52 protein-coding genes and 4 tRNA genes (1 of these 56 running past the window's edge) are annotated in these 57,671 nt (G+C 47.6%); 47 read left to right on the forward strand and 9 right to left on the reverse strand.

The genetic code is table 11. From position 1 onward, the window contains the following. Positions 1 to 379: 379 nt before the first annotated feature. The 8 genes from RBB45_RS13185 to dnaA form a co-directional block, all read right to left on the reverse strand. A complete protein-coding gene (locus RBB45_RS13185; protein WP_224948526.1) occupies positions 380 to 1,477 on the reverse strand; it encodes an HD-GYP domain-containing protein in 1,098 nt (365 codons plus the stop codon). An 81-nt stretch (positions 1,478 to 1,558) separates the two neighbouring features. Further along, positions 1,559 to 4,093, reverse strand: coding sequence for a DNA gyrase subunit A (gyrA, locus tag RBB45_RS13190; RefSeq protein WP_009791665.1), 2,535 nt, complete (start codon positions 4,091 to 4,093; stop codon positions 1,559 to 1,561). Between the two features lie 227 nt (positions 4,094 to 4,320). Further along, entirely contained in the window at positions 4,321 to 6,243 is a 1,923-nt protein-coding gene (gyrB, locus tag RBB45_RS13195) for a DNA topoisomerase (ATP-hydrolyzing) subunit B (RefSeq protein WP_009791667.1), read from the reverse strand. A 119-nt stretch (positions 6,244 to 6,362) separates the two neighbouring features. After that, on the reverse strand, positions 6,363 to 6,608 hold the full coding sequence (gene remB, locus RBB45_RS13200; RefSeq protein WP_009791668.1) for an extracellular matrix regulator RemB: 246 nt from the start codon (positions 6,606 to 6,608) through the stop codon (positions 6,363 to 6,365). A 9-nt stretch (positions 6,609 to 6,617) separates the two neighbouring features. Beyond that, on the reverse strand, positions 6,618 to 7,736 hold the full coding sequence (recF, locus tag RBB45_RS13205; RefSeq protein ID WP_094767785.1) for a DNA replication/repair protein RecF: 1,119 nt from the start codon (positions 7,734 to 7,736) through the stop codon (positions 6,618 to 6,620). Positions 7,737 to 7,761: 25 nt separating this feature from the next. Continuing rightward, positions 7,762 to 7,974, reverse strand: a complete 213-nt coding sequence (gene yaaA / locus RBB45_RS13210; protein WP_009791670.1) for a S4 domain-containing protein YaaA — start codon at positions 7,972 to 7,974, stop codon at positions 7,762 to 7,764. Between the two features lie 274 nt (positions 7,975 to 8,248). After that, positions 8,249 to 9,385, reverse strand: coding sequence for a DNA polymerase III subunit beta (dnaN, locus tag RBB45_RS13215; protein ID WP_094767786.1), 1,137 nt, complete (start codon positions 9,383 to 9,385; stop codon positions 8,249 to 8,251). 183 nt (positions 9,386 to 9,568) lie between these two features. Next, positions 9,569 to 10,915 (reverse strand): chromosomal replication initiator protein DnaA, encoded by a 1,347-nt coding sequence (dnaA, locus tag RBB45_RS13220; protein ID WP_022543190.1) that lies wholly within the window; start codon positions 10,913 to 10,915, stop codon positions 9,569 to 9,571. Between the two features lie 695 nt (positions 10,916 to 11,610). On the opposite strand from dnaA, the gene rpmH reads away from it, so the two are divergent. The 12 genes from rpmH (at position 11,611) to RBB45_RS13280 (ending at position 22,731) form a co-directional block, all read left to right on the forward strand. Further along, the gene (rpmH, locus tag RBB45_RS13225) at positions 11,611 to 11,745 is read left to right on the forward strand and encodes a 50S ribosomal protein L34 (protein ID WP_009796313.1); all 135 of its coding nucleotides are present in this window, start codon (positions 11,611 to 11,613) and stop codon (positions 11,743 to 11,745) included. A gap of 194 nt (positions 11,746 to 11,939) precedes the next feature. After that, the gene (gene rnpA, locus RBB45_RS13230; RefSeq protein ID WP_009796312.1) at positions 11,940 to 12,314 is read left to right on the forward strand and encodes a ribonuclease P protein component; all 375 of its coding nucleotides are present in this window, start codon (positions 11,940 to 11,942) and stop codon (positions 12,312 to 12,314) included. A gap of 200 nt (positions 12,315 to 12,514) precedes the next feature. Then, complete coding sequence (spoIIIJ, locus tag RBB45_RS13235; protein WP_022544633.1) at positions 12,515 to 13,291, forward strand: YidC family membrane integrase SpoIIIJ; 777 nt, start codon at positions 12,515 to 12,517, stop codon at positions 13,289 to 13,291. Next, positions 13,288 to 13,908 carry an RNA-binding cell elongation regulator Jag/EloR gene (gene jag / locus RBB45_RS13240; RefSeq protein WP_224948528.1) on the forward strand — a complete coding sequence of 207 codons (621 nt, stop codon included), beginning with the start codon at positions 13,288 to 13,290 and terminating at the stop codon, positions 13,906 to 13,908. Before spoIIIJ ends, jag begins: the two co-directional genes overlap by 4 nt. Positions 13,909 to 14,374: 466 nt before the next feature. Continuing rightward, entirely contained in the window at positions 14,375 to 15,760 is a 1,386-nt protein-coding gene (gene mnmE, locus RBB45_RS13245) for a tRNA uridine-5-carboxymethylaminomethyl(34) synthesis GTPase MnmE (protein WP_009796308.1), read from the forward strand. A gap of 47 nt (positions 15,761 to 15,807) precedes the next feature. Continuing rightward, positions 15,808 to 17,697, forward strand: coding sequence for a tRNA uridine-5-carboxymethylaminomethyl(34) synthesis enzyme MnmG (gene mnmG, locus RBB45_RS13250; protein WP_009796307.1), 1,890 nt, complete (start codon positions 15,808 to 15,810; stop codon positions 17,695 to 17,697). Positions 17,698 to 17,723: 26 nt separating this feature from the next. After that, positions 17,724 to 18,440: a 16S rRNA (guanine(527)-N(7))-methyltransferase RsmG gene (rsmG, locus tag RBB45_RS13255; RefSeq protein ID WP_009796306.1), complete on the forward strand. Its 717-nt coding sequence runs from the start codon at positions 17,724 to 17,726 to the stop codon at positions 18,438 to 18,440. Positions 18,441 to 18,617: 177 nt separating this feature from the next. Continuing rightward, positions 18,618 to 19,496, forward strand: coding sequence for a nucleoid occlusion protein (gene noc, locus RBB45_RS13260; RefSeq protein WP_224948531.1), 879 nt, complete (start codon positions 18,618 to 18,620; stop codon positions 19,494 to 19,496). Positions 19,497 to 19,606: 110 nt separating this feature from the next. Then, the gene (locus tag RBB45_RS13265) at positions 19,607 to 20,164 is read left to right on the forward strand and encodes a DUF4256 domain-containing protein (protein ID WP_094767787.1); all 558 of its coding nucleotides are present in this window, start codon (positions 19,607 to 19,609) and stop codon (positions 20,162 to 20,164) included. 178 nt (positions 20,165 to 20,342) lie between these two features. Further along, entirely contained in the window at positions 20,343 to 21,104 is a 762-nt protein-coding gene (locus tag RBB45_RS13270; protein WP_009796303.1) for a ParA family protein, read from the forward strand. Continuing rightward, positions 21,097 to 21,954: a ParB/RepB/Spo0J family partition protein gene (locus RBB45_RS13275; RefSeq protein WP_009796302.1), complete on the forward strand. Its 858-nt coding sequence runs from the start codon at positions 21,097 to 21,099 to the stop codon at positions 21,952 to 21,954. The genes RBB45_RS13270 and RBB45_RS13275 overlap by 8 nt, the downstream gene beginning before the upstream one ends. 63 nt (positions 21,955 to 22,017) lie before the next feature. After that, on the forward strand, positions 22,018 to 22,731 hold the full coding sequence (locus tag RBB45_RS13280; RefSeq protein WP_009796301.1) for a DUF554 domain-containing protein: 714 nt from the start codon (positions 22,018 to 22,020) through the stop codon (positions 22,729 to 22,731). 37 nt (positions 22,732 to 22,768) lie between these two features. Here RBB45_RS13280 and yyaC read toward each other — a convergent pair whose 3' ends face one another. Next, on the reverse strand, positions 22,769 to 23,407 hold the full coding sequence (yyaC, locus tag RBB45_RS13285) for a spore protease YyaC (RefSeq protein ID WP_009796300.1): 639 nt from the start codon (positions 23,405 to 23,407) through the stop codon (positions 22,769 to 22,771). Positions 23,408 to 23,842: 435 nt separating this feature from the next. On the opposite strand from yyaC, the gene RBB45_RS13290 reads away from it, so the two are divergent. From RBB45_RS13290 to RBB45_RS13455, 35 genes are all read left to right on the forward strand, one after another. Beyond that, complete coding sequence (locus RBB45_RS13290; protein WP_009796299.1) at positions 23,843 to 24,733, forward strand: mechanosensitive ion channel family protein; 891 nt, start codon at positions 23,843 to 23,845, stop codon at positions 24,731 to 24,733. A gap of 12 nt (positions 24,734 to 24,745) precedes the next feature. After that, on the forward strand, positions 24,746 to 24,943 hold the full coding sequence (locus tag RBB45_RS13295) for a DUF951 domain-containing protein (RefSeq protein ID WP_022544631.1): 198 nt from the start codon (positions 24,746 to 24,748) through the stop codon (positions 24,941 to 24,943). Between the two features lie 165 nt (positions 24,944 to 25,108). Further along, positions 25,109 to 26,209 carry a redox-regulated ATPase YchF gene (gene ychF / locus RBB45_RS13300; protein ID WP_224948533.1) on the forward strand — a complete coding sequence of 367 codons (1,101 nt, stop codon included), beginning with the start codon at positions 25,109 to 25,111 and terminating at the stop codon, positions 26,207 to 26,209. Between the two features lie 577 nt (positions 26,210 to 26,786). Continuing rightward, positions 26,787 to 27,317: a phosphatase PAP2 family protein gene (locus RBB45_RS13305; RefSeq protein WP_022544629.1), complete on the forward strand. Its 531-nt coding sequence runs from the start codon at positions 26,787 to 26,789 to the stop codon at positions 27,315 to 27,317. Between the two features lie 18 nt (positions 27,318 to 27,335). Beyond that, positions 27,336 to 27,983 carry a glycosyltransferase gene (locus RBB45_RS26300; RefSeq protein WP_371931587.1) on the forward strand — a complete coding sequence of 216 codons (648 nt, stop codon included), beginning with the start codon at positions 27,336 to 27,338 and terminating at the stop codon, positions 27,981 to 27,983. Then, a complete protein-coding gene (locus RBB45_RS26305) occupies positions 27,929 to 28,486 on the forward strand; it encodes a glycosyltransferase (protein WP_371931591.1) in 558 nt (185 codons plus the stop codon). Before RBB45_RS26300 ends, RBB45_RS26305 begins: the two co-directional genes overlap by 55 nt. Positions 28,487 to 28,665: 179 nt before the next feature. Further along, positions 28,666 to 28,953: a 30S ribosomal protein S6 gene (gene rpsF / locus RBB45_RS13315; RefSeq protein ID WP_009796293.1), complete on the forward strand. Its 288-nt coding sequence runs from the start codon at positions 28,666 to 28,668 to the stop codon at positions 28,951 to 28,953. A gap of 44 nt (positions 28,954 to 28,997) precedes the next feature. Further along, positions 28,998 to 29,519 carry a single-stranded DNA-binding protein gene (gene ssb, locus RBB45_RS13320; RefSeq protein ID WP_022544627.1) on the forward strand — a complete coding sequence of 174 codons (522 nt, stop codon included), beginning with the start codon at positions 28,998 to 29,000 and terminating at the stop codon, positions 29,517 to 29,519. Between the two features lie 54 nt (positions 29,520 to 29,573). Continuing rightward, positions 29,574 to 29,819, forward strand: coding sequence for a 30S ribosomal protein S18 (gene rpsR, locus RBB45_RS13325; protein WP_009796290.1), 246 nt, complete (start codon positions 29,574 to 29,576; stop codon positions 29,817 to 29,819). Positions 29,820 to 30,334: 515 nt separating this feature from the next. Next, positions 30,335 to 31,276: a YybS family protein gene (locus RBB45_RS13330; protein ID WP_224948535.1), complete on the forward strand. Its 942-nt coding sequence runs from the start codon at positions 30,335 to 30,337 to the stop codon at positions 31,274 to 31,276. Positions 31,277 to 31,298: 22 nt separating this feature from the next. After that, positions 31,299 to 33,272: a DHH family phosphoesterase gene (locus tag RBB45_RS13335; RefSeq protein WP_009791714.1), complete on the forward strand. Its 1,974-nt coding sequence runs from the start codon at positions 31,299 to 31,301 to the stop codon at positions 33,270 to 33,272. Next, a complete protein-coding gene (gene rplI, locus RBB45_RS13340) occupies positions 33,269 to 33,718 on the forward strand; it encodes a 50S ribosomal protein L9 (protein ID WP_009791713.1) in 450 nt (149 codons plus the stop codon). The genes RBB45_RS13335 and rplI overlap by 4 nt, the downstream gene beginning before the upstream one ends. Positions 33,719 to 33,899: 181 nt before the next feature. Then, positions 33,900 to 35,264 carry a replicative DNA helicase gene (gene dnaB / locus RBB45_RS13345; protein WP_009791712.1) on the forward strand — a complete coding sequence of 455 codons (1,365 nt, stop codon included), beginning with the start codon at positions 33,900 to 33,902 and terminating at the stop codon, positions 35,262 to 35,264. Positions 35,265 to 35,484: 220 nt separating this feature from the next. Continuing rightward, positions 35,485 to 36,777 (forward strand): adenylosuccinate synthase, encoded by a 1,293-nt coding sequence (locus RBB45_RS13350; RefSeq protein ID WP_009791711.1) that lies wholly within the window; start codon positions 35,485 to 35,487, stop codon positions 36,775 to 36,777. Positions 36,778 to 37,174: 397 nt separating this feature from the next. Next, on the forward strand, positions 37,175 to 37,852 hold the full coding sequence (locus RBB45_RS13355) for a response regulator transcription factor (protein ID WP_022544624.1): 678 nt from the start codon (positions 37,175 to 37,177) through the stop codon (positions 37,850 to 37,852). Position 37,853: 1 nt separating this feature from the next. Then, a complete protein-coding gene (locus tag RBB45_RS13360) occupies positions 37,854 to 38,855 on the forward strand; it encodes a sensor histidine kinase (RefSeq protein ID WP_306009747.1) in 1,002 nt (333 codons plus the stop codon). 86 nt (positions 38,856 to 38,941) lie between these two features. Next, positions 38,942 to 39,625, forward strand: coding sequence for an ABC transporter ATP-binding protein (locus RBB45_RS13365; RefSeq protein WP_009794707.1), 684 nt, complete (start codon positions 38,942 to 38,944; stop codon positions 39,623 to 39,625). Beyond that, the gene (locus RBB45_RS13370) at positions 39,622 to 42,159 is read left to right on the forward strand and encodes an ABC transporter permease (protein WP_306009748.1); all 2,538 of its coding nucleotides are present in this window, start codon (positions 39,622 to 39,624) and stop codon (positions 42,157 to 42,159) included. The genes RBB45_RS13365 and RBB45_RS13370 overlap by 4 nt, the downstream gene beginning before the upstream one ends. Before the next feature lie 174 nt (positions 42,160 to 42,333). Further along, positions 42,334 to 42,409 (forward strand) — tRNA-Lys (locus tag RBB45_RS13375). A 12-nt stretch (positions 42,410 to 42,421) separates the two neighbouring features. After that, positions 42,422 to 42,493: transfer RNA gene (locus RBB45_RS13380), tRNA-Glu, on the forward strand. A 108-nt stretch (positions 42,494 to 42,601) separates the two neighbouring features. Beyond that, positions 42,602 to 42,677, forward strand: a tRNA-Asp gene (locus RBB45_RS13385). A 182-nt stretch (positions 42,678 to 42,859) separates the two neighbouring features. After that, a tRNA-Phe gene (locus RBB45_RS13390) sits at positions 42,860 to 42,932 on the forward strand. Positions 42,933 to 43,270: 338 nt separating this feature from the next. Then, complete coding sequence (locus tag RBB45_RS13395; protein ID WP_306009749.1) at positions 43,271 to 44,749, forward strand: peptidoglycan DD-metalloendopeptidase family protein; 1,479 nt, start codon at positions 43,271 to 43,273, stop codon at positions 44,747 to 44,749. Between the two features lie 247 nt (positions 44,750 to 44,996). After that, a complete protein-coding gene (gene yycF, locus RBB45_RS13400) occupies positions 44,997 to 45,707 on the forward strand; it encodes a response regulator YycF (RefSeq protein WP_009794703.1) in 711 nt (236 codons plus the stop codon). 9 nt (positions 45,708 to 45,716) lie between these two features. Next, on the forward strand, positions 45,717 to 47,546 hold the full coding sequence (walK, locus tag RBB45_RS13405; RefSeq protein ID WP_009794702.1) for a cell wall metabolism sensor histidine kinase WalK: 1,830 nt from the start codon (positions 45,717 to 45,719) through the stop codon (positions 47,544 to 47,546). Beyond that, positions 47,543 to 48,868, forward strand: a complete 1,326-nt coding sequence (locus RBB45_RS13410; RefSeq protein WP_022544623.1) for a YycH family regulatory protein — start codon at positions 47,543 to 47,545, stop codon at positions 48,866 to 48,868. Before walK ends, RBB45_RS13410 begins: the two co-directional genes overlap by 4 nt. Continuing rightward, entirely contained in the window at positions 48,849 to 49,694 is an 846-nt protein-coding gene (locus tag RBB45_RS13415) for a two-component system regulatory protein YycI (RefSeq protein ID WP_101548499.1), read from the forward strand. Before RBB45_RS13410 ends, RBB45_RS13415 begins: the two co-directional genes overlap by 20 nt. 4 nt (positions 49,695 to 49,698) lie before the next feature. Next, the gene (locus RBB45_RS13420) at positions 49,699 to 50,493 is read left to right on the forward strand and encodes an MBL fold metallo-hydrolase (RefSeq protein ID WP_009794699.1); all 795 of its coding nucleotides are present in this window, start codon (positions 49,699 to 49,701) and stop codon (positions 50,491 to 50,493) included. Between the two features lie 250 nt (positions 50,494 to 50,743). Beyond that, positions 50,744 to 51,970, forward strand: coding sequence for a S1C family serine protease (locus RBB45_RS13425; protein ID WP_009794697.1), 1,227 nt, complete (start codon positions 50,744 to 50,746; stop codon positions 51,968 to 51,970). A 148-nt stretch (positions 51,971 to 52,118) separates the two neighbouring features. Next, positions 52,119 to 52,277: a CxxH/CxxC protein gene (locus RBB45_RS13430; RefSeq protein ID WP_009794696.1), complete on the forward strand. Its 159-nt coding sequence runs from the start codon at positions 52,119 to 52,121 to the stop codon at positions 52,275 to 52,277. 101 nt (positions 52,278 to 52,378) lie between these two features. After that, positions 52,379 to 52,858 (forward strand): 23S rRNA (pseudouridine(1915)-N(3))-methyltransferase RlmH, encoded by a 480-nt coding sequence (gene rlmH, locus RBB45_RS13435; RefSeq protein ID WP_253618994.1) that lies wholly within the window; start codon positions 52,379 to 52,381, stop codon positions 52,856 to 52,858. Between the two features lie 509 nt (positions 52,859 to 53,367). Continuing rightward, on the forward strand, positions 53,368 to 55,035 hold the full coding sequence (locus RBB45_RS13440) for a sensor histidine kinase (RefSeq protein ID WP_224948541.1): 1,668 nt from the start codon (positions 53,368 to 53,370) through the stop codon (positions 55,033 to 55,035). Further along, positions 55,032 to 55,760: a LytR/AlgR family response regulator transcription factor gene (locus tag RBB45_RS13445; protein WP_009794692.1), complete on the forward strand. Its 729-nt coding sequence runs from the start codon at positions 55,032 to 55,034 to the stop codon at positions 55,758 to 55,760. Before RBB45_RS13440 ends, RBB45_RS13445 begins: the two co-directional genes overlap by 4 nt. Positions 55,761 to 55,888: 128 nt before the next feature. Continuing rightward, complete coding sequence (locus RBB45_RS13450; RefSeq protein ID WP_224948543.1) at positions 55,889 to 57,115, forward strand: L-lactate MFS transporter; 1,227 nt, start codon at positions 55,889 to 55,891, stop codon at positions 57,113 to 57,115. A gap of 181 nt (positions 57,116 to 57,296) precedes the next feature. After that, positions 57,297 to 57,671 carry the 5' portion of a DUF2254 domain-containing protein gene (locus tag RBB45_RS13455; RefSeq protein WP_224948545.1) on the forward strand. 876 nt of this gene lie beyond the right edge of the window, so 375 of the gene's 1,251 nt are visible here — the first part of the coding sequence; the start codon lies at positions 57,297 to 57,299; the stop codon falls past the right edge of the window.

Genomic DNA, 57,671 nt, shown 5'->3' on the forward strand with positions numbered 1-57,671 from the left:
ATGTATTAGGCACGCCGCCAGCGTTCGTCCTGAGCCAGGATCAAACTCTCCATATAAGAGTAAGATTTAGCTCTGATAAAAATAAGATTTACGTTGACGTTTTTTGTTCGTTCAGTTTTCAAAGAACAATCTCTATCGCCCTGAAGCGACTTAACTATAATAACATTTTAATCAGTCGCCGTCAACACTTTTTTTGAAGTGTTTTTTCAGGCTGTCCTCAAATGTGATTTGCTGACTTGATTGATTATAGCAGGATATCAGGTGCTTTACAAGGACTTTTTTATATTCCTATCAATCTTTATTTTTCTCAGTTCCATTCATACAATCGTCAGGTCAGTGATCATCTTCACCTAAAAACAAAGCCGGCATCTGCCGGCTTCTATAAAACTTCCTCAATATATAGATGTCTGCTGCTTTCCAGGCGGAGGATTTCATCTGTTGCGATGATTTTAATCATCGGCCGCGTCGGATGCTGTTCTTCAATAAAGAGTATTTCAGCTCTTCTTCCATCTGATAGAATGACTCTGCTTCCGATAGAGAAGGTGATGAGTCCTGACCCCAGTGCCTGGATGGCCTGGAGATCATATTTCCCGAAATCATCCTGCATCATCATCTCAAGCACTTTAAATGGGGAACGCTTGAGACGGTACTGCCTTTCAGATGTCATGGCATGGAAGGTGTCTGCAACTGCTATAATTTTGGCGATAGGATGGATCTTATCTGATTCCCCGAACGGATATCCGCTGCCATCCAGCCTTTCATGATGCTGGAACACGGCAACCTTGGTGCTTTCCCTTAAGAGCGGCAGGTTTTGGATCATTTTATAGCTGTAGGCGCAGTGGTTTTTGATTTCATTGAATTCGCTTTGGGTCAATGAAGTCTTTTTATTGATGATAGCAGGGCTGATTTTTGCCATCCCGCAGTCAGCAAGACAGCCAGCTAATGCAATCTGGACAATGTCCCCCTTGCTGTAGTTGAGTTTTTTTCCGATAAAGGCGCTCAAAAGCCCTACTGCAATCGGATGCTGATAAAGGTAGTCGGCTTTTGTGGAAAAGTGATAGAGCGAAAATAGTTCTGCCGGATTGGTTTCCGTAGCTTCGATAAGCGGAATCAGGATGCTTCTGATTTTCGAGATATCTATCTGCATGCCTGACTGCCAGGCAGTGAATTCCTTTTTAAAGTCCTGAACAGACCTCAGGAACAAGTCAGCACCCTTTAGGGAGGTATTCACCTGGCTGGATGGGCTGCTGTCCTTCTCTTCATCTGCCCCCATTCCATAAGGATAGAACGGCATGCCATCAGAGAGAGTCTTCTCCACTGCGGCATCTTCGATGAAGAATGCCTTCATCACTTCAAGCAATTCTGCTGTCAGGACTGTTTTCTTTTTGATGATCGGACGGTTTGTCAGACTGAAGATATCCTCAGCCAGTATGCATCCTTCTTGCAGGTCATTTAGATTTACACGCACAAGCTGCACCCCAATTAAGTCTTTTTTACTATTTTACTTTATTTTGCCAAAAAAAAGGAACACAAAATTTGTGTTCCTCTCAATTCTTGATTATTCATTTTCATCTTCGGATGGAGCCTCTGCAGTTTCTTCAGCAGTTTCAGCATCCAGAATTTCTTCTTCTTCAGCCAGGGCCTCTTCAAGCTTTTCTTCTTCTTTTTCGACCTTGGCGACGGTTGCGACATATTCACCTTCGCTGTCATTGATGCGGATCAGCCTTACACCTTGTGTGTTCCGGCCCATCGTAGATATATCTCCGACCGCCATGCGGATAAGCACGCCGCCTGTTGTGATCAGCATGATGTCTTCTTCGCCTGTGACCACTTTAACTGCCACAATTGTTCCGTTCTTATCAGTGATATTGCCTGTCTTGATTCCTTTTCCGCCTCTGCCCTGGACGCGGTATTCCATCTCAGGGGTCCTTTTTCCATAGCCTTTCTTTGTGACCATGAGGATCTCTGAGTTTTCCTCGAGCACTTCCATTCCGACCACTTCATCATCGCTGTCCAGGGTAATCCCTTTGACGCCGGTGGCGGTACGGCCCATGGATCTGACATCTGTTTCAGGGAAACGGATCAGCTGCCCGTTTTTCGTGCCGATGATGATTTCCTTGCTGCCGTCTGTGAGGCGGACGGAAATCAGTTCATCGCCTTCACGCAGGTTCAGTGCGATCAGGCCGTTGTTGCGGATATTTCCGAATGAAGTAAGCGGGGAACGCTTTGAGATACCTTCTTTCGTTGTGAAGAACAGGAACCATTCGTCCACAAACTCTTCAACCGGAATGACGGCATTTACCCACTCATCTTTATTGATGCCAAGCAGGTTGATGATCGGAATCCCTTTGGCCGTACGGCTGAATTCAGGGATCTCGTATCCTTTGGCACGGTACACCTTCCCTTTGTTCGTGAAGAAAAGAAGGGTATTGTGGGTGGACGTTGTGATCAGGTGCTCAACAAAATCGTCCTCATTGGTTCCCATTCCCTGGATTCCGCGGCCTCCGCGCTTCTGGGCCCGGTAGGTCGATACAGGAAGGCGCTTGACATACCCGTTATGCGTGAGTGTAATGACGATGTTTTCACGCGGGATCAGGTCTTCATCCTCTATCTGTTCAATACCGCCTGATACAATTTCTGTGCGGCGCTCGTCATTGAAGCGCTCCTTGATTTCTGTAAGCTCTTCTCGGATGATTTCAAGCACCTTTTCCTCGTCTGCAAGGATTGCCTCCAGCTCGGCAATCAATTTAACAAGGCTCTGGTATTCATCTTCGATCTTCTCGCGCTCAAGGCCTGTCAGGCGCTGCAGTCGCATATCGAGGATGGCCTGTGCCTGCTTATCGGATAATTCAAATTGAGTCATGAGCCCTTCTCTGGCAATCTCAGTTGTCTGAGAGCTGCGGATCAGGCTGATGACTTCATCCAGATGGTCAAGCGCGATGCGCAGGCCCTCAAGGATATGAGCCCTTGCCTGGGCTTTCCTCAGCTCGAATTCCGTCCTGCGGCGGATGACTACCTGCTGGTGGTCCAGATAATATTTCAGGCATTGCTTCAGGTTCAGAACCTTCGGCTGGCCATCGACAAGTGCGAGCATATTGATGCCGAAGCTCGTCTGCAGGGCCGTCAGCTTATATAAATTGTTAAGGATGACACTTGCGTTGGCATCCTTGCGGACCTCGATGACAATCCTCATCCCGTTCCGGTCGGACTCATCCCTTAAGTCAGTGATGCCGTCGACCTTTTTGTCGCGGACAAGCTCGGCGATTTTTTCGATGAGCCTGGCTTTATTGACCTGGTAAGGGATTTCATGGACGATGATCGTCTCTTTGCCGTTTGATTTTGTCTCGATATCCACCTTTGCCCGAAGCGTGATGGAGCCGCGGCCTGTTTCGTAAGCCTTGCGGATTCCGCTGCGGCCAAGGATCATGCCGGCTGTCGGGAAGTCGGGGCCAGGGATGATTTCCATCAGCTCCTGAATGGTGATATCAGGCTCCTGGCTTATTGCAAGTACGCCGTCAATGATTTCCCCAAGCTGGTGCGGAGGGATGTTGGTTGCCATCCCTACGGCAATCCCGGTGGTTCCATTCACAAGCAGGTTAGGAAACCTGGCCGGCAGGACAACCGGCTCTCTTTCTTCGCCGTCATAGTTATCCTGATAATCAATCGTATCTTTATTAATGTCACGGAGAAGCTCCATGGAGATTTTGGACATACGGGATTCTGTATAACGCATGGCTGCTGCAGCGTCGCCATCAACAGAACCGAAGTTGCCGTGTCCATCGACGAGCATATAGCGGTAGTTAAAATCCTGCGCCATTCGGACCATTGTTTCATAAACGGCAGAGTCGCCGTGCGGATGGTATTTACCTATAACATCGCCGACAATCCTGGCAGATTTTTTATAAGGCTTGTCTGAGTGCATGCCAAGGTCATGCATCGCGTATAAAATACGGCGGTGCACCGGCTTTAGTCCATCACGGACATCGGGCAGCGCCCTTGAAACGATTACACTCATGGCATAGTCAAGAAACGAAGACCTCATTTCCTGGCTTATATTTATTTCTGTTACACGGGAACTAGGCGTCTCAGCCATAGAAGGTACCTCCTTATAGGAACATCGCAAGGCGTTTCAGCTCAATAGAGCCGGTGGCGCCTGGTGCCATAACATTTATCGAAGTTCATATGCCGCCGCAGAGCCCGAAGGAGGACTGGCAGCATTTTTGGAAAAAGGGACTCCCCGGCAGATATCATAATCAGCCGGAAAAAGAGCCATGATATAAAAAGCAGGATAGAGGGCGTCATTCTATCCTGTCCTGAAAATTAGATGTCGAGGTTTTTAACGTATACCGCGTTATCCTCGATGAACTGCCTGCGCGGCTCAACTTTGTCGCCCATAAGGATTTCGAATGTTTCATCGGCTTCGATTGCATCTTCAAGGCTGACCTGAAGGAGCGTCCTGGTGCCTGGGTCCATTGTTGTTTCCCAAAGCTGCTCAGGATTCATTTCCCCAAGACCCTTGTAGCGCTGGATATTCGGTTTCGGAGCCTTCGGAAGCTCTTCGAAGATCTGATCAAGCTGCTTATCATTATAGGCATATTCCACCCGCTTGCCCTGCTGGACCTTATATAGCGGCGGCTGAGCGATATAGATATAGCCTGCTTCAATGATCTGCCTCATATAGCGGTAGAAAAACGTCAGGAGCAGTGTCCGGATATGGGCACCATCGACGTCTGCATCGGTCATGATGACAATTTTATGATAACGTGCCTTGGAAATTTCAAAGTCATCGCCAATCCCTGTACCGGCAGCCGTTATGATGGCCCGTACCTCGTTATTGGAGAGGATCTTATCCAGGCGGGCTTTTTCAACATTGAGGATTTTACCCCTCAGAGGAAGGATGGCCTGGAAGTGGCGGTCACGGCCCTGCTTGGCTGATCCGCCGGCAGAGTCACCCTCAACGATGTACAGTTCACTGATGGAAGGGTCCTTTGAAGAGCAGTCTGCCAATTTACCCGGCAGGCTTGATACCTCCAGAGCACTCTTTCTTCTTGTCAGCTCGCGGGCTTTTTTCGCAGCAAGCCTCGCCCTTGCAGCCATCAGCCCTTTTTCTACAACCTTCCGGGCAACCTGCGGGTTTTCCATCAGGAATTTTTCGAAATGGTCTGAGAAGAACGTGTCAGTGACTGTCCTTACTTCCGAGTTGCCAAGCTTCGTTTTTGTCTGCCCCTCGAACTGGGGATCCGGATGCTTGATCGAGACGATTGCTGTGAGCCCTTCACGGACATCCTCTCCGGACAAATTGGCATCACTGTCTTTGAAGATGCCATTTTTCCTGGCATAGTCATTGATCACCCTCGTCAGGGCTGTCTTAAAGCCGGACTCATGGGTTCCGCCTTCATATGTGTGGATGTTATTGGCATAAGAATAAATATTGCCAGTAAAGCCGTCATTATACTGGATGGCAACCTCGACGGTGATGCCTTCCTTTTCGCCTTCAATATAGATCGGTTCTTCGTGGAGGACTTCCTTCGTCCTGTTGAGATGCTCAACATAGGACTTGATTCCGCCTTCATAGAAATACTCGCTCTTTTTATTTTCGGCGCGCTTGTCTTCAATTGTGATTTTCAGGCCGCGGTTCAGGAAAGCCAGCTCCCGGATCCGGTTTGCCAGTATTTCATATTCGTATTCAAGCGTTTCGGTGAAGATTTCGCCATCAGGCTTGAAGTGGATCGTTGTCCCGGTTTCTTCTGCTTCCCCGATGACTTTCAGATCCGCAGCAGGGACGCCGCGTTCGAACTTCTGGTAATGAAGCTTGCCGTCACGGCGGACAAATACCTCAAGCTCTGTTGACAGGGCATTCACGACAGAGGCGCCAACACCATGCAGACCGCCGGAAACTTTGTATCCGCCGCCGCCGAATTTACCGCCGGCATGCAGGACGGTCATGATGACCTCGACTGCCGGGCGGCCCATTTTCTCATGGATGCCGACCGGAATTCCGCGCCCGTCATCCACTACCGTGATGCTGTTATCTTTTTCAATGATGACATTGATTTCTGAACAATATCCGGCCAGGGCTTCATCTATACTGTTATCAACGATTTCCCAGACTAGATGGTGCAACCCTTTGCTGCTTGTTGAACCGATATACATCCCCGGACGCTTCCGGACTGCTTCGAGCCCTTCCAGAACCTGTATCTGATTCTCATCATACGATTGCTCCTGAATAGCCTTTTCCTCCATTGACACATCGATCACCTACACTTTCCATTTGCATTACTCGCTTTATTGCACAGTGAAAATCTATAAGAAAACCTGAAATTAGCTGCCAGGCACAGGGCCCCGCTTCCAAGTTGATATTTTTAAAATTCCTGAACAGTCAATTTATAAGAGCGTTTCTTCAATGTTCCGGAGGCTAGGGGGGAATAATAGACTTTATCGCCAGTGACTACGATAGACTTGAAGGATCCTTTGGAGAGGTTGACGACCTGGTCGTGCTGCTGAAGGAACTCTTCAATGTATTTGGATGAGCTGACGCTTTGTTTGTCAATGATGGCGATAATATCCCTTGTTCTGACAAGTATGTCTTCTCCTATGTGGACGTACACACGATCACCTCACTGGATTTTTTTCAGCGTACCTGCCTCCACCTCGAATGCAGCTGCCTCTTTCAGCGTCTGATGGTCGATCCCGTCGACGCTTGTTGTCGTCACAAAGGTCTGCACTTTGCCCTGGATCGTGTTCAGCAGGTGGGACTGCCTGTAATCATCCAGCTCTGACAGTACATCATCAAGCAGGAGAATGGGGTATTCGCCGATTTCAGAGTGGATCAGCTCGATTTCCGCCAATTTCAGAGAAAGGGCGGTCGTCCTCTGCTGGCCCTGGGAGCCGAATGTCTGGACATCCCTGCCATTTACATAAAAAGCCAGATCATCCCGGTGGGGGCCAAACATGGTGACTCCCCGGTCGATTTCCCGTCCTCTGACTTTTTCAAATTTTTCCTGGTATACCTCTATCATTTTCGACAATTCCTGGCCATCTGATACATCCGCAGACGGCTTATACTCAATCTTCAGGGTCTCAAGGCCCCTTGATATGCCTTCATGGATCGGCATTGCCCATTTTTGGAGGAGCTTAAGGAATTCGAAGCGCTTCGCCACGATCCTCGCCGCCATCTCAATGAACTGCTCCGTCAGGATTTCCAGCATCGCCTGATCGGTCTGCTTCCTTGTCTGCAGAAGCTTCAGGTAGTGGTTCCGCTGCTGGAGGATTTTATTGTATTGGCCGACATCGTGCAAATAAACCGGCGATACCTGGCCGATTTCCATATCAATAAAGCGGCGTCTGACCTGGGGGCTCCCTTTGACAAGGTGGAGATCCTCAGGAGCAAACATCACTACATTCATATTCCCGACATATTGGCTCAATCTCTGCTGCTCAATATGGTTGCACTTCGCCTTTTTCCCCTTTTTGGAAATGACGAGCTGCATCGGCAAAGGTCCATGATTTTTGCGGACCCTTCCTTCTATTTTAGCATAATCCTCATCCCACCGTATAAGTTCTTTATCATTTGACGTCCGGTGGGACTTCGCCATTGCCAGCACATAGATGGATTCCATGACATTCGTCTTGCCCTGGGCATTCTGGCCGATTATGACATTCACTTTATCTTCAAACTGAACCTCAAGCGATTCATAGTTCCGGTAATTCCTTAAGAGCAACTGCTCAATAAACATAGGCCATACATCCTTTTAGCATCTGCTACTCTGTCACCCGGAAGGCGCCGATGCCCGGTATTTCCACCTTGTCGCCGGAACGGAGCTTCCTTCCCCGCCTTTGATCCTGTTCATCATTAACAAACACTTCGTATTCACCCAGGAACCATTTCGCCATTCCGCCGGTCTGGATGAGATCGGCCACCTGGAGGAACTGGCCCAGTGTGATATATTCCGTTGAGATTTGGATATCCGTCATTTGATCCACTCTTTCATTTTCCAGCCAAGCTCCTAAAAGGGGGGCGGAAATTATTTTAAAGCGTGATCCCGGACATATAGTTCCGGAGAATTCTGAAGGGAAGAATTTCAGTCTGGCCGATTCTTTCCCAATACTTTATTTTACTAAAAAATCGCACCATTTACAAAGAAAAGAGGAAATTTTTATGTGCCAGTTACTGGTGTCCGATTCTCCGTTAAAGCAAAAAAACCGCCGTCAGGCAGTTTTTTCGCAATAGTATACAGGAAGTGACGGATTAATAAGTCCTTACCGGCAGAATCAGCTGGAGGATTGATTCATCATTCATCGGGCGGATGACGAACGGCCTCATCGCTCCTGTGAAGCTGACTTTGATTTCAGTTCCTTCGAGGGCCTTCAAGGCATCCATCATATATTTTGCACTGAAGGAAATCTTCAAGTCTTCTCCCTCTATGAACTGGCTTTGTACTTCCTCCACTACTTTTCCGATTTCCGGTGTATTGGAGGATATTTCAACCACACCATCCTCGATGGTAGAGAATTTCACGACATTGTTTCTCCCTTCCCTTGCCAGCAGGGAAGCACGGTCGATCGCCTGCAGGAATTCCTTCGTCTGCACGCCAATCTCCGTTTTGCTTTCATTCGGGATCAGTCTTGTGGTATCAGGATAGTTCCCTTCAAGCAGCCTTGAGAAGAATAAAAGATTTTCAGCTTTGAAGAGCACCTGATTTTCTGTAATAACGATATCGATCAGGTCATTATTGTCATCGAGGATTTTGCTCAGCTCGCTCAGGCTTTTGCCTGGAATGACTACATTATAGGATTCGTTTGCTTCTGTTTCGACCTTTGCTTTCCTTAGCGCAAGCCTGTGGCTGTCTGTTGCAATACAGGTCAGCTCGGCATCTTCCACCTTCCAGTTTACACCTGTCAAGATAGGGCGTGTTTCTGAGGTGGACACTGCAAAGACTGTCTGGCGGACCATTGCCTTCAAGAGGTCGGTCGGGATGCGGAAGATCTTTTCTTCAGACAGCTGCGGCAGATGCGGATATTCTTCAGCATCCAGGCCGTTCAGGTTAAATTCGGATTTGCCCGAGCGGATTACGGTCTGCAGGTGGTTTTGCACATCGATCTCGACTTTGTCTGTAGGCAGCTTTTTTACGATTTCACTGAAAAACTTTGCCTGCAGTACGATGGAGCCGGTTCTTGAGATTTCAACAATTTCATTGCCATCGGATTCTTTCGGGATGAAAGATTCAATGGAAATATCGGAGTCGCTGCCTGTTAAGGTAACCCCTTCCTCTGATGCGACAATTTTTATTCCTGTTAGGATCGGGATCGTCGTTCTGCTTGTCACGGCTTTCATGACATCCTGGACACTTTGGACTAATGAATCGCGCTGAATTTGAAATTTCATTTTTATCCTCCGGATTGGCATATTTTTTTACTGGCTGAATATATATATATTTTGTTTTAAAAGATAGTAATAGTACTAGTAGGGCCTGTTAGTATGTGGATAACTCCATTTTTGAAAGGAAACACAGCCTATCCACATGTGGACAGACTGTGTGCAAAGTATAAAAAGTTATTCACATTTCTTCTAAACTTTCAACAGCTCATTCAATTCCTTCAGCTGCTTCTGGAGCTGCGGATCTGTCTGGAGCAGCTTTGAAATCTTCTCATGAGCATGGATCACAGTTGTATGGTCGCGCCCGCCAAATTCCTCGCCAATTTTAGGCAGGGAAAAATCAGTCAGCTCCCTGGAGAGGTACATCGCAATCTGCCGCGGGAAAGCAACAGACTTTGTCCTCTTCTTTGCCTTGAAATCCTCAAGCTTTACACTGTAATGCTCCCCGACCGTTTTCTGGATCTCATGAATCGTGATGACCTTCGGCTTGGAGCTTGGGATGATGTCCCTCAATGCTTCTGCTGCCAGATCGGCGTTGATATCCTTATTGATTAAAGAAGAATAAGCTACTACGCGTATAAGTGCACCTTCGAGTTCCCGGATATTTGAATCGATCTGATTGGCAATATAAAGCATGACTTCATTCGGGATATCAAGCCCTTCAGCTTTTGCTTTCTTTCGCAGGATGGCAATCCTTGTTTCCAGATCCGGCGGTGTGATATCGGTAATGAGCCCCCACTCAAACCGGGAGCGGAGACGGTCTTCAAGCGTCGGAATCTCTTTTGGAGGCCGGTCACTGGAAATGACAATCTGCTTGCTTTCTTCATGCAGTGTATTGAATGTATGGAAAAATTCTTCCTGGGTCTGTTCTTTTCCGGCCAGGAACTGAATATCGTCAATTAAGAGAACATCGACATTTCGATATTTATTGCGGAAATCGACAGCTTTGTTGTCGCGGATGCTGTTGATGAACTCATTCGTAAATTTCTCGGAAGACAAATAAACCACTTTAGCAGCTGGATTATGATCTTGTACATAATGGCCGATCGCATGCATAAGGTGGGTTTTTCCCAGTCCGACTCCCCCATAGATGAACAGCGGGTTATAAGCTTTGGCAGGCGCTTCGGCTACTGCCAGTGAAGCTGCGTGGGCAAAGCGGTTGCCGGAGCCGATGACAAAGGTATCAAAGGTGTATTTCGGATTGAGCATATTTAAGGGAAGTTCAGGCTGGTCATCATCCTTTTTCCCTTTTTTCGGCGGGACCGGAAGATCAACCTCTTCTTCGCCCTGGTTCTGCGGAATAATGAATTTAACCCCCAGTTCCTCTCCCGTTATGTCGTAGAGAATCCCGGAAATCAGCTGCGAATAGCGTTCTTCCAGCCAATCGCGCGCAAACTCATTCGGTGCCGTGATGATGAGCAGGTCTCCCTGGAGAGAATGTGCCTTGGTCGATTTCAGCCATGTGTCAAAGCTTGGCTTGCTGATTTTTTTTTCGATATTGGCCAGAGCATTATTCCAAAGATCCGCAATGTTTTCCAACAGGTATCCCTCCTTTTCTGTTAGTTTCGTCCAGCAGAACGATGGGTTATACAAGTTGTACAACCCTTATGTGATCTATATACGAAACTGTTTGTGTGGATAAATATATAATAAGGAAACAATTCGGGATTTCGACATTTTCCCCGGATTGTGGACAAAGTTCATCAAAGCCTCTGAATAACCTGTCCACATGTTATCCACAATCTGTGGATAAGGAAGTTATGCACAATATTTATTAAGTGTGAAAACACAACTATAATATCAAATAATAGTAAGCCATGCAATGGTTTTTAATGCTTTATCCACAAAGCCGGATTCCTGTGCATATTAATTGTCCACAAGCAGTTAGTCTGTTAAAAACTTGTCATATCCCCTGTGGATAGTGAAAATCTTGTCGAAAATTTATCCACAAAAGCCGTTAAAAGCAGGAAGCAGGAAAATTTAACAGCAGCTAATTTAAAAAAGGGTCGTGACATTCAGTCGGAAAAAAGGTAAAATTTCAAAGGTAGCAAAATGGACGTCCGGATCTTCTGGACGGACAATCAAACAGACGATATGCAGACTTAATGATATAAATGATGCCGGAAGGCTTTTTCGATCATGGAAAACGGAATGAAGAGTTGACAATTATTCGGGTATCTTTGTATAATCAATAAGACTGTCTTTTACTGTTATCCTCAGGGAGGTGTAATATAATGAAAAGAACGTTCCAACCGAACAAAAGAAAAAGAAGCAAAGTTCATGGTTTCCGCTCTCGTATGAGCAGTGCAAACGGACGCAAGGTTTTAGCGCGCCGCCGTCAAAAGGGAAGAAAAGTATTATCTGCTTAGGCCACTGAAACGTCAGTGGTCTTTTTTCCTTTTTGAAAAGATAATGGATCCGGCTTCTTATAGAAGGGGCCGGTTGTGGTTATAAAGGTAAAGGGATCCTTTTTGGATTGCGGCAGGCTGCCGATCGGCTGCCTGCCCGCTCTTTTCCTTAAAGGATGAATGACAGAGCTTTCTAAGATTGAGGAGTAAATGGCATGAAAAAAGAGTTCAGAGTCAAAAAGAATAAAGAATTTCAGGAAGCCTTTAAAAAAGGAAAGTCATTTGCTAACCGTCAATTTGTTATATATGCATTGAAGAAAACGGGGCAGGAGCACTTCCGCATCGGCCTTTCCGTCAGCAAAAAGATCGGCAATGCAGTGGTCCGGAACCAAATCAAAAGATATGTCCGCCAGGCATTTCATGAGCTGGATGCTTCCATACATAATGAGTATGACTATGTCATCATCGCCAGGAAGCCTGTGGCCGATATGGGATTCCATGAGATCAAAAACAGTCTCTCCCACGTCCTGAAAGTCGGCAAGGTCCTTCGGGGGCCCGGGCACCATCGGGACCGGCAAAAGCCTGAATAAAGTTCATGAATTTTAAAGCGCTTGCGCCTGAAAAATGGTAGAATATCACCGTAGCGCCTATATTGTCCTGCAGCCGGGACGGACAGGCCTATAGAAAAGAAGCATACAGGCAGCCAGGGTTTGGATCTGCCGCCCAAGGCCGGGAGTTGCACCTGGTTTTTCTTATAATAAATATGAAAAGCAGCAAGGGAGGATAAACGTTGAAGAAGCGAATATTTCTTGTATTCGGATTGATTTTCCTAATGGCTCTTTTGACGGGATGTACTGAAGTCAATAAGCCGATTACCTCTGAAAGTGAAGGCTTTTGGAATGAGTATATTGTTTACCCGCTTTCTATGTTCATCGTAAAAGTAGCTGAAACGCTCGGGGGCAGCTATGGGCTTGCCATCATCGTGGTGACCCTGATCATCCGCCTTTTGATTCTGCCGCTGATGATCAAGCAGACAAAAAGCTCGAAGGCCATGCAGGCCCTCCAGCCTGAAATGCAGAAGCTGAGAGAGAAATACAGCAGTAAAGACCAGAAGACACAGCAAAAGCTGCAGCAGGAAACCATGGCGCTTTTCCAGCAGCATGGCGTCAACCCGCTGGCAGGCTGTTTCCCGCTCATCGTTCAGATGCCGATCCTGATCGGTTTCTATCATGCCATTTCACGCACACGCGAGATTGCGAACCATGACTTCCTTTGGTTTGATCTCGGTTCTCCGGATCCGATTTACCTGCTGCCGCTGATTGCCGGCGCAACGACTTTCATCCAGCAGAAGATCATGATGGCGGGGACTGCCAACCAGAATCCGCAGATGGCCATGATGCTCTGGATCATGCCGGTCATGATCATCGTATTTGCGATCAATTTCCCTGCAGCCCTGTCATTATACTGGGTTGTCGGTAACATCTTTATGATTGTCCAGACATATTTCATCAAAGGTCCGGATCTGAAAAAAGCAGCTGCCGGAAATGCGGGAGGAGCAAAGAAGTGAAAGAAGTGACTGCTACAGGACAATCCGTCGAAGCAGCAGTAGAATCCGCTTTAGCTCAATTGCAGACAACAAGAGACCGCACGGAAATCAGCATTCTTGAAGAAGGAAAAAAAGGTTTTTTCGGGATTTTCGGTTCCAGGCCTGCCGTTGTAAGGGCAGTTCTTAAGCCGGATCCGATTGAAGAAGCCGTCCAATTTTTAAAAAATATCGGCGAGAAAATGGGGGCACCCGTTGAAGTGGAAGTGCGCAGGGAAGGGAAAGAGGCAGAGCTTATCCTGTCCGGCGAAAAAATTGCCCTTTTCATAGGAAAAAGGGGCCAGACCCTGAACTCGCTCCAGTATCTGACCCAGCTTGTCGTCAATAAGTCTTCCGATTCTTATCTGAATGTGGTCCTTGATGCCGAGGACTACCGGAAGCGCCGGAATGATACGCTCATCCAGCTTGCCCAGCGGCTTGCCCAAAAGGCAGTCAAAACCGGCAAGGATGTGGCGCTTGAACCGATGCCTTCCTACGAAAGAAAAATCATTCATGCGGCACTGGCCGGTACGCGGAAAGTTAAAACGTACTCAAGCGGAGCCGATCCCAACCGCCATATTGTCATATCACCGGTGAAATAGCCGATGGAGCCTTATCCGACTGGATAGGGCTTTTTTTATGGAAAAAAAATGATGGGCAAAGGAATGCGGTCAATGATTCCGTAAGTAGAATGCATATATTTCTTGTGCGGGGTCAGAGGTTCTTTAATAGAGGAACGGCTGCTTCAGCTTTTCTGTCCAGCGGCCGGAACACCGAGTCATAACCCATTCCTGAATATCAGGCAATGATTGGCAGCCTCTTCAGCCATTTATGCTGTGGATAACATGTACGGCGATATTTGCGTCTGGTTTTATTGTTATTCACATGTGGATAAGTTAAAATAGAGCATAATAATGTATAGAGAATCGGGAAGCTTGTGGATAAGCGGGACAGGCTTGAGCAAATAATCTTTTTAATCAAAGGCTCTTGTGCTATTCTAGTTATTTGGGGCTTAAAATATTCGTTTTAATTATATAGATAGAAAACAGGAAATGAGGTGGCAGCAGGGTGGAGCTAGATACAATTGCAGCGATATCCACTCCGATGGGGGAAGGCGCAATCGCCATTGTCCGGCTGAGCGGTGATGAGGCATTCTCCATTGCAGACAAGCTATACAGGGGAGTTGGAGGAAAACGCATAAGTGATGCCGCTTCCCATACGATCCATTACGGCCATATCATCGATCCGAAAACCGGCCAGGTGGCAGAGGAAGTCATGGTATCGGTGATGAAGGGGCCAAAAACCTTCACAAAGGAAGATGTGGTTGAGATTAACTGCCATGGCGGGATTGTGTCAGTCAACCGGGTGCTGCAGCTCGTGCTGAATCATGGTGCCCGCCTCGCCGAGCCTGGTGAATTCACAAAGAGGGCGTTCCTGAACGGACGGATCGACCTTTCCCAGGCAGAAGCGGTGATGGATTTGATCCGGGCCAAAACAGACCGGGCGATGAATGTGGCGCTTGGCCAGATGGAAGGGCGACTTTCCAAGCTGGTAAAAAGGCTGCGGCAGGAGATCCTTGAAACATTGGCCCATATCGAGGTCAATATCGACTATCCGGAGTATGATGATGTCGAAGAAATGACCCATCAGCTTCTGCTCGAGAAGGCCGGCTTCGTTAAAGGAGAGATTGAGAAGCTCTTGAAGACTTCAGAGCAGGGGAAAATTCTCCGTGAAGGACTGTCGACAGTGATTGTCGGGAGGCCGAATGTCGGGAAATCATCCCTGCTCAACAGCCTTGTGCATGAAAACAAGGCGATTGTAACGGATATACCGGGTACAACCCGTGATGTAATAGAAGAGTATGTAAACGTCAGGGGAGTTCCTTTGAGGCTCCTTGATACTGCCGGCATCCGGGAGACAGAGGATATTGTCGAGCGGATCGGTGTGGAAAGATCGCGACAGGTGCTGAAGGAGGCCGATCTGATTCTGCTGGTCGTCAACTATTCAGATGAGCTGACGCAGGAAGATGAAAATCTCTTCAAAGTGGTAGAGGACATGGATGTTATCGTCATCGTCAATAAAACCGATCTTCCGCAGCAAATCGATATGGAGCGTGTGCGCGAGCTTGCGGCCGGGCATAGGCTTGTGACGACCTCCCTCCTTGAGGACCAGGGCGTCGATGAACTGGAGGAAAGCATTTCTTCGCTGTTCTTCGCCGGCAGCATTGAAGCGGGCGATATGACTTATGTGTCCAATACCCGCCATATCGCTTTGCTCAACCAGGCCCTGAACAGCATTGAGGAAGCACTGAACGGAGTAGATTTTGGAACGCCAATTGATATTATTCAGATAGATTTGACTAGAACTTGGGAGCTTTTGGGCGAGATTATCGGAGAAAGTGTCCATGACAGCTTGATCGATCAGCTTTTCTCCCAATTTTGCCTTGGGAAATAATCCGGCAGGCGGGAAAACAGCCTGGAAAGAAGGAGGCAGCAGGAAACATGCAGTATGATGCAGGCAATTATGATGTCATTGTTATCGGTGCAGGACATGCAGGAGTCGAGGCCGGCCTGGCTGCGGGGCGGCTCGGCGCCAAGACACTTATGGTGACCATCAATCTTGATATGGTTGCTTTTATGCCGTGCAACCCTTCAGTCGGAGGTCCGGCAAAAGGGATCGTCGTCAGGGAAATAGATGCCCTCGGCGGTGAAATGGGCAAAAATATCGATAAAACCCATATCCAGATGAGGATGCTGAATACAGGAAAAGGGCCGGCTGTACGTGCGCTCAGGGCGCAGGCCGATAAATTCACTTATCAGCATGAAATGAAGAAAACGATCGAAAACGAACCGAATATCACACTGTTGCAGGGCATGGTTGAAAAACTGATCGTGGAAGACGGCGTCTGCAAAGGTGTTGTAACGATGACCGGCGCGGCATACAGCGCGAAGACGGTGGTCATTACCACCGGGACCTTCCTGCGCGGGGAAATCATTCTCGGCGAATTGAAATATTCCAGCGGCCCGAATAATCAGCAGCCGTCCATTAAGCTTTCGGAGCATCTGCAGGAGCTTGGCTTCGATATGGTCCGGTTCAAGACCGGGACGCCTCCGCGCGTGAACAGCCATACGATTGATTACAGCAAGACAGAGATCCAGCCCGGCGATGATGTGCCGCGGGCGTTCTCATATGAAACGACTAAATATATCACAGACCAGCTGCCATGCTGGCTTACCTATACAAATGAAACAACGCATAGTCTGATCGACGATAATCTGCACCGTTCGCCGATGTATTCAGGCATGATCAAAGGAACCGGGCCGCGCTATTGCCCTTCCATCGAAGATAAGGTGGTCCGCTTCAATGACAAGCCGCGCCATCAGATCTTCCTAGAGCCTGAAGGCCGGAATACGCAGGAAGTTTATGTGCAGGGGCTTTCCACAAGCCTGCCGGAGGATGTGCAGCAGAAGATCCTCCGCACAATTCCAGGCCTTGAAAATGTCCAGATGATGCGTGCCGGCTATGCGATTGAGTATGACAGCATTGTTCCGACCCAGCTTTGGCCGACATTGGAAACGAAGAAGGTCAAGAATCTTTATACCGCCGGGCAGATTAATGGAACCTCCGGATATGAGGAAGCAGCGGGACAGGGGCTTATGGCAGGAATCAATGCCGGCCTGAACGCGCTTGGCAAGGAAGAGCTTATCCTCAGCCGCTCTGATGCCTATATCGGTGTGCTGATCGATGATCTTGTCACAAAAGGGACGAATGAGCCTTACCGCCTCCTGACTTCCCGTGCGGAATACAGGCTGCTTCTCCGCCATGATAATGCCGACCTGCGCCTGACGGATGCAGGCCATAAGATCGGCCTGATCAGCGATGAAAGATACGGACGCTTCACAGAGAAAAAACAGGCGATCGAAGCGGAAAAAGAAAGGCTGCGTTCCATCATCATCAAGCCTTCTGCCGAAGTACAGGAAATGATCAAAAACCAGGGCGGAAGCGAGCTGAAGGACGGAATCCGTGCTTCAGACCTTCTTAAGCGCCCGGAAATGTCGTATGAGCATATCAAGCTTGCGGCGCCTGCCGACGCAGATTTGGACTTTGATGTGACAGAACAGGTCGAAATCCAGCTGAAGTATGAAGGTTATATCGAAAAATCCCTGCAGCAGGTCGAGCGCCTGAAGAAGATGGAAAACAAAAAGGTGCCGGAAAATATCGATTATGATGCGATCAACGGACTTGCTTCAGAGGCCCGCCAAAAGCTGAAGGAAGTACGTCCGCTGTCCATTGCGCAGGCTTCCCGGATATCCGGCGTCAATCCTGCCGATATCTCCATCCTGCTTGTATATCTTGAGCAAGGAAGGGTCGCCAGGGTTTCCAACAACTAATTACAGCTGCAGGAAAGGAATGGGCAATGAATACTGAACAATTCATCAAGATGCTGGAGGAGAAAGGGATTTCCCTTTCTCCAAGGCAGATTGATCAATACAATATTTATTATGAAACATTGGTTGAGTGGAATGAAAAAATGAACCTGACAGCTATAACAGACAAGCCTGAAGTCTATCTGAAGCACTTCTATGACTCTGTTTCCGCTGCCTTTTATTTTGATTTCTCCAAGCCCTTACATATTTGCGATGTAGGTGCAGGAGCGGGTTTCCCGAGCCTTCCGATCAAAATTGCATTCCCGGAAATCAGCGTGACGATCGTTGATTCATTGAATAAACGGATCAATTTCCTGGAGCATCTTGCAGGAAAGCTTGGCCTTGAAAACGTCCGTTTCGTCCATGACCGGGCGGAAACCTTCGGACAGAACAAGGAATACAGGGAAGCATTTGATGTTGTGACAGCCAGGGCTGTTGCCAGAATGTCGGTGCTGACTGAGCTTTGCCTTCCCCTTGCCAAGGTTGGCGGCCATTTTGTGGCCATGAAAGGGGCCAGCGCCCAGGATGAACTGGCTGCAGGCAAGAAAGCGATTACGATGCTTGGCGGCAAATTGGAGGATTCCCACTCCTTCCTTTTACCGGAAGAAGAAAGCGAGCGGAATATCTTTGTGATCCGGAAAGAGAAGCCGGCACCAAAGAAATTCCCAAGAAAACCGGGCACCCCTAATAAGAGCCCAATTGAATAATTAGTTACTTTTGTCCCGGATTTATGGCATAATTTTTAATAGCAGCTGTTGTTATATATCCATATTCTCATCGATAAAAACGCGTCTCCTGTCGGAAGATTGTTTATCTGAGGTGCAGGAGTTCCCGTTTTTTAGGAGAATATGTAATAGGGAGTTTCGTAAAGGTGGTGCAGGGTGATGAAGCATTCTTTCTCACGCTTTTTTGGCCTAGGCGAAAAGGAAGAACAAGAAATCGAAAAAGCTGATGAACAGTTAAATATAGAAGAAGAACCGACTAACAGGGAAGAAGTCAGGAAAGTTCCGATCGGACAGATTGTGCCGAACCGTTTTCAGCCGAGAACGGTATTTGATGACGAGAAAATCGAGGAATTGTCCCGGACGATCCATACGCACGGGATCATCCAGCCGATTGTTGTCAGGGAATTCGATGACGGCAAATTCGAGATCATTGCCGGCGAACGCAGATGGCGGGCAATGAATAAACTGGGCTGGGATGAGGTGCCTGCGATTGTCAAGAATCTCAGCGACACTGAGACTGCTTCTGTCGCCCTGATTGAAAATCTCCAGCGTGAGGAGCTTTCACCGATAGAGGAAGCGGTTGCTTATGGAAAGCTGCTTGAGCTCCATAATCTGACCCAGGAGGCCCTGGCGCAGCGGCTTGGCAAAGGACAGTCCACTGTAGCGAACAAGCTCAGGCTCCTCAAGCTTCCGGAACAGGTCCAGGAAGCGTTATTGGCCAAGCAGATCACAGAGCGCCATGCCCGCTCCCTCATTCCGCTGAAGAATCCGGAAAAGCAGGTCAAGCTTCTGGAAGAAATCATTGAGAAAAGCCTCAATGTCAAACAGACGGAAGAACGCGTCGTCAAGCTGCTCGAGCAGAGCGAAAACAAGCCGAAGCCGAAACGGAAGGCTTTCAGCAAGGACATGCGGATAGCAGTCAATACCATCCGCCAGTCCCTCAATATGGTTTCAGACAGCGGCATCAATCTTGATTCCGAAGAAGAAGAATTTGAGGAATTCTACCAGTTCACGATCAAGATTCCTAAAAAGAAATGATAGATTGTGAGACACACTAAATATTTAGACAAAACGCACTGTATTTCACACCGGAATCCGCAGTGCGTTTTTCATTATTATCACAAAACAATGTTGAGGAGGAAAAAAGCATGAACAAGGACCTGTCTTCAGAACAAAGGGAAGAATTGCTGGGCATATTGAAGGACCGTTTTGAGAAAAATATGGAGCGCCATCAGAATCTTGATTGGACTCAAGTGGAGGCGAAACTGGCTGAACATACTGATAAGCTCTGGACGCTCAATGAAATGGAAGTGACCGGCGGGGAGCCGGATGTTGTTGCTTATGATGAAAAAAGTGGTGAATACATATTCTGTGATTGTTCAGCGGAAAGCCCGAAAGGCCGCCGCAGCGTCTGTTACGACCGTGAAGCGCTTGAGTCCAGGAAGAAACATAAGCCTGAAAACAGTGCAATGGACCTGGCTGCCGAGATAGGCATCGAGCTTTTGACGGAAGATCAGTACCGGGAGCTTCAGAAGCTCGGAAGCTTTGACCTGAAAACATCCTCCTGGGTGCAGACTCCTGCTGAAGTCAGGGAGCTTGGCGGCGCCCTTTTCTGTGACCGCCGTTATAATCAGGTGTTCGTCTATCACAATGGCGCTGATTCGTATTATGCTGCGAGAGGCTTCCGGGGCAGGCTGAAAGTCTGAGCCTGCAGCAGGCAAAATATTCATTTCTCTTCAATCTGTGGGAATTTTAAGAAAAAACCTAACATCATATTCCATTCATGATAAAATAGAAGTCGTGACTCTAGTAAGTTTTTTTCTGATTGAATAGATTATGAATAGAATAGATATCATTGTTTAGAGGAATAAGGTAGGTGGCACCGTGGGGAAAATTATTGCGATTGCGAATCAAAAAGGAGGAGTCGGAAAGACGACGACCTCTGTGAATTTGGGAGCCTGCTTGGCATACATAGGCAAGAAAGTGCTGCTGGTCGATATTGATCCGCAGGGCAATGCGACAAGCGGGATCGGTATAGAAAAAGCTGATGTGGACCAGTGCATTTACGATGTTCTCGTCGATGATGTTGAAGCGCTGAAAGTGATCAAGCCGACGGCTGTCGAGAATTTATATGCTATTCCTGCGACCATTCAGCTCGCAGGGGCGGAAATTGAACTGGTTCCGACTATTTCCCGGGAAGTGAGACTCAAAAGGGCCCTTGAAGAAGTGAAAAAGGATTTCGATTATATCATCATCGACTGCCCGCCTTCCCTCGGTCTTCTGACCATCAACTCCCTGACGGCTTCCGATGCCGTCCTGATACCGGTCCAATGTGAGTATTATGCACTCGAAGGGCTCAGCCAGCTTTTAAATACGGTCCGCCTTGTCCAGAAGCATCTGAACCATGACCTGAAAATCGAGGGTGTGCTTCTGACAATGCTTGATGCCAGGACCAATCTGGGTATACAGGTGATTGAAGAGGTAAAGAAATACTTCCAGGATAAAGTCTATAAAACGATCATTCCGCGCAATGTCCGATTAAGTGAAGCGCCGAGCCACGGGGAACCGATCATCATCTATGATGCGAAATCCCGGGGAGCTGAAGTGTATCTAGATTTGGCAAAGGAAGTGATTTCGAATGGCTAAAGGTCTGGGAAAAGGGCTGAATGCTTTCTTCTCGAACGCCGAGGCAGATTCAGAGGAAACGATCCAGGAGATCAGGCTCTCGGAAATCCGTCCGAATCCTTATCAGCCCAGAAAAATATTTGACGAAGCAGCAATTGAAGAGCTGAAGCAGTCGATCCGGGAGCATGGCATCCTTCAGCCGGTCATCCTGAGAAAAAGCATCAAAGGCTTTGAAATCGTTGCAGGTGAACGCCGCTGCCGGGCTGCCAGGGAAGCCGGCCTGGAAAAAGTGCCATCGGTCATCAGGGAATTGACCGAAAAGCAGATGATGGAGCTGGCCATCCTTGAGAACCTGCAGCGCGAGGATCTCACTCCGATGGAAGAAGCGGCTGCCTATCAGCAGCTGATCGAGAAGCTGAAGATGACACAGGAAGAGCTTGCGAAAAGATTGGGGAAAAGCAGGCCGCATATTGCCAATCATATCAGGCTCTTGTCCCTCCCTCCGAAAATACAGGAACTGATTTCAAGCGGCAAGATCACAATGGGCCATGGCCGTGCACTTCTGGGCCTCAGGCAGAAGGAAAAGGTTCAGGCAACAGCTGACCGCGCGATAAAGGAAGGGCTCAATGTCCGCCAGCTTGAACAGCTGATCCATCATCTGAATGAGCTTGTTCCACGTGAAACAAAAAAAGTGAAGCAGCCGAAGGATGTTTTTATAAAAGCTCAGGAAACCTCCTTGCGGGAGCGGTTCGGAACCCCGGTCAGCATCAAGCAGAATAAGAACCAGAACAAAGGCAAAATTGAGATCGAATTTTTTTCAAAAGACGATTTGGACCGGATTTTACAAATATTGGACCAAGAACGTTCGTAAGCCATCATGGATGGCTTTTTCTTCTTTTTTCATAAACTACTATACAGATAAAGGTGAAATGCAATGTTTTTATTAGGCACTTTAGTGAATGGGCTGCTGATTGTCATCGGCACGCTTCTCGGCAAGCTGCTCCACCGCATCCCGGAAAGCATGAAAGGCACCGTCATGTATGCGATTGGACTGGCAGTCATCGTCCTTGGACTGCAGATGGGCTTCAAAAGTGAAAATTTCCTGATTGTTATCCTGAGTCTTGTGCTTGGGGCTGTGCTCGGCGAGTGGCTTGGGCTTGAGGATAAACTCAATGCAGTCGGCAATTGGCTGGAGAGAAAGATTGGGTCAAATGGACAGGGCAGCATTTCGCAAGGCTTTGTGACAGCAACCCTCATTTTTGTAATCGGAGCGATGGCCATCATCGGGGCATTGGACAGCGGCATCCGAGGCGACCATGATGTTCTGTATACCAAATCGATCATCGACGGCTTTACGGCGCTGATTTTGACCACTACTCTTGGAATCGGCGTCATCTTTTCAGCTATCCCAGTCGTCCTTTATGAAGGGCTGATTGCCCTCTTTGCAACCCAGATCGACCGGTTTGTTCCTCAGGCATTGATGGACCAGTTCATTCTAGAAATGACAGCGGCAGGCGGGGTGATGATCTTTGCGATCGGGCTTAACCTGACAGGATTGACGAAGATCAGGGTGGCCAATCTCCTGCCCGGCATCCTTGTGACGGCTGTTATCGTCACATCAATCTATTTTTACCAGCAGCTTGTTTGACAGAGGGTGGACGGCATTTGTCTGTCCATCCCCTTCTCTACTGATTCAGCTTTGCCTGTTCAGCTGTTCCCAGATCCCAGCTGATGCGCGGCCATGCATGCTTAAATCTTGCATTCAGGCTCGCTTCGTGGATTCCGGCAGCAATCGTCTTCGCCATCCTCAGCACAAGATTCAGCCTCGTATTCTGCAGAACGAAGAATTCCATAAATCCGCTCACATTCACAATTCCGGTGATATGCATATCGCCTACCTCAGGCAGCTCTTTATTCACGCCGGCTCCAGGCTTGACCGGGCCGGATCCGACCTGGATAACGCCTACGCTTTTCAGTCGGCCAAGGCATGCGTCAATTCCGATAATATAGGGACGTACATGCGATTCTTTGATTTCCTTCAGTTTTTCCTCCAGATTAACGGCATGGATCGGATCATCCAGCGTTCCGTATACATGAAAGGGAGCCACAGCCTTTTCTTCCAGAAGTGTGCCGACAAGCGGACCCAATGAATCTCCGGTAGAGCGGTCAGTGCCGATGCAGACAAAAACGACAGGGCGTACACCGATGCCTGGGGGCATGAAATTTAAGAGTTCAGCGGCCAGCTTGTTTGCAGCATCCTGTTCATCATGGGCAACGCGGGCACTGCTGGCCTTTTTTTCAAATAAGTTCGTTCTTAAGTTCATTGGTTCCACTCCCTCATTATGGTAGTAACAGTATACGGAAAAATTTTGTAATCTATACATACCTGCATCAGTAAAAAGATAAACAGAGAATCATATGTTGGTATGCTTACTGACTGTCCGTACGATCCTTTAATGGGTTAAAGGCACTTGTGCAGGCGGGGAAGGTTTATAGGAAAAGGATTTCTGGGAAGGCACTCACATGTCAGACTGTAAAAAATTCTTGCAAATTGTTAAAATGGATTTAATTTTATAAGATAAGAAAGTATTATTTTGAATTTCGGCTGCTCGCTGCAGCTGCGCCTATGGCCTTGAGGTACAAGCTTGAGGCGGAATCTTGCAGACGTTTTTGCACGCCGCGGCATACTTATTTCGAGTCCTTCATTAAGGCGCTGGCGATTTTCTTATATAATTCACTAAAAGTAAGCGGGTGAAACCATGACTTCTACAGAAAAAATGCTTCAGGGAATTAAGGATCAGCTGTCCGATGAAAATATGTGGAGTGCCATTGGCCTTGGATTTTTGAAGATCATTGCCATTTTGATTGTATCAAGCCTGATCATCAGAATCGGCCGGGCGGCCATCCGAAAGGTCTTTGCCGTGCGGAGCCATTCTCCGCTGCGGATCAGCCACCGCCGGGAGGCTACACTGGTCAAACTGCTTGAAAATATCCTGACGTATGTGGTGTCTTTCATCATGATTATGATGATTCTCTCGACCTTGACGATTGATGTGGGTGCCCTCCTTGCAGGTGCCGGGATTGTGGGGCTTGCGGTCGGCTTCGGCGCTCAGAACCTTGTGAAGGATATCATCACCGGCTTTTTCATCATATTTGAAGACCAATTTTCGGTCGGAGACTATATCAGGGTCGACCAATTCGAAGGAACCGTAGAGGAAATCGGCCTCCGGACAACAAAAATTAAGAGCTGGACAGGTGAGCTTCACATCCTGCCGAACGGGAGCATCGTCCAGGTGACCAATTTCTCCCTTCATAACAGCGTCGCGTTTGTGGATGTGAGCATTGCGTATGAGGGGGATATCCAGAAGGCTGAGCAGGTGCTTAAGGACCTCCTGGAAACCCTGCCTGAAAAATATGAAGATATGGTCAAGACGCCCGAAATATTGGGCATCCAGAACCTGGCGGCATCAGATGTGGTTATCCGGGTGACGGCAGAGACAATGCCGATGAAGCATTTCTTTATTGCCCGTCAGTTGAGGAAGGAAATCAAGATGGCCCTCGATGCACATGGCATCGAAATTCCTTTCCCGCGCCTGGTCATGTATTCGCGCCAGGAAGAAAAGCCTGAAAAAAGCACGGGAAAAGCATAGGAGGAAAATAGCATGGAACCTAAAGAATATGGCCTGAATGATGTAGTAGAGATGAAAAAAGCCCATCCGTGCGGGGCCAACCGCTGGAAAATCATCCGCCTCGGCATGGATATCCGCATTAAATGCGAGGGCTGCTCGCACAGCGTCATGATCCCACGAAAAGAATTCAGCCGGAAAATGAAGAAAATCCTCGTGAAGCATGAAGAATAGTCATGCTTCTTTTTTCTGGAAGGGGATGGACTTGTCTTTTGCCCGGCAAATCTCTATAATTGTGGGAGGCTTGTCCAATTTTATGAAAACGAGAAACAGCCTTATAAAAATAGATTTCACCGTTTTTGAAATAGATGCTGAAATAAAAGTTGAGGAGTGACTGGCATGGCATTAACAGCTGGGATTGTAGGCTTGCCGAACGTTGGTAAATCTACATTATTTAATGCAATAACACAGGCAGGTGCGGAGTCTGCCAACTATCCGTTTTGTACGATTGACCCGAATGTGGGAATTGTTGAGGTTCCTGACCACCGCCTGAACAAGCTGACAGAGCTTGTTCAGCCGAAGAAAACTGTACCGACAACATTCGAATTCACAGACATCGCCGGAATCGTAAAGGGCGCCAGCAAAGGGGAAGGCCTAGGGAATAAATTTCTTTCGCATATCCGTGAAGTGGATGCAATCTGCCAGGTTGTCCGCTGCTTTGCTGATGACAATATCACACACGTATCCGGAAAGGTCGATCCGATTTCCGATATTGAAACCATCAACCTGGAGCTGATCCTTGCTGACCTGGAATCTGTTGAGAAGCGCATTGCCCGCGTCGGCAAAATGGCAAAACAGAAGGATAAGGAAGCTGTGGCAGAACTTGAAGTCCTCGAATTGCTCAAGGATGCGTTCGAGTCTGACAAGCCTGCCCGCACTGTGGAGTTCACAGAAGAGCAGCATAAAATTGCCAAGAACCTTCACCTCCTGACAATCAAGCCTGTCCTGTATGTAGCAAATGTGGGGGAAGATGATGTAGCAGATCCTTCTTCAAACGAATACGTCCAGAGCGTCAGGGATTTTGCAGAGAATGACAATGCGGAAGTGATTGTTGTCTGTGCGAAAATCGAATCTGAAATCGCCGAGCTTGAAGGCGAAGAAAAGCAAATGTTCCTTGAAGAGCTTGGCATCGAGGAATCCGGTCTTGACCAGCTGATCCGTTCTGCTTACCACCTGCTGGACCTTGCCACTTATTTCACGGCAGGAGTGCAGGAAGTCCGTGCATGGACGTTCCGCAAGGGCATGAAGGCGCCTCAGTGTGCCGGCATCATCCATACAGACTTTGAAAGAGGCTTCATCAGGGCAGAAACTGTCCACTATGATGACCTGCTGGAAGCTAAGACCATGGCCGCTGCGAAAGAAGCAGGAAAGGTCCGTCTTGAAGGAAAAGAGTATATTGTTAAAGACGGAGATATCATTCATTTCCGCTTTAATGTGTAATAAGTATGATGAGAGGCTCCCGCTTTTGGGGGCTTTTTTTTGTTTGACTGGGGAAGATGCAGGGGGCGTTGAATTTTGAGGCACTCTGTGAGGGGCAAGGGATGTCAGTGTGCCTCATGTAGGAGTTTTGAGGATCTCTGTGAGGGCTTGAGGAGTGTCAGAGTGCTTCATGTAGGAGTTTTGAGGAACTCTGTGAGGGGCTGAGGTGTGCCAGAATGCTTCATGTAGGAGTTTTGAGGCATTCTGTGAGGGGCTGAGGTGTGCCAGAATGCTTCATGTAGGAGTTTTGAGGAACTCTGTGAGGGGCTGGGGAGTGTCAGAGTGCTTCATGTAGGAGTTTTGAGGCATTCTGTGAGGGGCTGGGGAGTGTCAGAGTGCCTCATAGCATGCCGTGGCTGAACACCCCCATCCGCCTTTCAATGGTACAGCTCCGGGCGCTAGCCCCTCGAGTGTCGGGACTGAGCAAGCGCCCTCCGCCTTTCAAGGCTGATTAACAATAAATTTACATGGGATTCAAATGGCTGTTACACATTCTTTTTACAATGAAGTAGAAGAAAGCGCTAAAGGAGGATGTGTGATGAGCCGTGCAAGAGCCTGGATCCGAAGGCAGGATGAGCTGTGGTTTCAATATTGCAACAGCAGATCGGAGGCAGCTTTCATCCGTTTTTTTCAAATGTTGACCCATTTGGGCGGTGCGCGGTTTACGGTTGTCCTGCAGCTGGTTCTTATGCTGGCGGGCCCCCCTTCCCTTTTCAGGCCGGCAGCAGCTGCGTCACTTTCCCTTGCAGCAAGCCATCTTGCCGCAGTCCTGATCAAGCGGGCCGTTAAGAGGATCCGCCCCTTTCAGGTGCTTCCCGGCGTCCGTGTGCATGGATTTCGTTTCAAAGATCATTCTTTTCCGTCAGGGCATTCAACAGCCGTCTTTTCCCTGGCAGTTCCCTACAGCATTCTTTTCCCTCCATTCGCTCCCGCTTTATTGGCAGCTGCCGGTCTTGTCGCCCTTTCAAGGGTTGTGCTTGGCGTCCATTATCCTACCGATATTGCAGCAGGATCTCTGCTTGGCGCAAGTGCAGGCATCTTATTCGCAGCCATTGCCCAGTCATTTTAATATTGAGGAGGAATGAGAGTGAAGGTGGCGATTTTTTCTGATACCTTTTATCCCCAGATCAATGGGGTGGCTAACACGCTGAAGCGGCTCACAGACCATCTTGAGAAGCGGGATATAGAGTATATGCTTTTTATACCGGGACCCGCTGAGGGAATGTCCTATCCGAACGCAGCTGAGTTTCTGAGCATTCCTTTCTTTTTCTACCCTGAATGCAGAACGGCTGTGGCCAATCCCCGCAAAATAACGGAAAGGCTGCAGAAGTTTTCTCCCGATATCGTTCATATAGCCACTCCGCTGACAATGGGGCTTTATGGAATCCATGCGGCAAAAAAGCTGGGCATCCCGATCACCGGCTCCTATCACACCCATTTTGATCAATACTTAAAGCTTTATAAATGCCAATGGCTCTCCCCCCTATTCTGGAAATATATGAAATGGTTCCACCGTTCCTTCCAGCGCATATTCGTGCCGTCAAAAGATACGAAAACAATCCTTGAAGCCCAGGGGCTGCAGTCTGTATCGCTTTGGACACGCGGCGTTGACAGCCGGCTGTTTCATCCTGATCGAGATAAGGACGCAGCCAGGAAGAAATTTGGAATCAGGAGCCTCATATCCTCTTATATGCAGGCCGGCTTGCACTCGAAAAGGATCTTGGCACCCTGCTGAAGACAATGGGAAGCCTCCCGGAAGAAATCCGGGAGCGGGTGCACTGGCTGATCGTCGGCGACGGACCTGAGTTCCAGCCATTCGCAAAGGAATCTGCCGGCAGGGGCAATGTGACAATGACCGGATATGTCACAGGCGAAGAGCTGGCCGGCCTATATGCAGCAGCCGATTTGCTCGTCTTCCCCTCTCCTACAGAAACATTCGGAAATGTGGTCCTTGAAGCTCTCTCTTCCGGTACCCCTGCCATTGTGGCAGACAAAGGCGGTCCTGCGGAAATCATCTCGGAAGGCAGGACCGGCCGGATTTGCCCGGCAGGCAGCAGCGGGGAATTTGCGAGTGCGATACAAGAGCTGCTTGGAGATCCCGTAAAGCTCGCCAGCATGTCCCGGGAAGCGAGGAGCTATGCCGAACGGCAGTCATGGGATAAAATCATGGACCAGCTGCTGGCAGAATATAAAGAGATTGCATTTGAGGGCGAATACCGCTTCCGGAATTTGGGATAAAAGAATGGATATTGTCCAATTGAATATGATATGATGAATATACCTCGGAATGAGGTTTTTTCTTTTTGGAAGGGATAATTGCTTTCCTTCCGGATATATGCTATAATTTCAACTTGTGAGTAATGAATAGTTACTCCTTGCCCGAATGGGCCGCTTAGACCAAAAGGAGGTGTAATGAGATGAGAAAGTACGAAATCATGTACGTCATCCGTCCAAACATTGAAGATGAGGCTAAAAAGGCTCTAGTTGAGCGTTTTAACTCTATCCTGACTGATAATGGTGCGGAACTGACTGAATCAAAAGACTGGGGCAAACGCCGCCTGGCTTACGAAATCAACGATTTCCGTGATGGCTACTACCAGTTGATCCACCTGAATGCGGAAGCTGCTGCAGTGGACGAGTTCACTCGCCTTGCTAAAATCAGCGAAGATATCATCCGCCACATGGTTGTTAAAGACGAAAAGTAAGACTTGAAATAGAACAGTTTTAAATAAGGAAGGAGTTGATTCTGATGATGAACCGAGTTGTTCTTGTCGGACGTTTAACGAAAGATCCTGAGTTAAGGTACACGCCAAATGGAGTGCCCGTTGCTTCCTTCACACTTGCTGTTAACCGTACTTTTACGAATCAGCAGGGAGAAAGGGAAGCTGACTTCATCAACTGTGTGATCTGGCGCCGTCCAGCTGAAAACGTAGCAAACTTCCTCAAAAAAGGAAGCCTTGCCGGCGTTGATGGACGCCTTCAGACCCGCAGCTATGAGGGACAGGACGGCAAGCGCGTCTACGTTACAGAAGTAATGGCAGACAGCGTTCAGTTCCTGGAGCCGAGAAATGCTTCAGGCGGTGCCCCTAGCGGCGGCCGTAATGACGGAAACTATGGCGGTCCTTCAAGAGAACAGGATTTCCCATATGGAAATAATGATCAGAATCAGCGACAAAACAATAACCGCAATCAAGGATATACGCGCGTGGATGAAGATCCATTCGCAAATGATGGACAAATCGACATCTCTGATGACGATCTGCCATTCTGATCTCCTTGATTGGACGGGTACACACGATACTAAAACCAAAAGGAGGGAAATGACATGGCATTTGGAGGAGGACGCAGAGGCGGACGTGCAAAGCGCCGTAAAGTTTGCTACTTCACAGCAAACGGAATCACTCACATCGACTACAAAGATGTAGATCTTCTGAAAAAATTCATCTCTGAGCGCGGTAAAATTTTACCTCGCCGTGTAACTGGTACAAACGCTAAATACCAACGTAAATTGACTGTTGCTATCAAGCGTGCGCGTATCATGGCATTACTGCCTTACGTTTCAGGTGAATAATATATAATAAAAGAAGGGCGCCTTATGGGTGTCCTTCTTTTTTCATACATAGATGATTGTTTTGGATCTTTGAGGCCCACAGGATTCGGGTCATGCAGACGCTGCCGCAGGATGTGGCGTTTTTAGTCTGCGTTCCTTTATAAAGGATCCTCCGCATTTCGATTGTCCAGCTTCAAAGCCTAGCCCCTCGAGTCATAAGCCACACCAGAATTAAAGGCAAAGAACGCCTTTTATTCTGCCGCGTGTTATGCTTGTCGGCTCTGGGCAAGCCGCTGCCGCATTTCGATTTGTCCAGCTGCGGGGGCTAGCCCCTCGAGTCATAAGCCACTTCAGAATTGAAGCCAAAGAACACCTTCTATTCTGAAACGTCTTATGCTTGTCGGGGCTGAGCAAGCACCCTCCGCATTTCGAAAGGTTGAACCAAGCCTTCATACCCGATAAAATAGTAATAGGAATATGTCTTTGACCTGCTGCTGGATGCAGCTTAGTATAAAGAGAATTTGAGAGGTGAAGCAGTGAAGAATGTCCATAAGTTGACTTCGGGTGCAGTCATGCTGGCAGTGTTTGCTGTCCTGATGCTGCTGACCCTTTACGTCCCTGTCCTGGGGGTTGTCACAAATCTGTTTTTAGCAGCGCCGTTTATCTTATTTGCTGCAACGAATGATCGCAAAAGCTCGCTGGTCTTTTTGACAGGGGGCATCCTCATTTCGCTGATTGTCGGGACGATACTGGCGATTCCGCTTGCGCTGCTCTATGGTATAACGGGAACTGTAATTGGGGATTTTATCCGGGAGAAAAAGTCGCGGTTCAGCACGTATATGGCAAGCTCACTTGCCTTCCTGATCCTGCTGGTTGCCCAATACGGGATCGCGGTCCAGTTTTTTGAGCTGAATGTGATAAAAGAATCGTTTGATATCTTAAAGCAGTCTGTCGATAAGATTGTGTCTTTGATGGAAAATCTCGGCCAGCCGCTCGATGAAAAGATGAAGGATCAGCTTTACAGCGGCATTGGATTGACCGAGACACTCATTCCGAGCCTGCTGATTATGGCATCATTTATCAATGTCCTGATCCTCCAGGCAGTATCCCTTCCAATCGTGAACCGGTTTGGCGTGAATATGGAAAAATGGGGCCAGTTCCGGAATCTGTCCCTCCCGAAGAGTGTACTCTGGTATTATCTGATCACCATCATTGCGGCCCTCCTTCTGAAGCCGGAGGAAGGGACAGTCCTTTTTGATGCGTTTATAAATCTGAGTTTTATCCTGCAGCTGCTTATGATTGTGCAGGGGCTCTCGCTCGTCTTTTATTTCTGCCACATGAAAGGCTATCCAAGGGCCGTGCCGGTCATAGCCGCCGTCCTGAGCTTCATCCTGCCTTTTCTCCTTTATATTATCAGGATATTAGGTATAATTGACTTAGGATTCAATTTGAAAAAATGGTTAAAAGAAAAAGTCTGACACTACTGTAGGAGCTGAAAACATGCCATCGTATTTAGAAAAGCGATCCATCCGCTATCCGCTTTATTGGCTGATGGGAATAACAGTGGTGGTCCTTGGGATATTGGCATATTACAACTGGATCCTTGGCCTGGCAGGTGTGCTGCTGATTGTGCTGCCATTCTATTTCATTTTTATGATAGACTACCGCCAGCGCCGGGAAACAGAAGAGTATATATCAACACTCTCATACCGTGTCAAAAAAGTAGGCGAAGAAGCCCTGATGGAAATGCCGATCGGGATCATGCTCTTCAATGAAGAGCTGTATATCGAATGGACCAATCCATTCCTTGCTTCCTGCTTTGATGAAGATACACTGGTCGGAAGATCGCTTTATGATGCAGCAGAAACACTCGTCCCTTTGATCAAGCAAGAGGTGGAGTCTGAGATCATCACCCTCCACGAACGGAAATTCAGGGTCATACATAAGCCGGATGAACGGCTCCTGTATTTCTTTGACGTGACCGAGCAGACGGAAATTGAAAAGCTGTATGAAGATGAAAGGACCGTACTGGCCATCATCTTCTTAGATAACTATGATGAGCTGACACAGGGGATGGACGACCAGACGAGAAGCAGCCTCAACAATCTTGTCACCTCCCTCCTGAATAAGTGGGCGACGGACAATGGCGTCTTCCTGAAAAGGATTTCGTCTGAGCGCTTCATCGCGGTGTTCAATGAAAACATCCTCCAGCTGCTTGAAAGAGGAAAGTTCACGATCCTCGACGACGTCCGGGAAACAAGCTCGACCCAAAATGTCCCGCTCACCTTAAGCATTGGCGTCGGCTCCGGTGTCTCTTCACTGCCAGAGCTCGGTTCGCTGGCACAGTCAAGCCTTGACCTTGCCCTCGGCAGGGGGGGCGACCAGGTGGCCATCAAGCAGCCGAATGGGAAAGTCAAATTCTTCGGCGGCAAGACCAATCCTGTTGAAAAAAGGACGAGGGTCCGTGCAAGGGTGATTTCCCACGCATTGAAGGAATTGATCACTGAAAGCGATAAAGTGATCATCATGGGCCATAAAAGCCCGGATATGGACGCTGTAGGCGCTTCGATCGGCATCCTGAAGGTAGCTGAGATGAACCAGTGTGAAGGGTATGTGGTCATGAACTTTCAGGATATCGATACAGGCGTCCAGCGGATGATGAAGGAAATCCGCAAGAATGAGTCCCTCTTCTCGCGCTTTATCAGCCCTGAGGAGGCGCTTGAGATTGCGACGGATGATACCTTGCTTGTTGTGGTGGATACCCATAAGCCGTCCCTTGTCATCGAGGAGCGGCTGCTCAGCAAGATTGATCATGTGGTGGTCATTGACCACCACAGGCGCGGTGAGGAATTCATCAAGAACCCGCTGCTTGTCTATATGGAGCCGTATGCATCCTCGACAGCGGAACTTGTCACCGAGCTGCTTGAATACCAGCCAAAGAAAGGCCGGATCGAAATGCTCGAAGCCACCGCCCTTCTTGCCGGGATCATTGTCGATACGAAAAGCTTTACGCTCAGGACCGGTGCCCGAACCTTTGATGCCGCCTCCTATCTGCGCGGCCAGGGAGCGGATACCGTCCTTGTCCAGAAGTTCCTCAAGGAGGATGTCGACACCTATGTGAAGCGGGCCAAGCTGATTGAGACAGTATCCCTATACCGGGAAGGGCTGGCGATTGCAAAGGGGAACCCTGACCAGACATTCGATCAGGTGCTGATTGCCCAGACTGCCGACACCCTCCTGACAATGGATGGGATCGATGCTTCTTTTGTTATCTCCAAACGGGCAGATAATCTTGTTGGCATCAGCGCCCGCTCGCTCGGCGATGTGAATGTCCAGATCATCATGGAAAGCCTTGAGGGCGGAGGGCATCTCACGAATGCAGCAACACAGCTGACAGACATAACAGTCGATGAGGCGGAAGAGCGCCTTCATCAGGCTATAGATGATTACTTTGAAGGGAGACGGAAAGAATGAAAGTCATTTTCTTAAAAGATGTTAAAGGAAAAGGAAAAAAAGGTGAAGTCAAAAACGTGGCTGACGGCTATGCCCACAACTTCCTGCTGAAGCAGGGGCTTGCCATTGAAGCGAATCAGGCGAATATCAGCACACTGAGCGCACAGAAAAAGAAAGAAGAAAAGGTTGCTGCCAATGAACTGGAAGAAGCGAAAGAGCTTAAAGAAAAACTTGAAAAGATTACAGTAGAATTTTCAGCAAAATCAGGTGAAGGCGGAAGATTGTTCGGCTCCATCACAAGCAAGCAGATTGCTGAAGAGCTTAATAAAAAGAACGGCATCAAGATTGACAAGCGCAAAATCGAGCTCAGCGATGCGATCCGCACGCTCGGCTATACAAAGGTTCCTGTAAAGCTTCATACTGAAGTAACTGCTACATTGAATGTCCATGTAAAAGAAGTAAACTAATTTTGGAAGTTCCATTTACAGATAAACATGTTAAAATATAAGAGTTGAGAGAAATGTGGTCGGTGCCAAGCTGATCACATTTTTCCTGCTTAATCGGCCTTTTTTTGTGAATTCAATGGATTTTTGCATAGATTTTTAATAGATATAAAGATAGATAGGCATTAAGAGGGAGTTGGAATAGATGAGTGATCTGTTTGCAGACAGGCTGCCCCCGCAGAATATAGAAGCGGAGCAGGCTGTGCTCGGTGCCATTTTCCTGGAGCCGGCATCTTTGACGCTGGCATCTGAGATGTTGATCCCGGAAGATTTCTACCGGGCAGCCCACCAGAAAATTTACAACATGATGCTTAAGCTGAATGACGAAGGAAAGGCTGTTGACCTTGTCACTGTAACCGAGGAGCTGGCAGCTGCCAAGCTGCTGGAGGATACAGGAGGCGTCAGCTACCTGAGTGAATTGGCAGGCTCTGTGCCGACAGCGGCCAATATTGAATATTATGCGCGGATCGTCGAGGAGAAATCGCTTCTCAGAAGATTGATCCGGACGGCGACAGGCATCGCCCAGGACGGCTACTCCCGTGAGGACGAGGTTGAAGTTCTGCTCGGCGAGGCGGAAAAGAACATTCTTGAGGTGGCCCAGCGCAAAAATGCCGGCGCCTTTCATAATATTAAAGATGTGCTTGTGCGCACCTACGATAATATTGAAGTCATGCACAACCGCAAAGGGGATATCACGGGGATTCCAACGGGATTCGCCGAACTGGATAAAATGACTGCCGGTTTCCAGCGGAATGACCTGATCATTGTGGGCGCCCGTCCATCGGTTGGTAAAACAGCCTTTGCCCTGAATATCGCGCAGAATGTTGCCACCAAAACGAATGAAAACATCGCGATTTTCAGTCTTGAGATGGGTGCAGAGCAGCTTGTTATGCGTATGCTCTGCGCTGAAGGCAATATTGACGCCCAAAGGCTCAGGACCGGCTCACTGACAGATGATGACTGGGGCAAGCTGACGATGGCGATGGGAAGCCTCTCAAACGCAGGAATCTTCATCGATGACACGCCGGGTGTAAGGATCACCGAAATCCGTTCCAAGTGCCGCCGCCTGAAGCAGGAGCACGGCCTTGGCATGATCCTGATCGACTATCTGCAGCTGATCTTAGGAAGCGGCCGCTCCGGCGAGAACCGACAGCAGGAAGTATCGGAAATTTCCCGTTCCCTGAAGGCGCTCGCCCGTGAGCTCCAGGTTCCTGTCATCGCCCTGTCCCAGCTCTCCCGTGGAGTGGAGCAGCGCCAGGATAAGCGCCCGATGATGTCCGACATCCGTGAATCGGGAAGCATCGAGCAGGATGCCGATATTGTGGCATTCCTGTACCGTGACGATTATTATGATAAAGAATCAGAAGACAAGAACATCATTGAAATCATTATTGCCAAGCAGCGTAACGGCCCGGTCGGTACTGTCCAGCTGGCGTTCGTGAAGGAATATAATAAATTCGTCAATCTCGAGAAGAGGTTCGATGACTCAGGCATGCCGCCTGGTGCGTAAAGCCGCAGTTCTGTACTGCGGCTTTTTTCTGTGGAAAAAAGAATAGGACCTTCCTCATATGCAAAAACTAAAGGATAGCCTACAAAAAATTTTACGAACGTATTTTTATGATTTCTTTAAAAATGTTCGTGTTTCATTGACTTTTATCGCTTTCCCTTGGTAAAATTAGAGTTGTTTGAAGAACGGATACATATTTACACTCTTTGGAGGTGCTTTATAAATGTCATCAGTCGTTGTAGTTGGAACTCAATGGGGAGATGAAGGAAAAGGAAAGATTACAGACTTCCTTTCAGAAAATGCTGAAGTGATTGCCCGCTACCAGGGAGGAAATAATGCCGGCCATACCATCAAGTTTGGCGGAGAGACATACAAGCTTCATTTGATTCCATCCGGAATTTTTTATAAAGAGAAAAACTGTGTCATTGGAAACGGCATGGTTGTAGATCCGAAAGCCCTGCTCAAGGAGCTTGCGTATCTGCATGAAAGAAATATCACAACCGACAATCTGCGCATCTCAAACCGCGCGCATGTGATTCTCCCTTACCACCTGAAGCTGGATGAAGTGGAAGAGGAAAGAAAAGGCGCCAACAAGATCGGCACCACAAAGAAGGGCATCGGGCCTGCGTACATGGATAAAGCTGCCCGGAACGGCATCCGCATCGCCGACCTTCTTGACCGTGAAGTGTTTGAAGAGAAGCTGCAGCGCAATCTTGAAGAAAAGAACCGCCTGCTGGAGCGCTTCTATGAAACAGAAGGCTTCAAGCTTGAGGATATTCTTGAAGAGTATTATGAGTATGGCCAGCAGATCAAGCAGTATGTGTGCGACACGTCTGTTGTGCTGAACGATGCCCTTGATGAAGGCCGCCGTGTTCTGTTTGAAGGAGCACAGGGCGTTATGCTCGATATCGACCAGGGGACATACCCGTTTGTTACTTCTTCCAACCCGGTTGCGGGCGGCGTAACGATCGGTTCAGGAGTCGGCCCCACGAAAATCAAGCATGTTGTCGGCGTATCCAAAGCCTACACAACACGTGTCGGTGACGGACCGTTCCCGACTGAGCTTGATAATGAGATCGGCAATAGAATCCGCGAGGTTGGCCGCGAGTATGGTACAACTACGGGCCGTGCACGCCGTGTCGGCTGGTTTGACAGTGTTGTTGTCCGCCACGCCCGCAGGGTCAGCGGCATCACTGATCTGTCCCTGAACTCTATTGATGTTCTGACAGGCATCGAAACGCTGAAAATCTGTGTTGCTTACCGCTATAAAGGCGAAGTGATCGAAGAATTCCCGGCGAGCCTGAAGGTGCTTGCTGAATGTGAGCCTGTGTATGAAGAGCTCCCAGGCTGGACTGAGGACATCACTGGCTGCAAGTCGCTGGATGAGCTTCCGGCCAATGCCCGCCACTACCTCGAAAGAGTTGCCCAGCTGACAGGCATTCCATTGTCCATCTTCTCTGTCGGCCCGGACCGCTCACAGACAAATGTTGTCATGAGCCCTTGGCGCCAGAATTAATAGTTGAAGCCCTCGTTATGGGGGCTTTTTTTCATGGAAAGGTTTAGGATGGGGACATTCAGATCTTTTTTGTTAAGAGTAATTAAAAATTTCAGGAGCCTCTGTTTATTGGAGTGGAAGGCACGTAGACTCCTCATAAAATGCATGCGCATTTTCTTCGTGCGATGTGATTTCGGGGAAGAGGATTCAACATCCTGCGGGATTGCAGCGGCAATGCTGAGAACCCGCAGACGCGGAGCGGTGAGGAGGCTCAGCGTCGCCCCGCGGAAAGCGAAGTGCCTGGAACGGAAATGAACAGACCACATATGGACGCTATCACTCTACCCACATTTTGACGAACCAATCTATTTTCCCCTATGATTAGCATACATAAGAAGATTTTGTCAGGGGGGATAGTATGAACATTCTGGTTGTTGAGGATGATCGGACGATAGCGGCGGGGCTGGAGTATTCTTTGCAGAATGAGAAATATGGTACATTCGTATGCCATGATGCCGCGGGGGCGCGGGAATTGATCAGGACGAAGCTGGATGAGATTGATCTTTGCCTGTTTGATCTGGGGCTGCCGGATGGAAGCGGGTATGATTTGTGCTCACTTGTGAAAAAGCAGAGCGATCTGCCTGTCATTTTTCTCACGGCAATGGATGAAGAAGTGAATGTGGTAATGGGACTGGATATGGGGGCTGATGATTATATCACGAAGCCATTCCGGGTCCGCGAGCTGCTGTCGCGCATCAGGTCGGTGCTGCGCCGCTATGATAAGCAGGACAGGCAGACTGTCACCTTCCAGGCAATCACGGTTCATACCGGCGAAGGGAAGGTCTATAAGCATGGAGAAGAGATCCAGCTGACGGCCCTGGAGTACCGCCTCCTCCTGATCTTTGCGAACCATAAAGGGCAGGTGCTGACGAGGAGCCAGCTGCTCGATAAAATCTGGGACGTTGCCGGCGATTTTGTGAACGATAATACACTGACCGTCTACATAAAGCGGCTAAGGGAAAAGCTCGAGGACGATCCGCAAAAGCCTTCCATCATCAAGACCGTCCGCGGTCTCGGCTATAAGGCAGGCGACTGAGATGCTGCGGAACAAAGAATTCAGGACCTTTTTGTTCACAAGCATCGGCCTTGCAGTTCTATGTGTGCTGCTATCCTCCCTTTTATCCTGGCAGGCAGCCCTGGCAGCAGGGACGGCCTCTATCCTCCTTTTAGCTGCCTTTTTAATTTTCACTTCCTGGCGCTACCGTGAGATTGAAAAGCTTTCACGCTATCTAAGGAGGATCAGCAGCGGAGATTATATGCTCGATGTCCGGGATAATCATGAGGGCGAACTCAGCATTCTGAAATCGGAGATCTATAAGGTGACCATCAGGCTCTCAGAGCAGGGCGCCCTCCTGCAGGAAGATAAAACGAAGCTGACAGATGCGATTTCAGATATATCACATCAATTGAAGACCCCGCTTACCTCGATGATGGTCATGTCAGACCTGCTGAGTGATATGTCGCTTGCGGATGATAAGCGAAAAGAGTTTACCCGCCGCATTCAGGTGCAGCTGGAAAGAATCGAATGGCTGGTTTCCTCCCTTTTGAAGCTTTCAAAAATTGACGCTGGCACTGCCCTTTTTAAAACAGAAAGAGTGAATGTCCCGCAGCTGATTAAGGAGGCTGTTGAGCCGCTTCTGATTCCCATCGAGCTCAAAGAACAGGAGCTTCAGGTCAGAGGGGCAGAGGGCGTCTTCTTCACCGGCGATCATAATTGGACGAAGGAAGCATTGATCAATATCATTAAAAACAGCATCGAACATTCCAGTGAAAAAGGGCGTATCAGCATCAGCTGCAGCCAAAATCCGCTCCTTACCGAAATTATTATCGAGGATAATGGCAAGGGCATCCTAGAAGAAGATCTTCCCTACATTTTCAAGCGCTTTTACCGGGGCAAGAATGCCTCGGAAGACAGCGTTGGCATTGGGCTGGCCATGGCATACGGGATCATGAAAAGGCAGGGCGGAGATATTGAAGTGGCCAGTAAAAAGGGTGTCGGAACAAGATTTACGCTGAAGTTTTACCACCAGGTCATTTAGCAGATGACTAAACTGTCACTTTAGAGTCACGCTAGAGTCATTTTCGCCAGATATACTGAACCTATCAAATCATTGGAGGCTCTAGCATGGAAATCTTGAAAATTGAGAATCTGTCTAAAGTGTACGGAAGCGGAGATACTGCTGTAAAGGCATTGGATGACGTATCTTTTAGTGTCAATAAAGGAGAATTTGTCGCGATCATCGGCCCATCGGGATCCGGGAAATCCACCCTCCTTCATATGCTCGGCGGGGTGGACCGCCCTACAGGAGGCCGTGTGCTGGTCGATAACACTGATATTTACAAACTGAATGAAACACAGCTCGCCATCTTCAGGAGAAGACAGATCGGACTGATTTACCAATTTTACAATCTGATCCCGATCTTGAGTGTTGAGGAAAATATCACGCTCCCAATGCTGCTTGACGGCCAGAAGGTCGACCGGGGGCAGCTTGAAGAAATTGTCGGGATCCTTGGACTGCAGAATCGCCTGTCTCATCTTCCAAACCAGCTGTCCGGCGGGCAGCAGCAGCGCGTGTCCATCGGCCGTGCCCTTATCAGCCGTCCGGCCATCATGCTTGCTGACGAGCCGACCGGGAACCTGGACAGCCGAAACAGCGGTGAAATCATGGAGCTTTTAAAAATGTTCAATAAAACTTATAAGCAGACACTGATTGTTATCACCCATGATGAGCGGATCGCGATGCAGGCTGACCGGGTCATTTCCATTGAAGACGGTAAGGTTGCGAAAAATGAGGTCATCCGGCCATGAATATCATAAACAAGCTGACATTGCGGCATTTGAAAAAGAACAGGAGAAGGACACTTGTCACGATTATCGGCGTCATCATCTCAGTCGCCATGGTTTCGGCGGTTTCCACCCTGTTTGTCTCCTTCCTCGGGATGATGAAGCAGGAAGCTATCCAGAATTCCGGGGATTGGCATGTCATCTACCGTGATGTGTCAGAAAGCCAGATGGAAGCGATACGAAAGGACGAGCAGACGGAAAAGCTGTTTTTCACAAGGGACAGGGGATATTCATCGCTTGAAAATCCCTCCAATAAAAATAGGCCTTATCTTTTTATCAAGGAATTCGATTCAGAGGGAATGGAGCACTTCCCTGTTGAATTGAGTGAAGGGCGCCTTCCAAAAAAGGAGAACGAAGTCCTTTTTCCAAAAGAAATCGTGGAAAAGCAGAATTACCAAATAGGCGATGAAATCACTCTTGAAATTGGGGACCGGCATATCCCAAATGATGACCGCTCTTTTGGCCAGGGGGATTATCTGCAGTACGATGAAACAGAAGTAATTGAAACATTAAGCAAAAAAGAGGAAGGCATCTTTACAATTGTCGGTACGATGGAGCGTCCGGAATGGGAGCCATACTCCGCACCCGGCTACACAATCGTTAGCTATATGGAGCAGGATCCCTTTAAGGGCGGAGCAGCTGATATCGGTGTAACGGTGAAAAAGGTGAACCGGTCGCTCTACGAGCATGCCAAAGAGCTGGCCGAAAAAAATGGAATTACTAAAGTCAGCTTCAATAGCGAACTGCTTCGTTATTATGGGGTGACCGATAGTGATAATCTGGCTATCACGCTTTATTCTCTTGCAGCTATTATCATATTAATTATTATCATCGGTTCGGTATCCCTGATCTATAATTCATTTGCCATCAGCGTCTCCGAGAGGGCCCGCCATCTCGGAATGTTATCCAGTGTCGGTGCGACCAAAACACAAAAACGGAATTCTGTCTTCTTTGAAGGGGCGGTAATCGGGGTGATATCCATCCCGCTTGGACTGCTGGCAGGAATCGGCGGCATCTTTGCAACCTTTCTGGTAATGAATCGGACCTTTGGCGATACCCTGCGGATAGACGATGGACTGACCTTAACCGTGACACCCATGTCCATCCTGCTTTCTTGCCTGATCTCGATTCTGACGATTTTCATCTCCACCTATATGCCGGCGAGGAAGGCTTCAAAGGTCTCTGCCATCGACGCCATCAGGCAGAGCCAGGATGTGAAGCTGACCGGCAAAGCGGTAAAAACGTCCAGATTGGTCAGGAAAATCTTCGGCCTTGAAGCAGAAATTGGTTTGAAGAATCTGAAACGGAATAAAAGAAGATATCAAGTGACAGTGTTCTCGCTGGTTATCACGATTGTTCTTTTCCTGGCAGTTTCCTATTTTACTGCAAACCTGAAGCAGTCGATTACGATGACACAGGTGAACTATAACTATGATGTACAGATATACAGTTCTGAAGATCAGGCAGCCCTTGAACCTTATATGAATCTAAATTATGTGAGTGATGCTTCCTTAATGGAGGAGGCCTATTTTTCAACATGGATCAATGAGTCAGAGCTGCCGGATGAAGTGAAGGCGCAGGAATATTATGAAGATATGCTCCAGGGTGGGAAATATCCTTATTCTCTCGTGCTGCATGGAATAGATGAGAAGAGATTTAAAACATATGCTAATAAGATCGGAGCCGATGTGAATGAGCTCCAGGATAAAGTAATCATCCTTAATAAATTTGTGTACGAAGACGTACAGACGGGGAAAAAGATTGAAACTGGCGGAATCAACGGAAAGCCTGGAGATAAGCTGGATCTGTATCTCCCAGAGGAGAACAGTCCATTTCAATCCCTTGAAATCGGCTTTGCTGCTGTAGAGGCGCCGATGGGCATCCTGCCGCTAGGCAATTATGAAGTTCATCTCCTGATGCCTCAGAAGCAGTTCGAACAGCTGAAGCAGAATAGTGCAGAGACTTCTTATTCCTTGTTCCTGGACAGCTCAAAGCCTGAAGAAATGCAGGATCAGCTTGATCAGATCGAGTCAGAAAATCTTATGATCCAGAATGTCTATCAAAACCGTGAACGGGATGAACAGATGGTAACGTTCATGTCAGTTTTCACCTACGGCTTCATCACGCTGATTTCCGCCATTTCAATTGCGAATATCTTTAACACCATTTCAACGAGCATTGCGCTCAGGGGCAGGGAGTTCGCCATGCTGAGATCAATCGGGATGACACCGAAGGGCTTTAATAAAATGATCAACTATGAAAGCATCTTTTATGGACTCAAGGCCCTGCTGTACGGGCTTCCGATCTCACTCGGTGTTATGCTGCTCATGTATTGGTCATTGCAGAATACATTCCAATACTCATTCGCCGTACCATGGATAAGTGTTCTGATCGCCATCGCTGCGATTTTCATCATCGTGAGCGCCGCCATGCTTTACTCGATTCAAAAGGTGAAAAAGCAGAACATTATTGATGGCCTGAAGCAGGAAAATATCTAAAAATATATGCCTCTCCAGTGCAAAAAGGAGAGGCATATGTTTGCTTTCAGCTGAGAATGGTATACAGATAGAGTCGGCATTCTAGCTTGCAAAATATTTTTTAAAAAATAAGTTGCAATAGATTTAGAATCTATGATATTATAAAAAGCGTCGTCACAAGAGACAACATATTGAGAGCCATTAGCTCAGTCGGTAGAGCATCTGACTTTTAATCAGAGGGTCGAAGGTTCGAGTCCTTCATGGCTCACCATTTTACTCCAATGGCCCCTTGGTCAAGCGGTTAAGACACCGCCCTTTCACGGCGGTAACACGGGTTCGAATCCCGTAGGGGTCATCGGCATTTGGCTGGTCGGCAAGTAGCTGGCAAGGACGGCTTTCTTGCTGACTGCCATATACATAATCTAGTGGTTTCATTTGAGAGAGTAGTTTCCTTTTTAAGAGTGGTCCCGTGGTGTAGCGGTTAACATGCCTGCCTGTCACGCAGGAGATCGCGGGTTCGATTCCCGTCGGGACCGCCATTTATATAGATTCTTTTTAAAGTGGTTTGGAAGAATAACTTAATATGGCTCAGTAGCTCAGTCGGTAGAGCAGATTGCTACCTTCCCTGAAAAGCTTCTGCGGCAATCTGCGAGGAAGTTCGCGAGAACCTTCCGAGCAAAGGACTTAAGCAATACATATTTTAGGAATTAAATATTATTATGGCTCAGTAGCTCAGTCGGTAGAGCAAAGGACTGAAAATCCTTGTGTCGGCGGTTCGATTCCGTCCTGAGCCATCCCGTGAAGAGAGAGTATACCTTGTATGCTCTCTCTTCTTTTTTTGTTACGGTTTTGTAATATACCCCGCCCCCTTTTATGGAAGAGATAAGACAAATAGCGGGCACAAAGCTTGAAGGTATAGGGATTTATGCCTATCTGCGAAAAAAAGATGTATTTGTAATAAAATGTAAGATTTTATACAATTTTATTACAATGCTGAGACAAGTCCAGGCCCCAGCTTGTTTTATGGTACATTATAGTGGCGTCAAAATAGTACAAAACGAACAATGGTAGATACATAGAACTATGAATATAGATTTGTTTGTTTCCGAAGTCTAGGGGGATCCATTTTACAATGAAGAACTGGGGAAATAGGTTAACAGCATTATCAGGTGCTATGAAAGCCAAAGTGAATAAAGGCAGGAAGTCGGCAATTGCATTGACAGCAGCAGCGGTTTTGGCCGCAGGAGGCACACATCCTGCCGCTGCAGACAGTGAGCAGCTGACAACGGTCTATTATGTATATATTGACGGGAACTACGCCGGTACGGTCCTTGATAAGGAGAGTATTCAATCCAAAGTCGCTCAGCAGGTGGAGAAGGCCCAGGAATCTTATGACTATGAATTGTCTGCAGGGGCTGATATCAGTTACATCCCTGAGCAGGTGTTCAATACAAATATCAAGACAGAAGAAAGCCAGGTGCTGGAGGAAGTGGCGGAAGTCGGCGTCAGCACAGAGGCAGCAGGAATTGTAATTGATGGAGAGACAGCTTTTTATCTGGAAACGATGGAAGAAGCAGAAGCTGTTCTTGAGAAATTCAAACTTCAATATGCCAGCGAGAAAGAGCTGGATGGATTAGAAGCGTATAAACAAGCTGAAGAGAGCAAAGAAACCCTTCCGCCGCTTGAGAAAAATGAAGAGCGGCTGACAAAGGCCGCCATGTCTGAAGAAGTGAAGGCAGAGGAAATGAAGGCTGATCCAAAGCTGATCCTGTCAGAGGAAGAGGCATTAAAGCTTTTAAATAAAGGAACATTGGAAGAAAAGAAATATACAGTCCAGGAAGGCGATGTGCTCGGCAAGATTGCCGCTAAGCATGATTTGGATCTTAATAAGCTCCTTGCTCTCAATCCCGGGATGAAGGAAGACAGCATCGTTAAGGTGGGCCAGGAAGTCAATATAACAGTTCTGGAGCCGATGATCCACGCGGTTATTGAGAAAGAGATATATAAGAAGGAAAAAATCGCATTTGAAAAAGAGGTCATTGAAGACAGCTCGATGTTCAAGGGCGATACGAAGGTGAAGCAGGAAGGCAAGGACGGCGTTAAAGGGGTGACCTACAAGATCACTGAACAAAATGGCGTGCCTGTCCGAAAGGCGGCTATTTCTGAAAAAGTGCTTGAAGAGCCTGTGAAAGAGATTGTCATCAAGGGTACGAAGGTCATTCCATCCCGCGGCGACGGCAGCTTTGCCTGGCCAGCGGACGGCGGGTATATTTCCAGCAAGCTTGGCTACCGCTGGGGCAAAATGCATAAAGGAATTGATATCGCACGGCCGAGCAGCCGGACGATCAGCGCAGCAGACAACGGTAAAGTCGTGTCAGCCGGAATGACTGGTGACGGCTATGGAAAAAAAGTCATCATCGACCACCAGAATGGATACAGGACGCTATATGCCCACCTCGATTCAATCGATGTAAAGATTGGGCAGACTGTCCCTAAAGGAACAAAGATCGGCATGATGGGCTCAACTGGCGATTCTACCGGCGTGCACCTTCATTTTGAAGTGTATAAGAACGGAAGCTTGCAGGATCCATTGAAGTATGTGAACCGATAGGAGGAAGTCTCTAGTGTGAATGCTAGAGACTTTTTCTATAGGCAGGGAGGCAGCAGGGGCAGGCACTTGAAAGGGATACGGATCGACATCTTCCAAAAATTGCATAACCTAGGAACAACCCGTTCATCGCTATTAGATGAATTCCGGCGCATAACATGGTAAAGTAAAATAGAGAACTTATGTTTTGATGAACAATGAAAAATAATAGATATATGATAGATAATCTGCTTCTTAAAGGAGAATGGGTATGGATAAGAAGATATTGGTTGTAGACGATGAAAAGCCGATTGCGGATATACTGCAGTTCAATTTGAAAAAGGAAGGCTATGAGGTGCATTGCGCTTATGACGGCAATGAGGCGCTCGAGAAGGTGGAAGAGGTCAAGCCTGATCTGATCCTGCTTGATATCATGCTGCCGCAGCGCGATGGCATGGAGGTATGCCGCGAGGTGCGGAAGAAGTATGAAATGCCGATTATCATGCTGACGGCCAAGGATTCAGAAATTGATAAGGTGCTCGGCCTTGAGCTTGGCGCTGACGATTATGTGACAAAGCCGTTTTCGAACCGGGAGCTTATCGCCCGTGTGAAGGCGAACTTGAGAAGGCACCAGCAGATTGCTGCAAAAGCCGGGGAAGAGGAAGAGACGAATGAGATTGCGATCGGTTCCCTTGTCATCCACCCGGATGCCTATGTGGTTTCCAAACGCGGTGAGACAATCGAGCTGACACATCGGGAGTTTGAACTGCTGCACTACCTGGCCAAGCATATTGGACAGGTCATGACACGTGAGCATCTGCTTCAGACCGTATGGGGCTATGATTATTATGGGGATGTCCGTACCGTCGACGTTACGGTAAGGCGCCTGCGCGAAAAGATTGAAGACAACCCGAGCCACCCGACCTGGATTGTAACAAGAAGGGGAGTAGGCTATTATTTGAGGAATCCGGAACAGGAGTAAAGAGCCATCATGAAAAAAGTCGGTTTTTTCCGTTCGATTCATCTGAAGTTTGTTTTAATTTATGTGCTGCTGATTATCATTGCTATGCAGATCATCGGAGTGTATTTTGTCGGCCAGCTTGAGAAGACGCTGCGAAGCAATTTCCAGACAGCGATCGAGGAAAGAGTCGACCTGCTATCAGTCTATTTGGAAGAAATCATTACCAAGGAACGGCCTGCCGGCGAGGACCTGCCGACAAAGGAAGAAGAGGTCCAGCGTATTCTGCGTGACTATACTTCCAAGGATATTATTGAGCTCCGGGTCATTGACGGTGAAACACAGAAAGTCCTTGGTTCCAATAAAGATGGGTATGTAAATCAGAAGGCTGTAGATGCACTCACGACTTCAGCCCTGGCCACACGGGCCCCCAAAAGTGATGAGTATACAGATCAGAGCCTTGGGAACCGCAGGGTCTGGGTCCTTGCTTCGCCGGTAAAATCGGCCAATGAAGAAGTCGTCGGTGTGGTATATGTAAAGGCAGATATCGAAAATGTCTTTGAACAGAAGAACCAGATCAACAGCATTTTTGCATCAGGCATCATCATTGCTCTTGCAATCACTGCCTTGCTCGGCATCCTGCTCGCACAGACGATCACGCGGCCGCTGTCTGATATGAGGCGGCAGGCATTGGCAATGGCAAAAGGGAATTTCTCCCGCAAAGTTAAAGTGTATGGCTATGATGAGATCGGGCAGCTGGCCATCACATTCAACAGTCTGACGAAGAAGCTGCAGGAAGCCCAGGCTACTACAGAAGGGGAGCGCCGCAAGCTGTCTTCAGTCCTTTCCTATATGACCGACGGCGTAATTGCGACCGACAGGCGGGGACGGGTTATCCTGATCAATGAACCGGCTGCAAAAATGCTGAATGTTCCACGTGAAACAGTGCTGTCGAGCCCGATTGTGAATCTGCTCGGCCTTGAGGAAGATTATACGTTTGAAGAGCTGCTTGCTGAAAGGGAGTCCGTCATCCTGGATTATAGTACAGAGACAACTCCATATGTGCTCCGCGCCAATTTTTCTGTTATTCAAAAAGAGACAGGCTTTGTTAATGGACTTATTACTGTATTGCATGATATTACGGAACAGGAAAAAATTGATTTGGAGCGCCGGGAGTTTGTGGCGAATGTATCCCATGAATTGCGGACACCGCTGACGACGATGAGGAGCTATCTTGAAGCGCTGGCGGAAGGGGCTATGCATGATGAAGATATTGCCCCCCAATTCCTTAATGTGACAAGGACAGAAACAGAGCGGATGATCCGGATGGTCAATGACCTTCTTCAGCTTTCAAAGCTGGACAGCAAGGATTACCGCATGAAGAAGGAATGGGTCAATTTTGTCGACTTCTTTAACCGGATCATCGACCGGTTCGATTTTTCAAAAGAGCAGAATGTGACCTTCCAGCGCAATCTGCCGGAGCATGCGGCATTTGTGGAAATTGATGAGGACAAGCTTACACAGGTTGTTGATAATATCATTTCGAATGCGCTGAAATACTCACCTGAAGGCGGACAGGTCTCTTTTAACATCGTCGAGCAGGAGGAGCAGCTGCTTATCAGGATTTCCGACCAGGGCGTCGGGATTCCGAAGGACAATCTGGATAAAGTATTCGAACGGTTTTACAGAGTGGATAAAGCTAGAACGAGAAAGCTTGGCGGCACCGGCCTCGGGCTTGCCATTGCCAAAGAGGTTGTGGAAGCCCATGACGGCAAGATATGGGCAGAAAGTACAGAAGGAAAAGGCACGACCATTTCCTTTACGCTTCCTTTCGTTCGTTCTGATGAGGATGATTGGGAATGACCTATGAAGATATTAAATCAATAATATTGGCAGTTCTTGTGTCAGGGAGCATTCTGCTGACATGGAGCCTCTGGACCTATCAGCCTACTTCCGAACAGCTTGGCGAGGAAAATACCGTTCAGGAAGTCGAGCTGGAGGCAAAGAAAGATGTCGGGGACCTCATCGAGCCGAATATGGCCCTGTTCCATTATGAAGACAGCCAGCATCTTGGCACCCTTTCCGCCGAGGAAACAGAAAAGCTTCTTACTGAAATTAAAAAATGGAACTTTGATGATTTTTCGGATATAACAGACGAAGTCGGGAATATAGACCTCTTTGTGCAGGAAGCAGGCCATGCTGAAATCATATACCCGGGAATCACGCCGATGAATCTTTATAAAGAGATCCTGCAGATTAAGGACAGACGGCTGGAGAATATTTACTTCAATAAGATGGTCATAGACATGCAAACTGGACAAAAAAGCGGAATCGTCTACTTTGTCGATACGGAAAGAGGAAGGGTGTACAAAACGGGTGTTGGGCTTTCGAATATCCAAAATTTTAACACCAGGTTCTACCGGCTGGCGAGTGCTTCAACCAATCCTGCTTTTGCCCGCTATGCTCCTTTTGATACCGGGAAGAAATTGATTTTCATACCGGAAAACAAAGTGGAGATGCCGAGATACAGCTTTTTATCGGAAGAGTATGAATCTGAAAGATTTAAGGAAGCATTATTCGACGATCTGGATTCTGTCCAGAAAAGCTATCTTGGGACCGGGGAGGAATTCACAAATGAATCCAGCCTGCTGAGGATCGACCAGAATAAGGTTGAATTCAAGAATCCTACCCCTGAGGATAATGAAAGCCTCAGCCCTGACAATCTGCTGAAGAAAAGCATCAATTATGTGAATGCCCATGGCGGCTGGACTGATAATTACCGCTATGTCCGGATGGATGAGAATAAACACCAGGTGTTTTTCCGGATCTACCGCAATAATTACCCGGTGTTCAGCGAGGATCTGAATCTGTCGGAGATCCAGCTCCGCTGGGGCGGCAGTGAAATCCTTGCCTATTTCCGGAACAATTTCAAACTGGCAAACCTGATAAGTTCTGCTGATGTTACGCTGAGATCAGGCCCGGAGATCCTCGACTATCTGCAGAAGAAAGAGGATTTTGAAGCCGGAAAGCTTGAGGATATCACGCTCGGCTATCAGCTTGATAAGAAATCAAAAACGGAGCTGATCCAGCTTGAGCCTTCCTGGTTTTATAAATACGAAGGCAAGTGGCAGCAGATCAGCACATTTGAACCGGGAGGGAACGATTATGGATTGGAGCAGAATTAAAACGATCTTTATCCTGACCTTCCTCATCCTGGATATCTACCTGGTCTATGAATACTCCCAGCTTCGCATGAACGGCAGCCAGGCGCTTCCGCAGGACAAGCTGGAGAACAGCTTCAAGAGTGCCAATATCAAGTTTGAAGCTGACATACCAAAAGGTGAAGTGCGGGACGGCAACCTGACCGCGGTTTCGAAGAATTTTGCAGAAGAGAACCTGGAAGAGCTGAAGGAAACGATCCTGAAGGACCAGGATATCTCCACCCTTGAGGAAAATGCCCTGAACTCGACATTAAACAAGCCATTTAAGGTCGGCAAGGACTTCAATCAGGCGGAACTTGATAAGTTCGTCAGGCAAAACATCTATGAAGGCGATAAATACGGTTTCTGGGAAAAAAGCGATGACAGCAATAAGATTACCTATTATCAGAAGTTTGAAGGAAAATTCCTCTACAAGAATGTAAATGGGGAGCTCACCTTTTACTTGAATGCCGACCAGGAAATTGTTACCTACAGACAGACGCTGTTTGAAAAAGTACAGTATCTGAAGGGCGATAAAAAGAAGCTGATTGATCCGACAGAGGCGATTGAAAACCTTTATAGGAATCAAAGTTTAAAAGAAGGCAGCAAGATTACAGACGTGGAACAAGGATATTATTCCAATATCCAGGATGACTCTTCCACCTGGGTGCTGAGCCCTGCCTGGAGAGTTGTCGTGGACGGCAAGGAGAACTTGTTCGTCAATGCCTTTAAAGGCCAGGTCCTCAGTCTCGACAGCGAGAAGAAAGACCTGGGAGAAGATTCGGAAGAAAAAACTGAAATAGTGGAGTGATAATATGTCTTTGCATTTTAGTGTTCTCGCCAGTGGGAGTACGGGAAATGCGATTTATGTTGAAGCGGACGGACAGTCCTTTATCGTGGATGCAGGCCTGAGCGGCAAGCAGATGGAGGCGCTGATCAAGCAGATCGACCGCAGCCTCGGCAATCTGTCCGGAATATTGGTCACCCATGAGCACAGCGATCATATCAAAGGCGTTGGCATCGTTGCCCGCAAATACGGCCTTCCCGTCTACGCGAATGAAAAGACGTGGCAGGCGATGAACGGCCTGATCGGGGAAGTGCCGCTCGACCAGAAATTCACCTTTGATATGGAAACCGTGAAAAGCTTCGGCTCGCTTGATATTGAATCTTTCGGTGTATCCCATGATGCGGCTGAGCCGATGTTCTATATTTTCCATCATGAAGGCAAGAAGCTTGCCCTCATCACGGACACAGGTTATGTGAGCGACCGGATGAAGGGAATCATCAAGAATGCCGACGCGTTTGTATTCGAAAGCAATCATGATGTCCAGATGCTCCGGATGGGGCGCTATCCATGGAATATCAAACGAAGGATTCTCGGCGACTTTGGGCACGTGTCCAATGAAGATGCGGCGCTTGCGATGAGCGAGGTGGCCGGCGACAATACAAAGAGCATTTACCTGGCCCACTTAAGCCAGGATAACAATATAAAAGATCTGGCGCGCATGTCTGTCAGCCAGACGCTGGAATCGCGCGGAATCCTAGTCGGGGAACAGTTCAGCCTGTATGACACTGACCCGAAGGCTCCGACTCCGCTGACAGCGGTTTAAGGTTTACCGGCGGAATAAATAGGAAAAAAGAATGGTACGAGCATGATGCCATTCTTTTTTTGTGCTTTTTTTAAGTCTTGGATATCACCACAGCCTCACTTTTGATCAGCATCTGATAAAAATTATGAACAAAATCGTAAGATTCCTTCAGGCAGTTTGTTTTTCTTAGAAATTCCCGGCCCGGCGAGTATAATATTGGATAGAAGGAAGAATAATTCTTAGCAGCTTTGTGAGAAAGGATTGGTCAAACTTGGGTTATTATGATCAGGATTATCAGAACCGCTATAAAAAGCAAAAAGGAAATAAGGGCGGCTATTTCTTGGCCAGCCTGATCGGCATCATCCTTGGCGCTATACTGGTCATTGTCGCTGTCCCTAAGCTGATTGACTACGATGTGCTCCCATACTCAGCGAACGAGGATGCAGGACAGGCTAATACAGGCGGAAGCAATAATAATGTCACCACCCGAAATGTTTCGCTCAATGTTGAATCAGATATAACGAAAGCAGTCGATAAAGCCGGCGATGCGGTTGTCGGCATCGATAACATCCAGAATGCGAGCATGTGGTCAGGCGCAGAAGAAGGGGACGGCCAGACAGCTGGAACCGGCTCAGGCGTCATTTATAAAAAAGAAGGCGGCAAAGCCTATGTCGTGACGAACCATCACGTGGTAGAGGGAGCTTCAAGGATTGAAGTGACACTTGCAGATGGAACGAAAATCCCGGCCAAGCTGCGCGGCAGCGATATTTGGACCGACCTTGCCGTATTGGAGGTCGAAGGGGAAAAAATCGATAAAGTTGCTGAATTCGGCGATTCAGATGCTTTGAAAATCGGCGAACCGGTCATTGCCATTGGAAATCCGCTTGGACCAACCTTCTCAGGTTCTGTTACCCAGGGAATCGTTTCAGGCCTTGAGCGTGCCATTCCGGTTGACATCAACCAGGACGGGACAGTAGACTGGCAGGCAGAAGTCCTGCAGACTGATGCTGCCATCAATCCGGGGAACAGCGGCGGTGCCCTCATCAATATCAATGGTCAGGTGATCGGCATCAACTCGATGAAGATTGCCCAGGATACGGTTGAAGGAATCGGCTTATCGATTCCAATCAACTCGGCCCAGCCGGTCATCAGCGACCTGGAACAGTTCGGGGAAGTGAAAAGGCCGTATATGGGTGTTGAGCTGCGCTCTGTTAATGAAATACCTGCCTACTATCAGCAGGAAGCCCTGAAGCTGCCTGAGGATGTGACAAACGGTGTTGCAGTCATCCGTGTGTCTCCTAACTCACCGGCCGACCAGGCAGGATTGCAGGAATTTGACGTTATCGTCGAAATGGACGGCGAACAGATCAATGATGTCATCGATCTCAGGAAGCATCTGTACAATAATAAGCAGGTCGGAGATCAGATGAAAGTGAAATTTTATCGCGGCGGAAAGGCACAGGAAACAACCCTGAAGCTGTCAGGCGAAACTATCTAACCAGAAGAAACTAACAGGAAGGCCAAGAGGCTTTCCTGTTTTTTCTTTTGGTGTTACGATGGGATGTGGATAAGTATTTCGACAAATAGAAGAATGAAATTTATCCACAATTCTTATAATAAAAAGAAAAACTGATAGGAGTGCCAAAATGATTTACAGCTGCGAAGAACACATTGATATAGCCATTGATACCGTGGTGGACGAGTATGAAACGTTCCCTGTGATGAATAAAATTGAAGACAGCCAGTTATCAACAACCTGTGAATATTGTCGAAATAAGGCAGTATATATGGTGGCGAACAAGTGATTCCATACAAGATGTGGATATAAAATGTGGATATGTGGATAACTTTTGTGGATATCTTGTTTGTAAGCTGTTTGTAATTAAATTGTAAAGGGTTGTGAATAGTGAATATCTCAATCATCACCGTTGGAAAGCTAAAAGAAAAGTACCTGAAACAGGGCATCGACGAATACCTCAAGCGCCTGTCCGCCTACGCCAAAATGGATATCATCGAAGTCCCTGACGAAAAAGCCCCCGAAGAACTGAGCGACATTGAAATGATTCAGGTCAAGCAAAAAGAAGGCGAAAGAATCCTCGCCAAAATTCATCCCGATGCCCATGTCATCGCCCTGGCTATTGAAGGGAAGATGAAATCATCTGAGGAGCTTGCTGATACGATCGATAAATTGGCTACATACGGAAAAAGCAAGATTGCCTTTGTTATTGGAGGATCGCTTGGACTGAGCCAGGAGGTTCTGCAGCGGGCGGATGAGAAGCTGTCATTTTCGAAGATGACATTTCCGCATCAGCTGATGAAGCTGGTTTTGCTGGAGCAGGTTTATCGGAGCTTTCGGATCAATCGGGGGGAGCCTTATCATAAGTAGTTGAGATTTAACAAAATGCCTCTCCTGATGAGGAGAGGCTGGGATAAAAATAGAAAAGGTTATCCTGTAGGGGATAAGATTAAGAAGACTGACTGATTAATAGACGGAAGAATTCCGCTTAATTAGTAAAATTGATAAAAATCAGCGCAAATAGACGGAGAAATTCCGCTTATTAACTTGAAAAATGTGAAATTGTAATAATTTGCTTTGCATAACCGGAAAATCTCCTCTTATTTACCTAAAAATGAATTCCATTCTGTATTTAGCCGGAAAATCCCCGCTTATTTTTCTTATGTAGGATCCATCAATTAAAAGAAGCCAGCTAGGTAAAGTATTAACGTGCCGGGAGTCAGGCACCTCACAAAGCCAAATCATAGCTTTGTGTTTTTTCTTCCCCTAAAATAGCATTATCCTCAACTTTCCAGCCAATAATGATAAGAATACAAAATACCTCATCTATATCATGAATTTATTTATAAGTACTTTTGCACCAAGGAGGCCACACCATCATGTACGCTTCATCTGAGTTAGAAATGCTCATTCGGTTAATCGAGCGGGCAGCACTTTTGCTGATTACTTTATTTTTCATGGCGAGGGTGCCGAAGTTTAAAGAGATTTTGCAGAGGGACCATCATTCCCCGGTAGAGCTGTCGCTGCTGACGGGGATTTTCTGTGTGTTTGCCCTTTTTGGGACCTATTCGGGAATTGAAGTGGAAGGGTCAATTATTAATATCCGGACGATTGCTATTGTCTCCGGAGGAATCCTGTTTGGGCCGTGGGTTGGCATAGTAACAGGGATTGTTTCCGGGGTGCACCGCTATTTGATCGATATTGGCGGGGTGACCTCTGTTCCGTGCCTGATCACCAGTATTCTGGCAGGGTTCACTGCTGGCTATATCCATGTTTATATGAAAAAAAGCAGGCGATGGATTTATGGGATTATCGCCGGGATGTTCTGCGAGACCCTGACGATGATTCTTATTTTAGCAATGGCTGATTCCTTTGAATTGGGTGTCGCGATTGTATCGAAGATAGGGATTCCGATGATTTTGGGACAGGTCAGCATTGGACTGATCATCCTGATGATTGCGAGTGTGGAAGGGGAGAAAGAGCGGATTGCCGCCCAGCAGTCCCAGCTGGCCCTTAATATCGCTAATAAGACTCTGCCATATTTCCGCTCGATTAACGGAGAATCGCTTCGGACGATTTGCAGGATCATTAAAGATGATATCAAGGCAGATGCCGTTGCGATTACGGATACAAAGGATGTTCTTGCCTATGTCGGATATGGGGAAGAGAAGTATAAGATTGGACAGGAAATCATCAGTGATCTGACTAAAGAAACGATCCGCAATGGGCAGATTACCATCAGGAACAATATTGCCGATCATCATACACCGCAGATCCACTGCCTGCTGATTATTCCTCTATCAGAGCAGGGCATTATAACAGGGACATTGAAAATTTATTACCGGAGAGCCTATACCATCACAAATACACTGCAGACGATGGCGATTGGACTGGCGCAGATCATCTCTACTTTGATGGAAGTTTCGAGAGTGGAGCAGATTAAGGAAGAAGCCAATAAAGCTGAGATAAGGGCCTTGCAGTCAAAAATCAATCCTCACTTCTTGTTCAATGCCCTTAATGCAATTGCCTCAACGACAAGGCGTGACCCGGAAAAAGCAAGGGAACTGATCATCAGTCTATCTGGGTATATGCGCTATAATTTGGAAGTTGGCGAAGAACTGATTGAAGTTCAAACGGCGCTTGAGCAGGTGAGAAATTATATTAAAATAGAAAAAGCAAGGTTTGGTGAACGTCTTCAGGTTGTTTATGATATAGACGATCTTCATTTAAAACTGCCAAGCCTGCTGATCCAGCCTTTAGTGGAAAATGCCGTGGTCCATGGCATATTAAAACAAAAAGGGCCTGGCAGCGTGACGATTTCCATTAAAGAATTCCAAGATAAAATTAGAGTGAGTGTCAGGGATACAGGAAAAGGAATCGACCAGGAAGTGATTGATCGCCTGCACAAAGGGGAGGTTTCCTCCAAGCAGATTGGCCTTTTCAATGTGCATCAGCGGGTGAAGCTGATTTACGGGACTGATCTGGTGATTCACAGGCTGAATCCGGGCACGGAAGTTTATTTTGACATAGGTAAGGAGCCATCATGAGAGCGATCATAGTAGAAGATGAAATTCCGGCGAAGGAAGAGCTGGAATATTTAATAGAGACGCATAGCAAAATCGAGATTGTGGCTTCGTTTGAGGACGGGCTGGATGTGCTGAAGTTCCTTCAGGAGGAAGAAGTCGATGCCATCTTCCTGGACATCAATATCCCCTCATTGGATGGGATGCTGCTGGCAGGAAGCATCAGCAAGTTTGCTAAGAAGCCGTATATCATTTTCACAACAGCTTATAAGGAGCATGCGGCACAGGCCTTTGAACTGGAGGCTTTTGATTATATTTTAAAGCCTTATGAGGAAAAAAGGATTGCCGCTATGCTTTCCAAGCTGGAAGCAGCCTTTCAGAAGGGAAAGCAGACGCAGGAAGAGATTCCCCAGGACCGCAATCGCCGGATTAATCTGAGGAAAAATGAAAATATCATCGTGACGGAGGTAAATGATATTTATTACGCTGAGGCTAGTGAAAAAATCACCCTGGTTTACACAGAGTCGGAAGAGTACACGATGCCTGTGTCAATTAGCGAATTTCATGACAGCCTGCCTCAGGATCTCTTTTTTAGATGCCACCGTTCCTATAGTGTTAATCTGTCCAAGATCCATGAGATTGTGCCATGGTTCAATAATACATATGTATTGAAACTGAAGGGTGTGAAGGCGGAAATACCGGTCAGCAGAAGCAAGTCGAAAGCGTTCCGGCAGATTATGCATTTGTAAATACCACTCATTCCGAATATCAGGCATTTCGTTCTGAAAGCGATTTAATTCCTATTTTCAGCGGTAGAATTCAAGTATAAACACAATTGCTTGAGATTATGAAACCGCTTAGAAAGAGGAGATTCGACATGAACGAACGAAAGGCAAATCGACTTCTTATCATCATTGGCACCATTATCGTCCAGATGGGTTTGGGCACCATTTATACGTGGAGCCTTTTCAATCAGCCACTAGTCGATAAATTCGGCTGGGAATTAAGCGCAACCAGCATTACTTTTTCTATTACAAGCTTTGCTTTAGCATTTGCGACCCTGTTCTCAGGGAAGCTGCAGGATAGATGGGGCCTTCGCCGTTTGGTGGCCGCGGCCGGGATATTGCTTGGTGCTGGGTTAATCCTCAGCTCACAGGTATCCTCATTATGGATGCTGTACGCCGTTGCCGGAGTGATCGTTGGCTTCGCAGATGGTACGGCTTATATTACAACACTAAGCAATTTGATCAAATGGTTCCCAGAGAAAAAAGGCTTGATCTCAGGGATTTCCGTTGGTGCATTTGGGACAGGCAGCCTGATTTTTAAATATGTGAACGCCAGTTTTATCTCATCATTCGGTGTCTCAACAGCATTCCTCCTATGGGGAGCAATCGTCCTGGTAATGGTAGTTGGCGGCTCGTTTTTACTAAAAGAAGCAAAAGAAACAGCAGACAGCTCTATGAAAGCGGCATCAAGGCAAAAGGATTATACAGTCAAAGAAATGCTGAAAACGAAGCAGGCATATCTGCTGTTTGTGATCTTCTTCACAGCATGTATGAGCGGGTTATACCTGGTCGGGATTGTCAAGGACATCGGAGTCAGCTTAGCCGGGCTGGATGCAGCTACAGCGGCAAACGCAGTCGCATTGGTAGCCATCTTTAATACAACAGGCCGAATCGTTCTGGGTGCACTGTCAGATAAAGTCGGCCGGATGGAAGTTATTTGCGGAACGCTGCTGGTCACTGCCATTGCAGTCACAGTCTTAAGCTTTGTTCCATTGAACTTCCCGATCTTCTTCGCCTGTGTAGCAGCAATTGCCTTCTGCTTTGGCGGAAACATCACTGTATTCCCAGCCATCGTGGCAGACTTCTTCGGACTGAAGAACCAAAGCAAGAACTACGGCGTAATCTACCAGGGATTTGGAATCGGGGCTTTAGCGGGCTCTCTGGTAGCCGCTGTACTTGGTGGATTCCAAGCAACGTTTACGGTTATAGCAGCATTGTGTATCGTCTCACTTGTGATTGCACTGACCATTAAGCCGCCTGGTGAGGGCAAGAAGCGTAAGGGGAAGATGAAGTTGGAGCCTCATACGAGAGTTGGATAATATGAAATAGTGCCTAAGTCGGTGCCTGACCCCCAGTACGTAAAGTGTTAACATACTGAAGGGTCAGGCACCTTTTATTTGAAAAGAAGAGCCAAGGGACCTGACCCCTTGGCTCTCTTTGTTTCACAAAAACAATTTTAGGGCAAAAACAATTAAAAAGCGTAAAGAAAGGGGAAGGGGATTGTTTAAGCAGTTCTTATTTAAAATTAAAGAAGGTACATGGTTCATTCCGGCTGTGTATACGCTCGTCGCATTGATTCTTGCGATCGGTGTGGTATATGTTGATTATTATTTGAACGAATTTTATCCAGAGATCTTTCTTGTGGGGCTGGATTTGGGTAAAACAATTCTTGGGACCATTGCCGGTTCGTTATTGACCATGACGACCATTACCTTTTCTACCACCATGGTTGTGTTAACTACATATTCTTCCCAATTTTCGCCGAGGACGCTGGAGAACTTTATTCAGGATCCGGTGACGATGAGGGTGCTGGGAGTCTTTATTGGCGGATTTGTTTATTGTATATTTACACTGCTGTTTATAAGAGAATCCTTT

Source organism: Bacillus sp. MMSF_3328, assembly GCF_030733525.1.
GTDB classification, from domain to species: Bacteria; Bacillota; Bacilli; order Bacillales; family Cytobacillaceae; genus Bacillus_AB; species Bacillus_AB infantis.

What these genes read in the sequence shown, in the direction of transcription:
- gyrA (WP_009791665.1), bottom strand. Translation starts at nt 4,093, where the DNA reads ATGGCTGAGACGCCTAGTTCCCGTGTAACAGAAATAAATATAAGCCAG.
- gyrB (WP_009791667.1), bottom strand. Translation starts at nt 6,243, where the DNA reads ATGGAGGAAAAGGCTATTCAGGAGCAATCGTATGATGAGAATCAGATA.
- recF (WP_094767785.1), bottom strand. Translation starts at nt 7,736, where the DNA reads ATGTTTATTGAGCAGTTGCTCTTAAGGAATTACCGGAACTATGAATCG.
- yaaA (WP_009791670.1), bottom strand. Translation starts at nt 7,974, where the DNA reads ATGACGGATATCCAAATCTCAACGGAATATATCACACTGGGCCAGTTC.
- dnaN (WP_094767786.1), bottom strand. Translation starts at nt 9,385, where the DNA reads ATGAAATTTCAAATTCAGCGCGATTCATTAGTCCAAAGTGTCCAGGAT.
- rpmH (WP_009796313.1), top strand. Translation starts at nt 11,611, where the DNA reads ATGAAAAGAACGTTCCAACCGAACAAAAGAAAAAGAAGCAAAGTTCAT.
- rnpA (WP_009796312.1), top strand. Translation starts at nt 11,940, where the DNA reads ATGAAAAAAGAGTTCAGAGTCAAAAAGAATAAAGAATTTCAGGAAGCC.
- mnmG (WP_009796307.1), top strand. Translation starts at nt 15,808, where the DNA reads ATGCAGTATGATGCAGGCAATTATGATGTCATTGTTATCGGTGCAGGA.
- rsmG (WP_009796306.1), top strand. Translation starts at nt 17,724, where the DNA reads ATGAATACTGAACAATTCATCAAGATGCTGGAGGAGAAAGGGATTTCC.
- noc (WP_224948531.1), top strand. Translation starts at nt 18,618, where the DNA reads ATGAAGCATTCTTTCTCACGCTTTTTTGGCCTAGGCGAAAAGGAAGAA.
- RBB45_RS13265 (WP_094767787.1), top strand. Translation starts at nt 19,607, where the DNA reads ATGAACAAGGACCTGTCTTCAGAACAAAGGGAAGAATTGCTGGGCATA.
- RBB45_RS13275 (WP_009796302.1), top strand. Translation starts at nt 21,097, where the DNA reads ATGGCTAAAGGTCTGGGAAAAGGGCTGAATGCTTTCTTCTCGAACGCC.
- RBB45_RS13280 (WP_009796301.1), top strand. Translation starts at nt 22,018, where the DNA reads ATGTTTTTATTAGGCACTTTAGTGAATGGGCTGCTGATTGTCATCGGC.
- yyaC (WP_009796300.1), bottom strand. Translation starts at nt 23,407, where the DNA reads ATGAACTTAAGAACGAACTTATTTGAAAAAAAGGCCAGCAGTGCCCGC.
- RBB45_RS13290 (WP_009796299.1), top strand. Translation starts at nt 23,843, where the DNA reads ATGACTTCTACAGAAAAAATGCTTCAGGGAATTAAGGATCAGCTGTCC.
- RBB45_RS13295 (WP_022544631.1), top strand. Translation starts at nt 24,746, where the DNA reads ATGGAACCTAAAGAATATGGCCTGAATGATGTAGTAGAGATGAAAAAA.
- ychF (WP_224948533.1), top strand. Translation starts at nt 25,109, where the DNA reads ATGGCATTAACAGCTGGGATTGTAGGCTTGCCGAACGTTGGTAAATCT.
- RBB45_RS13305 (WP_022544629.1), top strand. Translation starts at nt 26,787, where the DNA reads ATGAGCCGTGCAAGAGCCTGGATCCGAAGGCAGGATGAGCTGTGGTTT.
- rpsF (WP_009796293.1), top strand. Translation starts at nt 28,666, where the DNA reads ATGAGAAAGTACGAAATCATGTACGTCATCCGTCCAAACATTGAAGAT.
- ssb (WP_022544627.1), top strand. Translation starts at nt 28,998, where the DNA reads ATGATGAACCGAGTTGTTCTTGTCGGACGTTTAACGAAAGATCCTGAG.
- rpsR (WP_009796290.1), top strand. Translation starts at nt 29,574, where the DNA reads ATGGCATTTGGAGGAGGACGCAGAGGCGGACGTGCAAAGCGCCGTAAA.
- RBB45_RS13335 (WP_009791714.1), top strand. Translation starts at nt 31,299, where the DNA reads ATGCCATCGTATTTAGAAAAGCGATCCATCCGCTATCCGCTTTATTGG.
- rplI (WP_009791713.1), top strand. Translation starts at nt 33,269, where the DNA reads ATGAAAGTCATTTTCTTAAAAGATGTTAAAGGAAAAGGAAAAAAAGGT.
- dnaB (WP_009791712.1), top strand. Translation starts at nt 33,900, where the DNA reads ATGAGTGATCTGTTTGCAGACAGGCTGCCCCCGCAGAATATAGAAGCG.
- RBB45_RS13350 (WP_009791711.1), top strand. Translation starts at nt 35,485, where the DNA reads ATGTCATCAGTCGTTGTAGTTGGAACTCAATGGGGAGATGAAGGAAAA.
- RBB45_RS13355 (WP_022544624.1), top strand. Translation starts at nt 37,175, where the DNA reads ATGAACATTCTGGTTGTTGAGGATGATCGGACGATAGCGGCGGGGCTG.
- RBB45_RS13360 (WP_306009747.1), top strand. Translation starts at nt 37,854, where the DNA reads ATGCTGCGGAACAAAGAATTCAGGACCTTTTTGTTCACAAGCATCGGC.
- RBB45_RS13365 (WP_009794707.1), top strand. Translation starts at nt 38,942, where the DNA reads ATGGAAATCTTGAAAATTGAGAATCTGTCTAAAGTGTACGGAAGCGGA.
- RBB45_RS13370 (WP_306009748.1), top strand. Translation starts at nt 39,622, where the DNA reads ATGAATATCATAAACAAGCTGACATTGCGGCATTTGAAAAAGAACAGG.
- RBB45_RS13395 (WP_306009749.1), top strand. Translation starts at nt 43,271, where the DNA reads ATGAAGAACTGGGGAAATAGGTTAACAGCATTATCAGGTGCTATGAAA.
- yycF (WP_009794703.1), top strand. Translation starts at nt 44,997, where the DNA reads ATGGATAAGAAGATATTGGTTGTAGACGATGAAAAGCCGATTGCGGAT.
- walK (WP_009794702.1), top strand. Translation starts at nt 45,717, where the DNA reads ATGAAAAAAGTCGGTTTTTTCCGTTCGATTCATCTGAAGTTTGTTTTA.
- RBB45_RS13410 (WP_022544623.1), top strand. Translation starts at nt 47,543, where the DNA reads ATGACCTATGAAGATATTAAATCAATAATATTGGCAGTTCTTGTGTCA.
- RBB45_RS13415 (WP_101548499.1), top strand. Translation starts at nt 48,849, where the DNA reads ATGGATTGGAGCAGAATTAAAACGATCTTTATCCTGACCTTCCTCATC.
- RBB45_RS13420 (WP_009794699.1), top strand. Translation starts at nt 49,699, where the DNA reads ATGTCTTTGCATTTTAGTGTTCTCGCCAGTGGGAGTACGGGAAATGCG.
- RBB45_RS13430 (WP_009794696.1), top strand. Translation starts at nt 52,119, where the DNA reads ATGATTTACAGCTGCGAAGAACACATTGATATAGCCATTGATACCGTG.
- RBB45_RS13440 (WP_224948541.1), top strand. Translation starts at nt 53,368, where the DNA reads ATGTACGCTTCATCTGAGTTAGAAATGCTCATTCGGTTAATCGAGCGG.
- RBB45_RS13445 (WP_009794692.1), top strand. Translation starts at nt 55,032, where the DNA reads ATGAGAGCGATCATAGTAGAAGATGAAATTCCGGCGAAGGAAGAGCTG.
- RBB45_RS13450 (WP_224948543.1), top strand. Translation starts at nt 55,889, where the DNA reads ATGAACGAACGAAAGGCAAATCGACTTCTTATCATCATTGGCACCATT.